Source organism: Acinetobacter sp. CY17 (genome assembly GCF_059515825.1).
The window spans coordinates 1-57,671 of the sequence record NZ_JCAKMX010000001.1 but is presented as its reverse complement, the minus strand read 5'-3'; the positions used below and the strand labels follow the sequence as shown (position 1 = coordinate 57,671).

The 57,671-nt window shown below is 39.7% G+C and carries 54 protein-coding genes and 1 rRNA gene (1 of these 55 running past the window's edge); 30 read left to right on the top strand and 25 right to left on the bottom strand.

What is annotated here, in order from left to right:
* Positions 1-456, bottom strand: partial view of a hypothetical protein gene (locus tag AC5YCI_RS00275; RefSeq protein ID WP_496129156.1) — the 5' portion only. The gene continues 141 nt to the left of window position 1, outside the view; 456 of the gene's 597 nt are visible here — the first part of the coding sequence; its start codon is at positions 454-456; the stop codon falls past the left edge of the window.
* A 197-nt stretch (positions 457-653) separates the two neighbouring features.
* Between AC5YCI_RS00275 and AC5YCI_RS00270 the strand changes: the two genes are divergently transcribed.
* Both AC5YCI_RS00270 and AC5YCI_RS00265 read left to right on the top strand, forming a co-directional pair.
* Positions 654-1,145 (top strand): hypothetical protein, encoded by a 492-nt coding sequence (locus AC5YCI_RS00270; RefSeq protein ID WP_496129157.1) that lies wholly within the window; start codon positions 654-656, stop codon positions 1,143-1,145.
* 151 nt (positions 1,146-1,296) lie between these two features.
* Positions 1,297-1,902, top strand: coding sequence for a nitroreductase family protein (locus AC5YCI_RS00265; RefSeq protein ID WP_496129159.1), 606 nt, complete (start codon positions 1,297-1,299; stop codon positions 1,900-1,902).
* 33 nt (positions 1,903-1,935) lie between these two features.
* On the opposite strand, the gene AC5YCI_RS00260 is transcribed toward AC5YCI_RS00265, so the two are convergent.
* Positions 1,936-3,720 (bottom strand): acyl-CoA dehydrogenase family protein, encoded by a 1,785-nt coding sequence (locus tag AC5YCI_RS00260; protein WP_496129160.1) that lies wholly within the window; start codon positions 3,718-3,720, stop codon positions 1,936-1,938.
* Positions 3,721-3,822: 102 nt separating this feature from the next.
* Here AC5YCI_RS00260 and AC5YCI_RS00255 point away from each other — a divergent pair, with 102 nt between their 5' ends.
* Positions 3,823-4,821, top strand: a complete 999-nt coding sequence (locus AC5YCI_RS00255; RefSeq protein WP_496175055.1) for a GlxA family transcriptional regulator — start codon at positions 3,823-3,825, stop codon at positions 4,819-4,821.
* On the opposite strand, the gene AC5YCI_RS00250 is transcribed toward AC5YCI_RS00255, so the two are convergent.
* Both AC5YCI_RS00250 and AC5YCI_RS00245 read right to left on the bottom strand, forming a co-directional pair.
* Positions 4,799-5,992 (bottom strand): MFS transporter, encoded by a 1,194-nt coding sequence (locus tag AC5YCI_RS00250; protein ID WP_496175054.1) that lies wholly within the window; start codon positions 5,990-5,992, stop codon positions 4,799-4,801. The genes AC5YCI_RS00255 and AC5YCI_RS00250 overlap by 23 nt on opposite strands.
* Positions 5,985-6,428: a MarR family winged helix-turn-helix transcriptional regulator gene (locus AC5YCI_RS00245; protein ID WP_496129163.1), complete on the bottom strand. Its 444-nt coding sequence runs from the start codon at positions 6,426-6,428 to the stop codon at positions 5,985-5,987. Before AC5YCI_RS00245 ends, AC5YCI_RS00250 begins: the two co-directional genes overlap by 8 nt.
* Before the next feature lie 194 nt (positions 6,429-6,622).
* On the opposite strand from AC5YCI_RS00245, the gene AC5YCI_RS00240 reads away from it, so the two are divergent.
* From AC5YCI_RS00240 to AC5YCI_RS00220, 5 genes are all read left to right on the top strand, one after another.
* Positions 6,623-7,072 carry a DUF2946 domain-containing protein gene (locus AC5YCI_RS00240; protein WP_496129164.1) on the top strand — a complete coding sequence of 150 codons (450 nt, stop codon included), beginning with the start codon at positions 6,623-6,625 and terminating at the stop codon, positions 7,070-7,072.
* A 114-nt stretch (positions 7,073-7,186) separates the two neighbouring features.
* A complete protein-coding gene (locus AC5YCI_RS00235; protein WP_496129165.1) occupies positions 7,187-8,608 on the top strand; it encodes a cytochrome ubiquinol oxidase subunit I in 1,422 nt (473 codons plus the stop codon).
* Complete coding sequence (gene cydB, locus AC5YCI_RS00230; protein ID WP_496129166.1) at positions 8,605-9,612, top strand: cytochrome d ubiquinol oxidase subunit II; 1,008 nt, start codon at positions 8,605-8,607, stop codon at positions 9,610-9,612. The genes AC5YCI_RS00235 and cydB overlap by 4 nt, the downstream gene beginning before the upstream one ends.
* A 9-nt stretch (positions 9,613-9,621) precedes the next feature.
* Positions 9,622-9,729, top strand: coding sequence for a DUF2474 domain-containing protein (locus AC5YCI_RS00225; protein ID WP_122897694.1), 108 nt, complete (start codon positions 9,622-9,624; stop codon positions 9,727-9,729).
* 118 nt (positions 9,730-9,847) lie between these two features.
* Positions 9,848-10,648: a hypothetical protein gene (locus AC5YCI_RS00220; protein ID WP_496129167.1), complete on the top strand. Its 801-nt coding sequence runs from the start codon at positions 9,848-9,850 to the stop codon at positions 10,646-10,648.
* 21 nt (positions 10,649-10,669) lie between these two features.
* On the opposite strand, the gene AC5YCI_RS00215 is transcribed toward AC5YCI_RS00220, so the two are convergent.
* Positions 10,670-11,572, bottom strand: a complete 903-nt coding sequence (locus AC5YCI_RS00215; protein WP_496129168.1) for a LysR family transcriptional regulator — start codon at positions 11,570-11,572, stop codon at positions 10,670-10,672.
* An 82-nt stretch (positions 11,573-11,654) separates the two neighbouring features.
* On the opposite strand from AC5YCI_RS00215, the gene AC5YCI_RS00210 reads away from it, so the two are divergent.
* The 8 genes from AC5YCI_RS00210 (at position 11,655) to AC5YCI_RS00175 (ending at position 18,748) form a co-directional block, all read left to right on the top strand.
* A complete protein-coding gene (locus tag AC5YCI_RS00210) occupies positions 11,655-12,887 on the top strand; it encodes an acyl-CoA dehydrogenase family protein (protein WP_496129169.1) in 1,233 nt (410 codons plus the stop codon).
* A 44-nt stretch (positions 12,888-12,931) separates the two neighbouring features.
* Positions 12,932-14,053 (top strand): phosphotransferase family protein, encoded by a 1,122-nt coding sequence (locus AC5YCI_RS00205; protein WP_496129170.1) that lies wholly within the window; start codon positions 12,932-12,934, stop codon positions 14,051-14,053.
* Positions 14,050-14,748: a histidine phosphatase family protein gene (locus AC5YCI_RS00200; protein WP_496129171.1), complete on the top strand. Its 699-nt coding sequence runs from the start codon at positions 14,050-14,052 to the stop codon at positions 14,746-14,748. Before AC5YCI_RS00205 ends, AC5YCI_RS00200 begins: the two co-directional genes overlap by 4 nt.
* A 4-nt stretch (positions 14,749-14,752) precedes the next feature.
* On the top strand, positions 14,753-15,499 hold the full coding sequence (locus AC5YCI_RS00195; protein ID WP_496129172.1) for an SDR family oxidoreductase: 747 nt from the start codon (positions 14,753-14,755) through the stop codon (positions 15,497-15,499).
* Positions 15,500-15,782: 283 nt separating this feature from the next.
* On the top strand, positions 15,783-16,835 hold the full coding sequence (locus tag AC5YCI_RS00190) for a fatty acid desaturase (RefSeq protein WP_496129173.1): 1,053 nt from the start codon (positions 15,783-15,785) through the stop codon (positions 16,833-16,835).
* 113 nt (positions 16,836-16,948) lie between these two features.
* On the top strand, positions 16,949-17,659 hold the full coding sequence (locus AC5YCI_RS00185; protein WP_496129174.1) for an SGNH/GDSL hydrolase family protein: 711 nt from the start codon (positions 16,949-16,951) through the stop codon (positions 17,657-17,659).
* A 53-nt stretch (positions 17,660-17,712) separates the two neighbouring features.
* A complete protein-coding gene (locus AC5YCI_RS00180; RefSeq protein ID WP_496129175.1) occupies positions 17,713-18,174 on the top strand; it encodes a hypothetical protein in 462 nt (153 codons plus the stop codon).
* Positions 18,164-18,748 (top strand): uracil-DNA glycosylase family protein, encoded by a 585-nt coding sequence (locus tag AC5YCI_RS00175; protein ID WP_496129176.1) that lies wholly within the window; start codon positions 18,164-18,166, stop codon positions 18,746-18,748. The genes AC5YCI_RS00180 and AC5YCI_RS00175 overlap by 11 nt, the downstream gene beginning before the upstream one ends.
* 8 nt (positions 18,749-18,756) lie before the next feature.
* Here the strand turns inward: AC5YCI_RS00175 and AC5YCI_RS00170 are convergent, their stop codons facing one another.
* Both AC5YCI_RS00170 and AC5YCI_RS00165 read right to left on the bottom strand, forming a co-directional pair.
* On the bottom strand, positions 18,757-19,194 hold the full coding sequence (locus tag AC5YCI_RS00170; RefSeq protein ID WP_496129177.1) for a hypothetical protein: 438 nt from the start codon (positions 19,192-19,194) through the stop codon (positions 18,757-18,759).
* A 142-nt stretch (positions 19,195-19,336) separates the two neighbouring features.
* Entirely contained in the window at positions 19,337-20,890 is a 1,554-nt protein-coding gene (locus AC5YCI_RS00165; protein WP_496175053.1) for a phospholipase D family protein, read from the bottom strand.
* Positions 20,891-21,015: 125 nt separating this feature from the next.
* Here AC5YCI_RS00165 and AC5YCI_RS00160 point away from each other — a divergent pair, with 125 nt between their 5' ends.
* Entirely contained in the window at positions 21,016-22,131 is a 1,116-nt protein-coding gene (locus AC5YCI_RS00160; protein ID WP_496129179.1) for an S-(hydroxymethyl)glutathione dehydrogenase/class III alcohol dehydrogenase, read from the top strand.
* A gap of 37 nt (positions 22,132-22,168) precedes the next feature.
* Here the strand turns inward: AC5YCI_RS00160 and AC5YCI_RS00155 are convergent, their stop codons facing one another.
* The 3 genes from AC5YCI_RS00155 to hppD form a co-directional block, all read right to left on the bottom strand.
* Positions 22,169-23,380 carry an amino acid aminotransferase gene (locus tag AC5YCI_RS00155; RefSeq protein WP_496129180.1) on the bottom strand — a complete coding sequence of 404 codons (1,212 nt, stop codon included), beginning with the start codon at positions 23,378-23,380 and terminating at the stop codon, positions 22,169-22,171.
* Between the two features lie 4 nt (positions 23,381-23,384).
* Complete coding sequence (locus AC5YCI_RS00150; RefSeq protein WP_496129181.1) at positions 23,385-24,770, bottom strand: amino acid permease; 1,386 nt, start codon at positions 24,768-24,770, stop codon at positions 23,385-23,387.
* A 118-nt stretch (positions 24,771-24,888) separates the two neighbouring features.
* Positions 24,889-25,947 carry a 4-hydroxyphenylpyruvate dioxygenase gene (gene hppD / locus AC5YCI_RS00145; protein WP_496175052.1) on the bottom strand — a complete coding sequence of 353 codons (1,059 nt, stop codon included), beginning with the start codon at positions 25,945-25,947 and terminating at the stop codon, positions 24,889-24,891.
* 740 nt (positions 25,948-26,687) lie between these two features.
* Here hppD and AC5YCI_RS00140 point away from each other — a divergent pair.
* Entirely contained in the window at positions 26,688-27,737 is a 1,050-nt protein-coding gene (locus AC5YCI_RS00140; protein ID WP_496129183.1) for a 3-deoxy-7-phosphoheptulonate synthase, read from the top strand.
* Positions 27,738-28,123: 386 nt separating this feature from the next.
* Here the strand turns inward: AC5YCI_RS00140 and AC5YCI_RS00135 are convergent, their stop codons facing one another.
* The 11 genes from AC5YCI_RS00135 to plsB form a co-directional block, all read right to left on the bottom strand.
* Entirely contained in the window at positions 28,124-29,290 is a 1,167-nt protein-coding gene (locus AC5YCI_RS00135; protein WP_496129184.1) for an MFS transporter, read from the bottom strand.
* A 279-nt stretch (positions 29,291-29,569) separates the two neighbouring features.
* Complete coding sequence (gene gcvH, locus AC5YCI_RS00130; protein WP_496129185.1) at positions 29,570-29,944, bottom strand: glycine cleavage system protein GcvH; 375 nt, start codon at positions 29,942-29,944, stop codon at positions 29,570-29,572.
* 115 nt (positions 29,945-30,059) lie between these two features.
* Complete coding sequence (locus AC5YCI_RS00125; protein WP_496129186.1) at positions 30,060-30,503, bottom strand: MaoC family dehydratase; 444 nt, start codon at positions 30,501-30,503, stop codon at positions 30,060-30,062.
* Between the two features lie 9 nt (positions 30,504-30,512).
* The gene (locus tag AC5YCI_RS00120; protein WP_496129187.1) at positions 30,513-32,351 is read right to left on the bottom strand and encodes an ABC transporter ATP-binding protein; all 1,839 of its coding nucleotides are present in this window, start codon (positions 32,349-32,351) and stop codon (positions 30,513-30,515) included.
* Positions 32,352-32,535: 184 nt separating this feature from the next.
* Positions 32,536-33,750, bottom strand: a complete 1,215-nt coding sequence (locus AC5YCI_RS00115; RefSeq protein WP_496129216.1) for a mechanosensitive ion channel family protein — start codon at positions 33,748-33,750, stop codon at positions 32,536-32,538.
* A 161-nt stretch (positions 33,751-33,911) separates the two neighbouring features.
* Entirely contained in the window at positions 33,912-34,445 is a 534-nt protein-coding gene (locus AC5YCI_RS00110; RefSeq protein ID WP_496129217.1) for a DUF2058 domain-containing protein, read from the bottom strand.
* 10 nt (positions 34,446-34,455) lie between these two features.
* Positions 34,456-35,124 carry a YoaK family protein gene (locus tag AC5YCI_RS00105; RefSeq protein WP_496129188.1) on the bottom strand — a complete coding sequence of 223 codons (669 nt, stop codon included), beginning with the start codon at positions 35,122-35,124 and terminating at the stop codon, positions 34,456-34,458.
* Positions 35,125-35,156: 32 nt separating this feature from the next.
* The gene (gene sstT / locus AC5YCI_RS00100; RefSeq protein ID WP_496129189.1) at positions 35,157-36,353 is read right to left on the bottom strand and encodes a serine/threonine transporter SstT; all 1,197 of its coding nucleotides are present in this window, start codon (positions 36,351-36,353) and stop codon (positions 35,157-35,159) included.
* A gap of 207 nt (positions 36,354-36,560) precedes the next feature.
* Positions 36,561-38,249, bottom strand: coding sequence for a SulP family inorganic anion transporter (locus AC5YCI_RS00095; protein ID WP_496129190.1), 1,689 nt, complete (start codon positions 38,247-38,249; stop codon positions 36,561-36,563).
* Positions 38,250-38,317: 68 nt separating this feature from the next.
* A complete protein-coding gene (locus AC5YCI_RS00090; protein ID WP_496129191.1) occupies positions 38,318-38,629 on the bottom strand; it encodes a metalloregulator ArsR/SmtB family transcription factor in 312 nt (103 codons plus the stop codon).
* A 171-nt stretch (positions 38,630-38,800) separates the two neighbouring features.
* Positions 38,801-41,275: a glycerol-3-phosphate 1-O-acyltransferase PlsB gene (plsB, locus tag AC5YCI_RS00085; protein WP_496129193.1), complete on the bottom strand. Its 2,475-nt coding sequence runs from the start codon at positions 41,273-41,275 to the stop codon at positions 38,801-38,803.
* A 534-nt stretch (positions 41,276-41,809) separates the two neighbouring features.
* Here plsB and AC5YCI_RS00080 point away from each other — a divergent pair.
* The 10 genes from AC5YCI_RS00080 to AC5YCI_RS00035 all read left to right on the top strand — a co-directional run bounded on the left by AC5YCI_RS00080 (position 41,810) and on the right by AC5YCI_RS00035 (position 51,579).
* Complete coding sequence (locus AC5YCI_RS00080) at positions 41,810-42,577, top strand: glucose 1-dehydrogenase (RefSeq protein WP_496129194.1); 768 nt, start codon at positions 41,810-41,812, stop codon at positions 42,575-42,577.
* A 66-nt stretch (positions 42,578-42,643) separates the two neighbouring features.
* Entirely contained in the window at positions 42,644-43,426 is a 783-nt protein-coding gene (gene badI / locus AC5YCI_RS00075) for a 2-ketocyclohexanecarboxyl-CoA hydrolase (protein WP_496129218.1), read from the top strand.
* A gap of 11 nt (positions 43,427-43,437) precedes the next feature.
* Positions 43,438-44,595, top strand: coding sequence for a cyclohexanecarboxyl-CoA dehydrogenase (aliB, locus tag AC5YCI_RS00070; protein WP_122902118.1), 1,158 nt, complete (start codon positions 43,438-43,440; stop codon positions 44,593-44,595).
* Between the two features lie 38 nt (positions 44,596-44,633).
* The gene (locus AC5YCI_RS00065) at positions 44,634-46,256 is read left to right on the top strand and encodes a cyclohexanecarboxylate-CoA ligase (RefSeq protein WP_496129195.1); all 1,623 of its coding nucleotides are present in this window, start codon (positions 44,634-44,636) and stop codon (positions 46,254-46,256) included.
* 378 nt (positions 46,257-46,634) lie between these two features.
* On the top strand, positions 46,635-47,630 hold the full coding sequence (cysK, locus tag AC5YCI_RS00060; protein WP_496175051.1) for a cysteine synthase A: 996 nt from the start codon (positions 46,635-46,637) through the stop codon (positions 47,628-47,630).
* A gap of 138 nt (positions 47,631-47,768) precedes the next feature.
* Complete coding sequence (gene trmA / locus AC5YCI_RS00055; protein ID WP_496129197.1) at positions 47,769-48,851, top strand: tRNA (uridine(54)-C5)-methyltransferase TrmA; 1,083 nt, start codon at positions 47,769-47,771, stop codon at positions 48,849-48,851.
* 246 nt (positions 48,852-49,097) lie between these two features.
* On the top strand, positions 49,098-49,322 hold the full coding sequence (locus AC5YCI_RS00050) for a hypothetical protein (RefSeq protein WP_496129198.1): 225 nt from the start codon (positions 49,098-49,100) through the stop codon (positions 49,320-49,322).
* 256 nt (positions 49,323-49,578) lie between these two features.
* Positions 49,579-49,692: a hypothetical protein gene (locus AC5YCI_RS00045; protein ID WP_228722443.1), complete on the top strand. Its 114-nt coding sequence runs from the start codon at positions 49,579-49,581 to the stop codon at positions 49,690-49,692.
* A gap of 151 nt (positions 49,693-49,843) precedes the next feature.
* Positions 49,844-50,995: an MFS transporter gene (locus tag AC5YCI_RS00040; RefSeq protein ID WP_496129199.1), complete on the top strand. Its 1,152-nt coding sequence runs from the start codon at positions 49,844-49,846 to the stop codon at positions 50,993-50,995.
* Between the two features lie 128 nt (positions 50,996-51,123).
* Positions 51,124-51,579: a hypothetical protein gene (locus tag AC5YCI_RS00035; protein WP_496129200.1), complete on the top strand. Its 456-nt coding sequence runs from the start codon at positions 51,124-51,126 to the stop codon at positions 51,577-51,579.
* Positions 51,580-51,620: 41 nt separating this feature from the next.
* Here the strand turns inward: AC5YCI_RS00035 and accC are convergent, their stop codons facing one another.
* Genes accC through aroQ form a run of 3 tightly spaced genes read right to left on the bottom strand, consistent with a single transcriptional unit; the run spans position 51,621 to position 53,900 of the window.
* Entirely contained in the window at positions 51,621-52,988 is a 1,368-nt protein-coding gene (accC, locus tag AC5YCI_RS00030) for an acetyl-CoA carboxylase biotin carboxylase subunit (RefSeq protein WP_496129201.1), read from the bottom strand.
* Between the two features lie 22 nt (positions 52,989-53,010).
* Complete coding sequence (accB, locus tag AC5YCI_RS00025; RefSeq protein ID WP_496129202.1) at positions 53,011-53,433, bottom strand: acetyl-CoA carboxylase biotin carboxyl carrier protein; 423 nt, start codon at positions 53,431-53,433, stop codon at positions 53,011-53,013.
* Positions 53,434-53,450: 17 nt separating this feature from the next.
* Entirely contained in the window at positions 53,451-53,900 is a 450-nt protein-coding gene (gene aroQ / locus AC5YCI_RS00020) for a type II 3-dehydroquinate dehydratase (protein ID WP_496129203.1), read from the bottom strand.
* 731 nt (positions 53,901-54,631) lie between these two features.
* On the opposite strand from aroQ, the gene AC5YCI_RS00015 reads away from it, so the two are divergent.
* Both AC5YCI_RS00015 and AC5YCI_RS00010 read left to right on the top strand, forming a co-directional pair.
* Positions 54,632-55,396, top strand: a complete 765-nt coding sequence (locus tag AC5YCI_RS00015) for an alpha/beta fold hydrolase (RefSeq protein WP_496129204.1) — start codon at positions 54,632-54,634, stop codon at positions 55,394-55,396.
* 808 nt (positions 55,397-56,204) lie between these two features.
* Positions 56,205-57,275 carry a zinc-binding metallopeptidase family protein gene (locus AC5YCI_RS00010; protein WP_496130874.1) on the top strand — a complete coding sequence of 357 codons (1,071 nt, stop codon included), beginning with the start codon at positions 56,205-56,207 and terminating at the stop codon, positions 57,273-57,275.
* Between the two features lie 150 nt (positions 57,276-57,425).
* Here the strand turns inward: AC5YCI_RS00010 and rrf are convergent.
* Positions 57,426-57,540: ribosomal RNA gene (gene rrf, locus AC5YCI_RS00005) — 5S ribosomal RNA — on the bottom strand.
* Positions 57,541-57,671 lie beyond the last annotated feature (131 nt).

The window sequence follows — 57,671 nt, the reverse complement described above, 5'->3', positions numbered from 1 at the left end:
ATTTTGGTTGATTAAAGCGATTTTGAATGCGCAGATTTTCGTCAATTTTTCGGTCAAATCTTCAATCTTTATACTGTTTTTATTGGATTTTAAGGAAAGCTGCTGCACTTTATCCCTAATGCAATGTAGATTCTTTAAGATCTCACTCAAATCTTCTGCAATATTATTTGAAAGATTTATATGTTCATCGTTTTCATGGTCAATATTGGTTTCGTTCGACAAGTTGTACAAATATTGAGAATTTTCTCGATCAGATTTTTCAAAATATTGGATTGATTTTTCTAACTCGTTAAAACACATCATAATTTCATATTGTAATGCTGAATAAGCTTCAAGAGATGAGCTCTTTTTCTGTAATTGAAAACCTCTGAAGCTTAATATGGCAATAATTACTAGATTCAATATAGCAACAATTGCCTGTATAGCACCGCTATACTTTTGAAGATAATCAATCATAAGCTTAACCTATAAAAATATTATTTTGATGATGCTTTATCAAGAATAAGTGATAATTGGAAACAACATTGAATAAATTGTCATAGTTGCTAAAATACACTTCGTTTTTTACTGCTATTTTATTTTTATTTTGCATCGTTTTTCCATGCTTTAAAATAAATTTATGAAAAATAGCATCTTACTTACAGGTTCTCTCAATGCTTTCTATTTATTTAACAGATGTTCGTAAACAAGTACAATTTAAGGATTATCCGGGTGAACATCCTGTTAAATTTATTCTCAATTTTAAAAAGATTTTCCCAAGTGTCATGGAACTGATTTTACCTGTATTACCAGATAACGAAAACCTAGAAGAAATGACATGGGAATCCACCAGCAAAGATTTTGAAATCTTTAAACTACTATTGAGTGGTTGGGGTGTGGTTGAATTACGTTTAAGCGCGATTGCACAATTTAAAAATAAAAACTTTGCAGATCAATTAGTTAAAAAAGCGCAACAGCAACGTAAACAATGGTCACAAAAAAATCCAAAACTCTCTAATATGGAATTAGACTATTTATTGTTGCACCATATCCATACTTTAATTGATGCTGAGTTGGTTGAAGTGGGTGAGAAATTCTACTTACCAAGCTTACGTGATCTTTGGAAAGCGTATGTGTCACAAAACGTGCTGAGTGCACAAATCTAAATTATCTAAAATCCTCCCATGCGGAGGATTTTTTTAGCATAAAAATTGCATAATTTTTCAGGTAAAAATACAAGCATGCGCTTTCATATCAAAGCTTGCTTGTTAAAATGCCTTGAAAGATATTTACTTTAACAACAAACAGGAAAATTCTATGTCAAATCAGTTTTTAGACTTAATTCAACAACGTCGTACGATTTATGCCATTGGTAAAAATGTACAACATAGCCCAGCATATTTAACTGATTTGATTCAAAACGCCATTAAACAAAGTCCATCTTCATTTAATTCACAGTCATCACGCGCCGTGATTTTATTTCATGCAGAACATGAAAAATTTTGGAACTTTGTAAAAGAAGCGTTAAAAGCCTATGCCAAAGATGCAGAAGGCGCAGCCAAAACTGATGCAAAAATGGATAGCTTTGCCGCAGGCGTAGGTACAGTTTTATTTTTTGAAGATCAAGATGTTGTGGCAAGTTTGCAAGCCAGCTTCCCATCTTATGCAGAAAACTTTCCGATTTGGGCAGAGCATTCAACAGCAATTGCCCAATTTGCAACATGGACAGCATTGCATAGCGAAGGTGTAGGTGCATCCTTACAGCATTATAATCCAGTGGTTGATGCACAAGTGCATGCCGAATGGGAAATTCCAAGCAGTTGGAAACTACGCGCACAATTGGTATTTGGTTCAATTGAAGGTGAACCAAAAGAAAAAGCCTATATGGATGATGCTGCACGCTTTAAAGTGTTTGGTGCATAAAGCAAAAAAGCCACTCAATTGAGTGGCTTTTTATTAGAACCAATCAGCTTGCATATCTAAACAGGTACGATCAAAGCGGGTTAAAATCGCAGCATGTTGTTCAATTTGCGGTAATTCCCAAGTGATAAAATAACGAGCCGCGTGTAATTTGCCTTGCCAAAAATCAACATCTTCTTGTTGGGTGGAGCAAGCAAAACGCTGTGCAGCATGATTGGCCATGTCTAACCATAACCAAGCAATGACCACTTTGCCCATTAGATCTAAATATAGGCTGGCATTGGCAAGGCTTAAATCTACATTACCTTGGTGTAAATGCTGCCCTAAAGTCGTTGTAGTATTTTTGGCAGTGGTTAAATGAGTGCGGAAAATCTCCGCCAGTGGCACAAGATCAGCATGACTGACTTGGCCTAAGGTATGCTCAATACGCGCTAATAACAGCTCTAACCCCCGACCTTGATGTTGCCATAATTTACGTGCCAATAAGTCTAAAGCTTGAATACCTGTGGTGCCTTCATGAATCGGATTGAGGCGATTGTCACGATAGCACTGTTCGACTGGATAATCTTTGGTATAACCAGCTCCACCAAGCACTTGAATGGCCAAATCATTGGCTTTAGGGCCATATTCAGAGGGGAACGATTTGACAATCGGGGTCAATAGATCGAGTAAAATATGATGATCTTCAGAGGATAAGCCATGCGCATCATCAATGAGGCGTGCAGCAAATAAGCACAGTGCTAAACTGCCTTCTACATACGCTTTTTGCGCCAATAGCATCCGTTTGACATCACTATGCTCAATAATATTGACAGGGCGACTATGCGCATTTTTTTCGCTTGGTAAGCGACCTTGTGGACGCTGTTTAGCATAGTGTAATGATTCTAAATAGCCACGATAACCAATCATGGCAGCACCGAGTCCCACACCAACCCGCGCTTCATTCATCATTTTAAACATATAGCCTAAGCCACGACCGGCTTCATCAATTAAATAGCCTAAGCATTGGTCTTTTTCACCAAAATTCAGCACGGTAGACGTTGTACCACGATAGCCCATTTTATGCAGTAAGCCTGCCAACTGTACATCATTACGCTCAGCTAAACTGCCATCTTGGTTCACTAAAAATTTAGGCACGATAAATAAAGAAATGCCTTTAACGCCGTCTGGCGCACCTTCAATACGTGCCAACACCAAATGCACGATGTTCTCGGTAATATCTTGATCGCCACCAGAAATAAACATTTTTTGACCTTTAATCAAATAATGCTCACCGTGTGGTGTGGCTTTGGTGGTTAAATCACCTAAAGAAGAACCGACATTAGGCTCGGTTAAGACCATAGTGCCGGCAAAACGACCGTCTAACATCGGTTGTAAAAAGCGTTGTTTTTGTTCATCTGTACCAAAAGCATGAATAACATTGGCTGCGGCAGAAGTTAAAAAAGGGTAGGCGACTGAGCTTGGATTGGCGGACATAAAGAGCGCTTTTACGGCCATATGAATCAATTTAGGCAGCTGCATACCGCCTAAGGCTTCATCGTGCTGTGCTCCAATAAATCCTGCTTGGGCAAAATGCTGCCATGCCGTTTTTAGCTCAGCAATGGTTTTAACCTGCTGACCATCAAATTCAGGTTCATGTTGGTCGGCTTTAGCATTGTGCGGGGCAAAATGTTGTGCGGCAATTTTATGCGCCGTGTCTAAAATACTGTCAAAGCTCTGTTGGTCATAAGCTTGGTACCGTGTATATTGGCTTAAGTTTTGTGCTTGAAAAACATCGTAAAGTAAAAAATTTAAATCTTTCCAATTAATCAGTTGTGTCATGCTTGATCCAGCGTTATTAGTTTTTAGTGCTGAGTATAAAAAGATGCAAAGCCAAGCAACATTGTTCATAATGACAGCAAACAAGCGAAAAATGACATAAGCATGCAAAATAATAAAATTAAAGTGGTGGTGGCAGGCTTTGATGGTGCTTTAGCATCCGCCATTACAGGTATTGTGGATTTATTGTCTTTATCTGGGGTGAGTTGGAATCGTATTCAGCAACAGCATATTCAGCGCCTATTTGAGGTGAAATTGGCTTCACCTGATGGCGGGATGATTCATTGTATCAATGGATTAAAGATTCAGGCCCATATGGCGTATCACCAGATTCAACAGCCAGATGTGTTGGTGATTCCGACCATTGGTGGTCCGATTGAAGCCATTTTGGCTCAGCAAAGCCATCTCATTACGCTAATTCGACGCATGCATCAGCAAGGTGTGTGTTTGGCCAGTAATTGTACCGGCAGCTTTTTTTTAGCCGAGGCAGGTATTTTAAATGGTAAAACTGCCACTACTCATTGGGGGTTTGAACGCGAGTTTCGTGCCCGTTATCCCGATATTCATTTGCAACCTGAACAAATGATTAGCCGTGATGGTCATATTTATAGTGCTGGCGGTGGTTTGGCTTGGTTTGACTTGGGCTTGCATTTTATTGAGCGTTTTTATGGCTTTGAAATTGCTATTGAAACGGCGAAATCTTTTGTGATTGATTATCAGCGCGAGAGTCAATTGTCTTATGCGTTATTTCGGATTGCCAAACCGCATCAAGATTTACTCGTACAACAGATTCAAAAGTTTTTAGCTGAACATTTAGCGCACAGTATATCCTTAGAAGATTTAGCCCAACAGTTTAATCTGACTACACGCACGCTCATTCGTCGTTTTAAAGCTGCGCTTGATGTGCCGCCTAATCGCTATATTCAGGCTATGCGGATGGAAGCGGCACAAAAACGTTTAGAGCAAACCGAGCAAAGTATCGACCAAATTATGCTCGCCGTGGGTTATCAAGATCCAAGTTCATTTCGGCGGTTATTTAGGCGTCATACTGGCCTTAGCCCCTTGGAATATCGCCGTCGTTTTAGCCGTTCGGTTTCGGCTTAAGATGCCGTGCATGTAGTACATAATACAAGCCAATAGCAGCTAAACTGGCAATTGCGCTATACAGGTATAATTGACTATAGCCAATATGATTTAATGCCAAGCCTAAAAAATAAGGCCCAAAACCTAAACCAGCATCTAGAAAAATAAAGAAGGTCGAGGTAGCAAAGCCCATACGTGCCAAATCAGTACTTTTAATGGCAATGGTTTGACAAACCGATTGAATATTACCGTAGCCTAAGCCGAGTAACGCGGCACTCAAGAGTAAGCCAGTCGCTGTTTCCACTTGGCTTAAGGTGAGTAAACCTAGGGCCATAAGGATAAAAGCAGGGTACATAATGATGTTTTCACCTTTACGGTCCATCAATGGTCCAGTAAATGGTCGCGAAATTAAAATTGCCACGGCATACATTAAGAAAAATACTGAGGCAGTTTCGACTAAGTTAATTTCTTTGGCATAAAAATTAATATAAGACAACACGCCTGAATAACAGCTAGACACCAATAGAATCACGACCCCAATTGGAATCGCTTTTTTTTCCATGATTTTGGAGATGAAGTCGTTGGGTTCATCAAGGCGATGAGCAGCAGTTTTGCTAGTAATAATCGCATCAGGGACAGCTAAACATAGACCAATCAAAAGGCACATGAGAGCAAAGCCACTTGATAAAGCAAAAATGGCGTTATAACCTAAATGCAGCATCATCCAAATTGCGACAAATGGGCCAATTGCGGTGCCTAAGGTGCTACTCATACTAAAATAGCCAATGCCTTCGCCACGGCGTGTGGGTGGCAGAATTTGTGCAATGATAGTACCCAATACTGTAGAGGCCAAACCCATCATAAAACCATGTAGAAAACGAATCACCAGTAAGCCACTGACACCAACAGGTAAAAAATACAACAAGGATAAGATAAAGAAGCCACTTAAGCCAATCAGCATGGTGGTTTTACGCCCAAAGCGTAACAGTACTTGACCTACCACCAAACGTCCCACCAAGGTGCCGACAATAAACAAGCCAGAAATTAAGCCTGCGGCAGCCGTAGAGGCCTGTAATTCTGTAACTGCATAGCCCACAATCACAATGACCAGTAAATAAAACACCATCACTAAAAAAAAGTTAATGGCGCTGACCAAAATAAAATTACGCGTCCATAATCGTGCTTCAGACATGAGTCGCTCCTTGTTCAGACATTTCTAAACGCGCAATCAGCGTATGCAGAGTAGTTAGGCTATGTTGTAATTGACTTGCATCGATACCTTCTAACCACTGTTGCTCAAGCTCGTCAATCTGTTTAGCACAGTGGGTAAATAGCGTTTGACCTTGCTGATTTAACCTGAGTTTTTTCTCACGTTTATCCTCGCTGTTTAACTGCTCTAACAGCCCAAGTTGGTTGAGGGTATGAATGCGTTTGGCAATGGCAGGCTTAGACACATTTAAATAGTGTGCAATTTCAATACTGGTGCAGCTGTATTTGAGTTGGAGCACATACATGACTTGCCACAGGGAGTAATTGAGTTGATACGGTAGGAGAAGTTGATTGACTTGATCACTGATCAGACGGGCAGTGTGTAGTAAAGCAGTGCGAAATTTAAGTGCAGTAGGCATTAATAGTTAACTAGGGTAACCAAATTAAAGCTACTTTACGCCTGTCTAAAAAATTGATCAATAAAAAAACAAAAAAAATGCTAAAAAGACTTTTAAAATATGTTTTTATAATCTATATTAGTCAAATGTAAACTTTTGTATATCTTATAGATCAAAGGTTTAGCAAAATTTCTGTCCTTTTTTAGGATCTGGTGATGCTAAGACGTAGTGGTTTACTGTTGGCTTTTGCTACAGTACTTTTACAGTTGGCGGTTCACTTACAACCGCTATTACCGGAGCAATATCATATTGCCCCGGCGTGCCACTCATTGACCCATCATTTACTCACGCGTGCTTTAGATGACCATAGCCCTGAGCATAATTCTAGCCATGCAGAGCAAACGCTGCTTGAGGCTTGGGATTTAAAGCAACTTCTCACCGCACATCATCAGCATGTGCATGATCCATATCATCATCATTGCCAATACTGTACCGTGTATGGCGATATCGTGTTGCCTTTAGATTTGCATGTCAAACAAGTGATTGATCGCATTCAAGTACGTTATTTGGCTTTTGTTGAGAATAGCAGTCATGTCTATTTTGCACTGCAACGTCTTTTTTTAATGCCACAAGGTCGGGCGCCGCCTTTTGCTCTGTCACTTTAAATTCTTGTTTTTAAATTTTGACTGAGTAATAGATATGTTGTGTTTTATCTTTGTCCAATTGAAGTGGGCAGGGCGATTTGTTGCCCAAAATCAATCTAATTTAGAGGTGGTCGTATGAACTTAGGTCTCACCGCATTAGAGTTGGCACGGATTCAGTTTGCATTTACTGTGTCCTTTCACATTATTTTTCCTGCAATTTCGATTGGTTTAGCCAGCTTTTTAGCTGTGCTTGAATACCGTTGGTTAAAAACCCGCGATCCTGTCTATCAAGATTTATTTAAATTTTGGGTCAAAATTTTTGCGGTTGCCTTTGGGATGGGCGTGGTGTCTGGGGTAGTGATGAGCTACCAGTTTGGTACCAACTGGAGTGAGTTTTCCCGTGTTGCAGGCAGTGTCACAGGTCCACTTCTGACCTATGAAGTGTTAAGTGCTTTCTTTTTGGAAGCGGGCTTCTTGGGCATTATGTTATTTGGCTGGGGACGTGTTGGGCCAAGAGCACATTTTTTTGCCACCTTAATGGTTGCGGTTGGTACTTGTATTTCCATGTTCTGGATTTTATCGTCAAACAGTTGGATGCAAACCCCACAAGGTTTTAGCATTCAAAACGGTTTAATTGTGCCAGAAGACTGGTTTGCGATTGTGTTTAACCCCTCATTTCCATATCGCTTTTTACATATGGCCGCTGCGGCATTCTTAGTATCTGCTTTGTTAGTGGCTGCGACGGCTGCTTGGCATTTGCTTAAAGGTCGCCGTGATCGTTTAGTCAAAACCTCTTTTTCCATGGCGCTATGGATGATTCTCGGTTTAGCACCTCTACAAGCCGTGATTGGTGACTTTCATGGTTTAAATACCTTAGAGCATCAACCTGCCAAACTTGCAGCGATTGAAGGACATTGGGAAACCAACCATGATCATGGTATGCCACTGTATTTATTTGGTATTCCAGATATGCAAGCCGAAGAAACCAAATACGCGATTGGAATTCCAAATTTAGGCAGCTTGATTATGACCCATACTTTAGATGGTAAGGTCACAGGCTTAAAAGAATTTGCCCCAGAAGATCGTCCTAATTCATTGGTGGTGTTTTGGAGCTTCCGTATCATGGTTGGCTTAGGCGTGTTGATGATTATCTTGGCACTGTGGGGGTTATGGTCACGTCGTAAAGAGCGTTTATACGAAAATAAAAATTTACAACGCTTTGCTTTAATCATGGGCCCATCTGGTTTTATTGCGGTACTGGCAGGTTGGTTTACCACAGAGGTGGGGCGTCAACCGTGGGTGGTCTATGGGGTCATGCGTACCAAAGATGCTTTATCTGCGGTATCGGCTGAACAAGTGGGCTTTACCTTAATTATATTTGTAGTGGTGTACTGTGTGGTTTTTGGGATTGGCATTTACTACATGCTACGCCTGATGCACAAAGGCCCAGAGTTTATTCATTCGCAAGCTGCCAATGAAGAAGAGGTGATTTTAGCTTCAAAACGCCCATTGAGTAGTGTCAAAGAAGGCCTTGATCAACAGGAGGATCAGTTATGATTGATTTATCATTAATTTGGGTGGTCATTATTGCACTGGGCGTCTTTATTTATGTAGTGCTCGATGGTTTTGATTTAGGCATTGGCATTTTATTTCCATTTATTCATGACCAACAAGAACGTGATGTGATGATGAATACTGTTGCACCAGTCTGGGATGGTAATGAAACATGGATGGTGCTTGGTGGTGCGGCTTTGTTTGCAGCCTTTCCTGTGGTCTATGCCACGGTTTTATCTGCGCTGTATTTACCGATTATTTTTATGGTCATTGCGTTGATTTTCCGTGGTGTAGCGTTTGAGTTTCGTTTTAAAGCCACACGCTCTAAACATTGGTGGGATCGAGCTTTTATTTGGGGCTCAATGGTGGCGAGTTTCTGTCAGGGTGTGATTTTAGGTGCTTATATCCAAGGCATTCCAACCAATGAATTAGGGGTGTATACCGGTCAAGGTTGGGATTGGTTAACACCATTTTCGTTGTTTACGGGTGTGGGGGTAGTGGTATTGTATGCTGCTTTAGGTTGTGGTTGGCTGATTTTTAAAACAGCCGATCAACTACAAAAGGTGATGTATGAATTAATGCCCAAATTACTTATGGCACTGTTCATTATCTTTGCAGCGGTCAGTATTTATACCCCGATAGCACATCCGAGTATTGCAGCGCGTTGGTTTAATCCAGATTTAATCGTGTATTTAAGCCCAGTACCGTTGTTGGTGGTTATTTTTACCTTTTTAGCGATTCGTGCTTGCCGTCATGGTGATGAGCTTAAACCGTTTATATATACTTTGGCCTTGGTGTTTTTAGCTTATAGTGGTTTTATCATCAGCCTATGGCCTTACATCATTCCACCAAGTCTGACCATTTGGCAGGCAGCTGCGCCACAAAGCAGTCAATTGTTTGCCCTAATTGGTGCGTTAATCTTAATCCCGATTATTTTGATGTACACGATTGTCTCTTATTGGGTATTTCGTGACAAAGTTCGCGTTGGGGATTCAGGTTATCACTAGGAGTTAAAGATGAAACTTTCACAAACACAATGGTTTATTGTTTTGTGGGTGGCAGGCTTTGCAGCCTTGGCTTTGATTGCAGGTTTTTTTCGCTTATTGGTGCAATGGGCCTATTAAGTGAAATGTGTTCTAAAATGGCGCGTTTAACGCGCCATTTTTATGACGAACAGTACAGAAAATCAGCAGCATATTTGCTAGAATAGTCGGCTTTATTGGCGATCAAGTGGATTGTACTGTGTCTTTAGAATTGCAAAATATTTTTCATGCATTCGCGCTTTCTAAGCAAAACCTCACTCATATTTTGGCATATCTAAATTGTGCAGATATGGCTGAGTTAGATCAAGCGTTAGAGCAGGCCACAGGACAACGTCAAGCACAAGCCAGTAAACTGTATCTGTTACAACAAAGCCAGCAAAACCCTTCTATTTCTTATGCAGTTGCACCGCTATTAAGCAGTGTTTTAGATTATCCCACCCATTATCTGGCTCAAGCGGAAAATTGGTTGCTTGATTTTTATGAAAATTACTTCCGTATTGATGCACTGGCGTCAGCCAAAACCCAATCTTTAACTGATATGCAACTGTGCTTAGATTTAGTCACATCAGAGTTAACAGATGTAGAGTTTTACATTGCAAGCTTACTCCAAGCTTTATACGATCCAACGACCCGCAGCATTGTCACGTTGGGGAGCACCCAATTGATTGCTGAATTAAAGCAGCAAATTCAAGCCTATTATGGCGTGCAGATCTTAGAAATTGTACAGCCATTTAGCAGTGTTAAACTCTCTGAACTAGAATTGAAAAAATTATTTTGGAAACGTAAAGACGCTCATTTAGCGCAAGTCAGTCAGTCGATTGCTTATGACAACTCGCGTATGGTGGCTCAGTTATGTCAGTTATCCCGTACCGATGCAGAGCGCTTTATTGAAGACTTAATGTATGGTGAGCACGTTTTTGAAAAAGTATCAGTGCTCGGTGAGTTCAGCGATACCATTTATAAGCATCAGCTTGAACAGCAGCATAAGTTGATTGCCTAATGCGTGTTTGCCAAGATCACTTTAGCGGTTAAATAACTGCTGCATTTCGCTTAAAATCAATTGTTGTCGGGGATGTGTGACCTCAGCGTGATACATGCCCATGCTGATGCTTGCCATTTGTATCGGTAGGGAATGTATATGTATATGGCTTGGCAAATCAATTGCAGTTAAGGCATTTTGGGGCAGAGTTAACATCATATGCTGTTGTAGCGCGACAATCTGTAACGCACTGCGATAATGTTGACAACGCATCACGACATGGCGATAGAGTTGCTGAGCTTGTAAAAAAACATCTTCGAGTAAAATGCCGCTGCGCCGTGAAGACACGCCAATATGATGCGCATTTAAATAATCTTCTAAATCAAGCGTAGGTTGCTGGCTACACACCATCAGTTGATCTTCAAATAAAGCACAAAAGCCTAAGCCTTGATTTAAGTGTGGACCGAAATCAATCGCAAAATCAATTTGCTGAGTGTCTAATTCTTTCAATAGCTGTTTACGTTGTAGTTTAACGCTTTCAATTTGAATTTCGGGATGTAATCTAGAAAAATGCTGATAAATTTTGGGCAAGATAAAGGGTTCAATTTCATCATGAATCGCACAGCGTAAATGAGTAAGCTGTTGTGGCTGAAATTCATGCCTCGTTTGCAATGCATCAAAGGCATGTAAACTATTTAAAATGCGAGGATAAAGTTCGGTTGCTGTCGGTGTGGGTTGCATTTTTTGTCCCATACGCACAAATAATGGGTCTTGTAACTGGGTGCGTAAACGCTGTAAGGCATGGCTGGCGGCAGATTGACTGATACATAAGTGCTCAGCCGCTTGTGAAATACTTTTAGCTTGATAAATGGCAATAAAGAGCGGATATAAATTTAGGTCAATTCGTGACAGCTGTTTTAAATCGAGGTTATGAATTTTATGCATAGTGTTGTATAAAATTAAATCATTTTGTGCATAGTAAGTTTTGTTTTAGACTGCTGTAAAGTATAAAAATGATGAAAATTCTATGTTTAATTTATCTGAGCATGCACAACAGCTCCTAGAACAAGTACAACAGTTTATAGACCAAGAAATTACCCCAATTGAAAGTGCATTTTGGCAACAGGTACATCGTGAAAATGTTGGGGGTGATTGGCGCACATGGCGCTGGCCTGCAGAGTTAGAGCGTTTAAAACAAAAAGCTCAAGCCCAAGGTTTATGGAATCTCTTTTTGCCCGATGCTGAATTAGGCCGTGGTTTGTCGGTACAAGAATATGCCCATATGGCAGAAAAAATGGGACAAAGCTTATTGGCACCCACGGTATTTAATTGTAATGCACCCGATACGGGCAATATGGAGGTGCTGTGGCGCTATGGTTCTGAAGCACAAAAACAACAATGGTTAGAGCCTTTATTGGCAGGTCAAATTCGCTCGGTATTTTGTATGACTGAACCTGATGTAGCCTCAAGTGATGCCACTAATATGCAAGCCACTGCCATTGTAGAAGGCGATGAAATTGTCCTCAATGGGCGCAAATGGTGGTCATCAGGTTTAGGTGATCCAAATGCCAAAATTATTATTTTTATGGCGCATACCCCAGATCCAAACAAAGATCGTCATCATCAACATTCTATGGTGCTGGTACCTATAGATACGCAAGGTATTACGATTGAACGTATGTTACCAGTATTTGGTGATTACGATGCACCGCACGGGCATGGCGAGGTGAGTTTTGACAATGTGCGTGTACCGCTAGATCATGTCATTGGCGGTATGGGCGAAGGTTTTGCTATTGCTCAAGGGCGTTTAGGCCCAGGGCGTATTCACCATTGTATGCGTTGTATTGGCGCGGCAGAAAAAGCGTTAAGTTTAATGATTGGGCGCGGCATGCAACGCACAGCATTTGGCGAAAAGATTTTACATTTGGGCGGTAATTTAGAGCGTGTGGCTGAAGCAAGGATAGCCATTGATCAAGCACGCTTACTAACCTTATATGCCGCTTATAAAATGGATACTGTAGGCAATCGTCAAGCCATGACCGAAATTTCTGCCATTAAGGTGGTCGCACCACAGGTGTTACAACAGGTGGTGGATATGGCCATGCAAATCCATGGGGGGATGGGCATGTCACAAGATACGCCATTGACCGCATTTTTTGCCCAAGCACGCGCATTACGCTTAGCCGATGGCCCGGATGAAGTACATAAAGCTATGATTGCCAAACTGGAATTAAAAAAACATGGTTATACAGGCCATTAAAACCTATACTCACAGCCATAAAAGCAACAATAAAGGATAAGCATATGAGCAGCATTGATGTTGCCGGAAGAGTCAGATCAGGTGAAGCGCTGGATCATCAGGCAGTCAGCCAATGGCTAAGACAGCAAGGCATTGAGGTAAACGGTGAGCCTGAAGTTACGCAATATGCAGGTGGTGCGTCCAACTGGACCTATCGGCTTAAATACCTGAACCACGACTTAATTTTAAGACGTCCTCCGCAAGGTACCAAAGCTAAATCGGCGCATGACATGGCGCGAGAATATCATGTCCAACTGCATTTGGTTGAATATTATCCACAAGTGCCTCAAATGCTGGCTCTATGTCAAGACCCAACTATCATCGGCTGTGATTTTTATGTCATGCAGCGTATAGAAGGGATTATTCCACGTAAAAATTTACCCAAAGCTTTGGACTTTTCTGAACAGCAAGTGCATGAATTGTGTGTAAATATGCTTGATCAATTGATTGCTTTGCATCAAGTGCCTTATCAAGAGACACCGCTTGCCCAGTTAGGTCAGGGGGAGGGCTACTGTAAACGCCAAGTGCTGGGTTGGGACGCACGCTTTGAAAAAGCTAAAACCATCAATGTACCGTCGTTTAAATGGGTGAGACGCTGGCTCAAACAACATATTCCGCAGCAGTCTGCCATCTGTTTAATTCATAATGATTGGCGCTTTGATAATTTAATTTTAGACCCGAAGCAGCCGACTCAAATCATTGGCGTATTGGATTGGGAAATGGCCACCTTGGGTGATCCTTTTATGGATTTAGGTTCGGCCTTGGCGTATTGGATTGAAGCTAAAGATAATCCAATCTTCAAAGCTACGCGGCGCCAACCTACTCATTTACAAGGCATGCTAACGCGTCAGCAAGTACTAGACTATTATTGTGAGAAAACCGGTTTGGTACCTGAGAATTGGACCTTTTATGAGGTATTTGGTATCTTCCGTTTAGCGGTGATTGCCCAACAAATTTATTATCGTTATTACCATAAGCAAACCCGTAACCCTGCGTTTAAAGATTTTTGGTTGATTATTCATGCCTTGCATGTGCGGGCTTTAAGAAAAATTGCCGATTACGAATTAACCCAGCATCCGAAAACCACGCACTATTATCAAAAAATCAAAGGATATGCCGGCTTATGACCACCATTTATTTCGTTCGCCATGGGCAAGCATCATTTGGTGCCAAAAGTTATGACCAGCTATCCACCATTGGTATGCAACAGGCGCAAGTGCTAGGGGGATATTTGGCACACATTTTACAGGAGGCACCGGTTGTAGTGGCTGGGGATATGCAGCGTCATCAACAGACCGCGCAGCTGGCTTTAGCTGAATCTTTCCCTGAGGCCAAGATACACACGCTTAACGCATGGAATGAGTTTAATCATCAACAAGTTTTTAGCCAATATGATGCGCGTTTTGCTCAGCCAGAATTACTCAAAGCAGAAGTGGCCAAAGCCAGCAGCCCGCGTGCTTATTTGGCACAAATTTTTACCCAAGCCATTGCGCGCTGGACCGATGGCGATTTCCATCATGAATATGATGAAAGTTGGCCGGCCTTTAAACAGCGTGTCGAACAAGGTTTAACTGATTTGTGTCAAACACTTGCAAAAAACCAGCCTCGTTACGCCGTGGTCTTTAGCTCAGGTGGGGTGATTTCTGTGGTGGCGGGCAAAATTTTAGGCCTATCGCCTGAAAAAACCTTTGCCTTAAATTGGGCCATCAGTAATTGTAGTTTAACCACTTTAAGATTGGTGGGGGATGAACCGCAATTATTAAGTTTAAACGAACATCATTACTTAAAAGTACATAACAATAATTTACTTACTTGGATTTAAAATAATGAGCAATAAAACTATATTAATTACTGGCGCGAGTTCTGGAATTGGTGCTGGTATGGCACGCGAATTTGCCCAAAAAGGCTACGATTTAGCGCTGTGTGCGCGTCGTTTAGAGTGTTTAGACGCCCTTAAACAAGAACTTGAACAACAATACGCCATTCGAGTGCATGTCAAAGTGCTCGATGTCACTCAGTATGAGCAGGTGTTTCACGTCTTTAAGGAATTTAAGCAAGAACTTGGGCACATTGATCGTATTATTGTCAATGCTGGGATTGGCGATGGGCGTAGAATTGGTAAAGGCAATTTTGAAATTAACCGCACTACCGTAGAAACCAACTTTATTTCCGCTTTAGCGCAGTGTGAAGCGGCAGTCGAAATTTTCCGTGCCCAAAATGCTGGCCATTTGGTGGTGATTTCATCCATGAGTGCCATGCGCGGGATGCCTAAACATCTCACTGCTTATGGCGCCAGTAAAGCAGGCATCGCCCATTTAGCCGAAGGCATTCGCGCAGAATTAATCAATACCCCGATTCAAGTCAGCACGATTTTTCCAGGTTATATTCGTACGGAAATTAATGCGGGCGCGAAAAAATTACCTTTTGAAGTCGATGAACAGACGGGCTCGCGTTTATTGGCCAATGAAATTGAAAAAGCACCTGCAAAAGCCTATGTACCCAAATGGCCTTGGCAACCTTTAGGCTTAGCGATGAAAGTCTTGCCGCTTAAATGGGTCAATAAATTAAGTTAGATCCTGTTGACAAAGAGAGCTAAACTTCAGTTTCAGGATTCAAAGCTCAAGTGATATCCTATGCTTGGCATAGGATTAAATTCACATAAATATGCACATGAATAGAATGATTCTTATTTTTATTGACATGGCTGAAAAACTATACAATTTGCCAATTTTATTGATAAAAAACGTTAAAATTGTTTAAAATTTAAACAAACCCGCCAAAAAAACCGCATTAGCCGATTCTTTTTTTGCAAATTTCCTTTAATGTACAACTGTCCATAAATTAAAGGTTTTGCATATGTCAATTTCCTCAGAAATGACAGATCAGCAGCGGATTCAGAAGGTCCGAACTGTGGTCACTCAGGCAGGAGAGGAGCTACGTCAACGTCATCCCATCTTAAAACATCAAAACTTTATTGGTGCGAGTATTTTGGTCTTTGCGTTGTCCGGTATGCTCGGCTGTGCTGCATTATATGCAGCAGGTGTATTACCTGCATGGGCATGTATTCCCTTAATTGCTATTTTTGCGTCATTCACGCATGAATTGGAACATGACCTGATTCACTATATGTATTTTAAAAAGACCCCATGGGCGCATCATTTAATGATGACTTTGGTGTGGCTGGCGCGTCCAAATACTATTAGTCCATGGACACGTCGTCGTATGCATTTGCATCACCATAAGTTTTCAGGCACTGAACATGACCTAGAAGAGCGTGGCATTGGCAATGGGATGCCATGGGGCATTCGTCGTATTTTGGTGACCAGTGACCAACTCATGACCGTATATTTACGTCCTTTACAAATGTTTAAGATGATTCAGTTGTTTGTATCTAAACAACCAGAAAATGAACGTCGTAGAACGGTCATTTCACAGTTACTTGGCTTTATTCCACTGGGTTTAATGTACTACGGTTTATGGTATTGCTTTGTGATTTTCCATGTGGTGGATCATATGGCAGTTTGGTGGGGCTCTGCGATTGAATGGTCAAGTAATACGCTCGCAGCAATGAAAGTGATTAACTTTTTAGCTGTGGTTTGGGTCATTCCTAACTTTATTCGTTCATTTAGCTTACAGTTTATTAGCTCAAATATGCATTACTATGGCGATATTGACCCGCGTGATGTGATTAAGCAAACCCAAGTGTTAACGCCTTGGTGGTTATTACCGTTCCAAATTTTCTGCTGTAATTTTGGTTCTACCCATGCGATTCACCATTTTGTGGTTAAAGAGCCGTTTTACATTCGTCAAATGACCTCAAAAACCGCGCATAAAGTCATGCGTGAAGTGGGAGTGCGTTTTAACGATTATGGCACTTTTAAACGCGTCAATCGTTGGAATAAGGCTTAAAATTCAAACATAAAAAAAGTCGGACTTTGCTCCGACTTTTTTTATGCCTGCCGCATTGCTTTTAGGTGTAATTTTTTTTAATCTGAATAAAAATAAAGCTTAATCAAAATACAATGGATTTAAAACTTACCACGCTGGCGCTATTGCCCATTTTGGCTGTTCAAGCCCAGCGCGTCAAAAGCAATACATTACGTTTAGGGGAGCCTGAGGGTGAGCGTCAAGGATGTGTAGGTCAAGGGCAGCGATTGTCTATTTTAATTGTAGGTGATTCTGCAGCAGCAGGTGTGGGCGTAACCACGCAAAGCCAAGCTTTACTGGGTCAATTGTTGGCGTGTTTAAAAACTGATTATCAAATTAGTTATCTGCTTGAGGCCAAAACGGGGCGTACCACAGCACAGTTAATTCGAGCTGTACAAGCTTTATCTATTCAAAAAGTAGATGTGGTGATCACTTCAATTGGGGTAAATGATGTCACGCGTTTAATGCCAGTAAATTTGTGGATGCAGCAGCAAAAACGTTTATATGCTGTGATTCAAAATAAGTTTAATCCACAATTGATTTTAGCTGCCAGTGTGCCACCTATGCATTTGTTTCCTGCACTACCGCAACCTATGGCATGGCTATTGGGTGAATATGCCAAGCAGATGAATCAACAATTACAGGCCTATGTGCATCGTCAAAGTCAGATGTTGTATTTAGATTATGATCTTGAACAATATCAAGCCATGAATCTCACAATGGCGAAAGATGGTTTTCATCCTAGCCAAGAAATTTATGCATTCTGGGCAAAGACGATGGCAGAAAAAATCCAAACGCAATTTTAAACATAGCATTCGCAAAAAAAATAATAAGCCATCATAAAAATAATGAGGACACTATGCATAAAGTAATTTATGCGGCATTGGTCATGTTGCTTGCTGCCAATACACTGGCAGCAGAAACAGACAGGCATTTGGCGCAAGACTTAGTGCTGCTGTTTGGACAAAACCATAGTTCAGCAGGGCAGAGTTTAGCATTTTTACAAAAATATCCCTTTGATTACAAAAGTGATCAGATGAATTGGGGACAAAATGGCAATGCGATTCGATATTTAGACAGTGACAATCCAATTTATCTGTTTAATCAGGGGCAGAGTATTGTGGGTATCGCAGGGCAATTGCCACAGGAATGGCTCAGTCAGTTGCAGAAGCTGCGCACTGTACGTTGTCAGATACAACCCTTTCAGCGCTTAAGCTATATTTGCCACCATCAATCTGCGACCGAGGGGACTTTAGAGCATTTTCAATATCGGGTACGCTATAGCACAGCTCAACAAAAAGTAAATCAAGATGCAGATTGAAACTCATCCATTACCGCCATTTTTACCAAAAAAAGCCACACTGTTATTATTAGGGTCTTTTCCCCCACAAGCACATCGTTGGAAAATGCAATTCTATTATCCTAATTATCAAAACGATATGTGGCGGATTTTTGGTCTAATTTTTTTTGATGATGCCAATCATTTTTTAAATTTAGAACAAAAAAATTTTAAAGAAGCAGAAATTCGACAGTTTTTACAGCAGAAGGGTATTGCAATTTATGATACCGCGTATCAAGTGATTCGTCTCAATGATAATGCCGCAGATAAGTTTTTACAGATTTATACTCTAACAGATCTCAAGGCTTTGTTTGCCCATATTCCACATTGTCAACATATCATCACCACAGGTGAAAAAGCCACCGAAACTTTGCTTGCATCGATGCCAAATGGCACCGCTAAACCCAAAATTGGTCAAGCCAGTCAAGTGCAATGGCATGATCGATTGCTGACTTTATACCGACTGCCGTCTTCATCAAGGGCTTATCCCTTAGCACTTGCTAAAAAGGCCGCAGCATATGCAGCGGTATTTCAAGATATAGGCTTGATAGAATAGCCTAAGTTTTAAACATCATATTCAACATAGTCCCACAAATTTAGGCATGCTTTAATATCACGACGTAAATTGGGTAACATCGGCAATAGGGTACCCTCAATCCATAGACTAAATGCTTCAGCAGACAAGATTTGATCCGCTTCATCTACCAATTGTGCACCGCTGAGTAATAAGCGACTTGGGCCAAATTCTTTAGTTTCGATGCCTTTAAATAAGACTTGTAATTCATGACCTGTATCTTGAATCACCCAATCTAATTCAATTTGAATAGACTGATCGGATTGCAGCACCACTTGGCCAAATAGAGCTGGACTTTCATTGAGACAATCATGTTCCACACGGACTTTAGCCAAGTACCAATCCTGACCACCGAGTTGCGACAGCGTCATATGTGGGGTAAGTAAATCATTAAAGTTAAATTGACGATGGAGATCAAAAAATTGCATGGGAGAGGGTGGGATAATTTTAAAGCCGCATCTTAAAACAAATTAATAGGTGAGTAAATTTCTTGACCAATTTAAGCTAAAATAAAAATTATGTAATATATTTTTTATATAAATAAACACATGAAATGTAATGACATATACATTACATCATCCACTCTATAGGTAAATAAGACACCAGATGCATGCTCCACCTTTGAAAGCGGGTCGTTTCAGGATCATGCTGATGTTCAATAACTCTTCCATTTGGTTTTTGTTCTAACCAGATTAATTCATTTTGTTGATTTAATTGTAATTTATAAGCAATTTGCGGTAAGTAACGATCTAAACTTTGGCTAATATTACGCTGTAAGCTCTCTGACTCAATCACCAAGCCCACTTCACTATTTAAATGAGCAGAACGTGGATCAAAGTTAAATGAACCAATAAATACCATGCCATCTACATCAAAAAATTTTGCATGCAGGCTTGAAGTGTTTTTACCTTGGGCTGGAATAATATTACCAGTTATTTTTTCGTACCAGGTACGTTCAGGACGTTGTAAGTAAGGCTTAAACTCATATAGTTCTACCCCGCTTTTGAGTAAGTCAATCCGATATTTTTGATAAAATGCATGCACTAAGGCCACATCATTGGCCACCAAAGAATTGGTCAAAATTCTCACTTGAATATTTTGCTGTGGTAGTTGAGAGAGATAATCGGTTCCAACTTGGGTCGGCACAAAATAGGCCGACACTAGCTCCAAATGCCGTTTTGGCATTCCCATCCGTTGTAGCATTTGCTGGTAGATCAGTTCATGCTGCTGTGCTTGTCCACGAATTTTATTTGGATGATCCCCAACAAAATGTGCTTTGGCCCATTGAATCGGACGATCTTTGAGTTGGAGACCGATTTCATCATTGGCAGCTTGTATGCGTGCTTGGGTCTGTTGGATCTCTGGTCGAGCCGCTTGATACTTGCGGCGTAAATCATCTAGTGCGTGTGCAGAAGCTGCACCTAATAATTGTTGGCTTGAATAGCTTAAATCATCATTCCAAAAATCTAAAAATAATTGATTGGCCTCTTTGACAGCGCTGCCATAAAACAAAATATCTAAGTCGGTAAATTGGAATTGATCACTAGCATCAAAATATTCACGGCTGATATTACGCCCACCTGTGACTGCAATGGCACCATCTGCAATAATTAATTTGTTATGCATACGCTGATTCACGTATTTTAAACGAAAGGCATAATCCAACACGCGAAAATGACGAAATTGATAGGGATTAAAAATTCTGATTTCAAAATTAGGATGTTGACTTAGAGCTTTCAGTTGTTCATCTAACTGAGTACCATTTTGGTCGTCTAACATGAGCCGAACTTTGACACCACGATCAGCCGCTTTAAGTAATTCTGCCAACATCATGCGGCCAATTTCATCATCATTCCAAATATAATATTGCAAATCTAAATGCTGTTTGGCTTGGCGAATCAGATGCAAACGTGAAGCAATACTTAAAAATGCGTCATCTAATGCTAAATAAGCGCTTAAGCCTTGCGCTAACTGTGCCTCAAACTGTTGATTTGGGAGCCAATGCGCAACTTGAGGTGAAATTGGCTGGGAATTTTGCGCAGAGTTGGCAGGTAAATTGCAGCCTGTACATAGGCTCAACAGCAACAATATTGCACCTATTTTTTGTATTTGCATATCTTTCATTGGGATACGGTGACTTTATGAGTTATAAAGATAATGATTTGATGTTAACGCTTGAAACGCCCAATAAAAAGCGGTTACTGTTAGTAAACTGTTAAAGCATATCAATATTTAAGGAAAGACATACCATGAAATCACGTGCTGCCGTTGCCTTTGGTCCGGGCCAACCGCTCCAGATTGTAGAAATTGACGTCGCACCACCTAAAGCAGGTGAAGTTTTAGTTAAGATTACCCATACGGGTGTGTGCCATACCGATGCTTTTACTTTATCAGGTGATGACCCTGAAGGGATTTTTCCAGCAGTTTTGGGTCATGAAGGTGCAGGGATTGTGGTGGAAGTGGGTGAAGGGGTGACTTCGGTGCAACCGGGTGATCATGTGATTCCACTGTATACTGCAGAATGTGGCGAATGTCTATTCTGTCAATCAGGTAAAACGAATCTGTGTACTTCAGTACGAGCCACCCAAGGTAAAGGGCTTATGCCAGATGGGACCACACGTTTTTCTTATAACGGTGAGCCAATTTATCACTACATGGGCTGCTCAACCTTCTCTGAATATACTGTGGTTGCTGAAGTGTCTTTGGCAAAAATTAACCCAGAAGCCAATCCTGAACATGTTTGCTTACTCGGCTGTGGTGTCACAACTGGTCTAGGTGCAGTGAAAAACACGGCGAAAGTACAAGAAGGGGATACGGTTGCAGTCTTTGGTTTAGGTGGCATTGGTTTGGCGGTGGTGCAGGGTGCCAAAAAAGCCAAAGCCGGCCGTATTATTGCAGTAGATACCAACCCAGATAAATTTAAATTGGCCCAAGAGTTTGGTGCAACTGACTTTGTCAATCCAAAAGATTATGACAGACCTGTACAAGAAGTGATTGTCGAAATGACAGGTTGGGGGGTTGATCATTCCTTTGAATGTATTGGTAACGTGAATGTGATGCGCTCAGCTTTAGAATGTGCACATCGTGGTTGGGGGCAATCAGTGATTATTGGGGTTGCGGGTGCAGGTCAAGAAATCTCAACCCGTCCATTCCAATTGGTAACAGGCCGCACTTGGAAAGGCACCGCATTTGGTGGGGTCAAAGGTCGTTCACAGTTGCCAGGAATGGTTGAAGAAGCCATGACAGGTGAAATTCAACTTGAACCATTTGTGACCCATACTATGGGGTTAGATAAAATTAACGAAGCTTTTGATCTGATGCACGAAGGTAAATCGATTCGCTCAGTGGTACATTTTCAAGACTAAATTTGAATAAAAAGAAACGGGCATATTGCCCGTTTTTTTATGCACTCATAGTAACAGCGCTTTTAAGTACTTGGCCAAAACTCTGCGCCACGTAATTTAGATTTTTCTGATTAAGACCGGCAATACATAAGCGCCCACTCCCTACCAAATAGATCGCATAATCATCGCGTAACTGTTGTACTTGCATTTGGGTTAAACCCGTATAACTAAACATCCCTTGTTGCTGGGTCAGATAAGAAAAGTCTTGCTGTAGTTGTTGTTCTAGTTGTTGGCGTAAAGCCTGACGCATGGCGTGCATACGTAGACGCATTTGTTCCAGCTGTTGTTGCCAAAGGCTATTTAAGGCTGCTGTGTTGAGGACATGGCTGACTAAAAGCGCACCTGTAGTAGGTGGACTCGAGTAAATCTTACGGACTAAAGACTTAAGCTGACCTGCTACACGTAGCCGAGCCTCGACATCAGGACACACAATACTTAAACTACCAACACGTTCTCCATATAAAGAAAAAATCTTGGAGCATGAGTGACTCACCATAAAACTTAAGCCTTGAGATAGTGCGTGTTGAATCGCATAGTTGTCTTGTTGTAAGCCTTGGCTCAAACCTTGATAGGCCATATCAAACAGCGCAATCAGTTGCTGTTCTTTGAGTACCTTGATCACGTGATCCCACTGTGCTGAATCTAAATCTACACCAGTAGGGTTATGACAACAGGGGTGTAATAGCACGACACTGTGTGGTGCCAAACGCTTTAAGCAGGTTAACATGGCATCAAAGTCTACAGCTTTACGGTTTGCATCATAATAAGGATATTCATGACACATCACACCGGAAGCACGAAAAATGCTGAGGTGATTTTCCCAAGTTGGATCGCTAACCCAAAGTTGGCTGCTAGGGAAAAATTGATGGATAAAATCGGCTGCTAATTTTAATGCACCTGATCCGCCTAAAGTTTGTAACGTAGCAATGCGATCCAAAACTGCTGGGTCATTCGTTGAGAAAACCAACTGCTGTGAACCACGATTAAAGCTTTCAAGGCCTGACATAGGTAAATATAATTTGACCTGTTTGAGCTGTGTATCTAAATCAGTATAAGCTTGTTGGATGGCCTCAAGCTGCGGTACTTGTTGCTGTTCATCATAATATAAGCCAATGCTTAAATTGACTTTATGAGCACGCGGATCTTTTTGATAGGCATCCATTAAGGATAAAATTGGGTCACCGGCATAGGGTGGAATATGATTAAACATGGGATTATCCTGAAATATTCACTTTGTGGCTTAAGGCTTTATTGGCCAGCTTTTTTTGTTGTACATAATAAGCAAGGGTCAGCAGCAAGATCCAACACGGCAATAGTAATACTGCAACACGCATTGGGCTTTGACTCATAATCAGCAAAATGCCCGCCATAAAGGCAATGCATAAATAATTGCCAAATGGGTAAAATAAACTTGGAAACAAGGTGGTTTGGCCATTTCTCAGCATATGTTGCTTAAATTTGAGGTGTGTATACGAGATCACCACCCAATTGATCACAATCGCTGCCACAACCAACATCATCAGTAAGCTAAAAGCGGTTTCGGGGAAGAGAAAATTGAGTAGCACACACAGTAAAGTAAAAAATGCTGAAACCATTAAGGCATTGACTGGAATACCACGTGCATTAATTTTGGCTAAAAACTGCGGTGCATTGCCTTGCTGAGCCAAACCTAACAACATACGGCTGGTGCAATAATTGGTGCTGTTATACACCGAAACCGCTGCGGTCAAGACAATAAAGTTGAGTGCAGTGGCTACGCCTTGACTGCCTAAGGAGTCAAAAATGAGCACAAAAGGGCTACCGCCTTGCGCCATCTGGTTCCAAGGATATAGGGATAAAATCACCACCAAGGTAAAGATATAAAACAGCAACACGCGATAGACAATTTGGTTAATGGCTTTAGGTAAGGTTTTTTGCGGATTATCAGTTTCTGCAGCAGCAATACCAACCAACTCAATACCACCAAAGGCAAACATAATCATGGCCATGGCCATCACGAGCCCCATCACACCATTGGGAAAAAAGCCACCGAGTTCCCATAAATTCGTGAGCGATGAGCTTGGACCCCCTGAGCCACTTGCGAGTAGATAGCTACCAAAGGCAATCATTGCAATAATGGCTAAGACCTTAATAATCGACAGCCAAAACTCCATTTCACCAAATAGCTTAACGTGTAATAAATTGATTAAATTAATAAAAATGAAGAAGCCTAAGGCAGAGATCCACGTCGGTAGCTCAGGCCACCAATAATGAATATAAAGACCAATAGCACTGAGTTCTGCCATACAGACTAAAACATTCAGTACCCAGTAATTCCAACCTGACATAAAGCCTGCAAATTTACCCCAATATTTATAAGCAAAATGACTAAATGAGCCACTCACTGGCTCATGCACAATCATTTCACCCAATTGGCGCATCATTAAAAAGGCAATAAAGCCAGCAATTGCGTAACCTAAAATTACTGCAGGGCCAGCCAATTGAATCGTTTGAGAAACACCTAGGAATAAACCAGTACCAATCGAACCCCCTAGGGCAATCAATTGGATATGGCGATTTTTAAGGCCTTTTTTCAGTTGGCCTGCTTCAGAGCTATGCATGGTTCATCATCCGTGTTGCGGCATTATTGTTATTTTTGCCGATTTACAACTAAAAAAGGGCTAAGGCATCAGCTGTATGCCGATCCCTTAGACAATGTTGTCCCTTAAAGAGGAAAAATTAACCGTGCGAGATATCTAATACACCGCGACGGATTTGGTCACGTTCAATTGATTCGAATAGGGCCTTAAAATTACCTTCACCAAAACCATCATCCGCTTTGCGCTGAATGAACTCAAAAAACACAGGACCAATCATGTTTTGGGAAAAAATTTGCAACAACAAACGTTTTTCACCTTGGGTATTGCCATCGAGTAAAATGCCACGTTGTTGTAATTCTTCAGTGGGTTCGCCGTGATGAGGCAGGCGCTCTGCCAGCATTTCATAATAGGTGGCAGGTGGCGGAGTCATAAACTGAGCACCTAAAGCTTTAAGCTGATCCCAAGTGGCAATTAAATCATCGGTGGCAAAAGCGATATGTTGAATACCTTCACCATTAAATTCTTTTAAGAACTCAGCAATTTGGCCATTACCTTGTTCTGAATCTTCATTGAGTGGAATACGAATTTTACCATCAGGTGCAGTTAACGCTTTTGAGGTAAGGCCGGTATATTCACCTTTAATGTCAAAATAGCGAATTTCTTGGAAATTGAAGATTTTTTCATAAAAATCTGCCCAATATTGCATACGACCCTTTTCAACATTATGAGTTAAATGATCAATCTCATATAGACCTGTACCCACAGGATGAGGATCTACACCCTCTAAAAAGATAAAGTCTTGCGTATATATGTCACAGTCCACTAAAAAGATCGGTGCGCCGCCAATGCCTTGAATCGCAGGAATATTCAATTCCATTGGCCCAACTACATTGTCTAGGGCCACAGCACCTAGTTTGAGTGCTTGCTCATAAGCTGCTGCAGCATTTTGTGTACCAAAGGCCATCGCGCAAGCACCAGGCCCATGCTGCTCAAAGAAAGTTGAAGCATAAGATTCAGGTTGATAATTTAAAATTAAATTAATGCCACCTTGGCGCCATAAGCTTACCCGTTTAGATTTATGCTTGGCTACACAGCTAAAGCCAAGGGTTTGGAAAATATGATCTAAGGAGCCATCTTGGCCAACAAATTCAATAAACTCGAAACCACAAAGTTGCAGTGGGTTTGCCATCGTGTGCATGAAAACATCCTCTTATTGTGTGCAATCCAATTGCATTTTTAAAACTTTTAAACCTCAAGCCTTGAGGTGAATGCGCTCATCTTAACAAGCTCAATGCTGTAAACAAGGGTTCTTAATTACGTAATACGTAATTCCTATTTAGAATAAGTAATTATCATAAAATAAATTCATGATATTCATAATAAATTGTTTTTATTTTGGATATATGTCTATTTGTTATTTTTTGTAATTGATAAGCTTTTATTAGAGCTTTTGCAAGATAAATATTTGATTTAAATAATTTATTTAATTTTAGAGTTTATTCTTAAACTATGATTTATTTTTAATCAATCGGGTAATGAAAATAAGTTAATGAATCATCAACTATTTTTTTTAAATAAAAACATTGTCAAATCTTAAAAGAGCGCGTATGTTATTTTACACGTTAAGATTTTATTAAAAGACATCGACATGCTTTGGCAACCTGCAACCGTTCACGCTTATTTTTATTTTTGGCAATTTCAATAGTTGCCTGAAGGCGTTCGGGCACAAAAAGGTTGCCCACCAGTTAATACCTGAGCGGCAACCCGCTCAGGTTTTTTTATGTCTTTCATTTTTGGAGAAATTTCATGTTTACATTTAAAAAGTCATATTTTAGCAACGTGTATTGGTTTTACTTTATGCAACTTAGCCATCACTTGAATAGACCCATAACGCTTAAATAAAAGATTGGACGTGGTACCGTCCAGAGGAAAATAATCATGAATGCTTTAAATACTGCGCTACACGTTCAGCAAGAAACCAGTTTAGTTTTACCACAACAACTTAAAAATCAATTGCCTCTAACCAGTGCATTGGCTCAGCAAGTTGCAGCCCAACGTCAAACCATTGAAGATATTTTAGCGGGTCGTGATACGCGTTTATTAATTGTGACTGGGCCATGTTCAATTCATGATGAAGCGGCAGTGTTAGAATACGCAGAAAAATTACAACAATTACAACAACAAGTTCAAGATCAAATCTTTTTTGTGATGCGTGCTTATATTGAAAAACCACGTACTACTGTAGGGTGGAAGGGTTTTCTATACGATCCTCTTTTAGATGGCTCAAACAATATGCAATTGGGTCTAGAAAAATCACGTGCTTTATACTTAAAAATGATCGCAATGGGTTTGCCATTGGCCTCTGAAATCTTAAGTCCAATGGCCACTGCTTATTTCGATGACCTATTAGCTTGGGGTGCCATTGGGGCACGTACCAGCGAATCACAGATTCACCGTGAAATTTCTAGCCATATGCCATTTGCAGTAGGCTTCAAAAATGGTACAGATGGTTCGATTCAGATTGCTTTAGATGCCATTCAATCCGCAAGTCAGCCACATCAATTCTTAGGGTTGAGCCAAAGTGGTTTACCCGCAATTTTAAGCTCACAGGGCAATCCTCAAGCACACTTAATTTTACGTGGTGCTAACTCAGGCCCAAATTACAGCTTAGCAGAGATTAAAAAAATTCAAGCCAACGCCAAAACAGCGCTACCTGCTTTAGTGATTGATTGCAGTCATGGCAACAGCAGTAAAAACCCGTTATTACAGCCTGAAGTACTCAAAACCATTATTGCAGAACGTTCACAAAGCCAAGTCCGTGGTGTAATGCTCGAAAGCCATTTACAAGATGGGGCACAAAAAATTTCAGCACAGATGCAATATGGTCAATCCATTACAGATGGTTGCCTGGGTTGGCATAAAACTGAAGCATTATTTTTACAAGTGGCGACCACTTTACGTGCTCAGCAATTGGCACACACTGCTTAAAATGCATATCATTAAAAAAGACGCCTGCTAGGCGTCTTTTTTATGCCTGTATGAATGACTCGAAATGTGCAGGGCTTCGTAAGGCCAAAGAATAGAGATTAAATCTATGTGCAATCTTTCGTGGAATAGGGCAACCTTAAAGCGATTGGTTTACCTTCAAAATAGAAGAGTAATGTGCTGCGATAAAATTTTACTCAATACATAAATTAGGCTGCTATATCAAGCTGGAAAGCGTGAGTTTTAATCAAAACTATTTTGTCAAACAATAATGTATAAATTTTCCCATGATGTTTCATGATACAAAGACACACTGAATCTCTGGATTATCTTAAATAGCCTAAGTATAATAAAATTTTAAAACAGAAAATCAAATTTATACAATTAAATCAATTTCTCCGATTCACAAAAAAAGCAAAAAAAGCAAGACTCAATAAAGTTAAGGCAGCACATATTAAATAAGCAAAACTATAACCTTGTTGAGCAATGACCATACCCAATAACAATGAACCCAATGCAATACCAATGTCATAACAAGTAAAAAATGTTGATGTTGCATGACCAATACGCGCTTTAGGTGCACGTTGAATCGCTAAAGTTTGTAAACAAGGCTGCACTGAGCCAAATCCCATACCAATACACACTGCGGCTAACATAAAACCAGTAAGGGTTTCAATTTGACTGAGTAATGCTAAACCAATAGCAAACAAGGCAATCGCAGGATAAATCACGTAACTTGGACCTTTACGATCATAAACTTTGCCGGTAATTGGGCGCAGGCTCATCATCGCAATGGCAAAGACCACAAAAAATAACCCTGCATATTCCAGTAAACCCTTGGCATCTGCAAAAGGTGAGATATACGACATAATGCTGGCATAGGAAAATGAAATCATAAGGGCAAGGATAGAAACCGATAAAGCTTTTTTCTCAACAAAATCATGAATCGTTAAGCGCCTTTTTGCCATAGTTACCGCGGGTACATGCTTGGCAATAGGAATCATAAAGCAGAAGATAAAGCCTAGAAAAATAATACTGGCTAAAATACTGGTGACAAATAAATAAGAGAAATCCTGAATCAGGGTTAAAGCAATCAGTGGACCTAATACAATACCTAAATTGACTGACATCACAAAATAACCCATGCCTTCACCTTTACGCTGAGGCGGGATAAAGTCATTCGCAATCGGTACAGTCACTGTCGTTAAAATACTAAACCAAATACCATGTAAAAAACGGATCACCAATAAAGCACTAAGACTGTCAGCAAAAATGTAAGCTGCTGCAAATAGACAAAATAAACTTTCTGATAAGTATAAAGTCTTCTTACGTCCTAATTTTTCAATAATTAAACCACTAAAAGGCCGCACGGCGATAGACGAGACCATAAATAAGGTCATCGCTAAACCCGCTTGGGTTAGCGTGCCACCTAACTCATTTAAAATATAAATGGGTAAAATCGTGGTTTGAGCAAAATAGAAAATAAACAAAAATAAATTATTGAATAGACATAAAATGAATGATCTATTCCATAACACAGGAATTGTAGGAGACATAACCAACCTAAAACATCAATCAAGAACGGCTGCTTGTTTTAAGGCCTAGGCGTTAAAGATTTTAATTATTATTGACATGCATTAAAGCAAGGCAGCGAGAGAACATAATAGAATTATATTAGTCAAAAAATATTCAAAAGTATAGCGTATAATGAGAATTTAGCTCATTATTATGGTTTTAATTTAAAAAAATGCGCAATAATATCTCAATGTGATGATAAGTATATTTAAAACTAATCAATAAAAAAGAATCAGCCCATGGGCTGATTCTTTTTTAGCTTATAGACCTGCTTGGTATTCTTCGCTTGACAGCAAAGCTTCTACATCCGCTAAATTATCTGGCTTAATTTTATAAATCCAACCCTTGGTATACGGGGCATCATTGACAAAATCTGGATCATCTTCAAGATCTGGATTCACTTCAACCACCACACCTGATACTGGGGCATGAATATCTGAAGCAGTTTTGACGGATTCCACCACACCGGCTTGTTGACCTGCAGTGACACGTTGTCCAACTTCTGGTGCTTCCACATAGACTAAATCGCCTAATGCATCTTGAGCATGATCAGAAATACCGGTAATAACAAGATCACCTTCAATTTTGACCCATTCATGCGTACGTGCATATTTTAATTCTGAAGGGTGATTCATGGATAACTCCTTACAACGTGCTTTTATGCTGTGTTATACATGCTTTTTGCCAAAAACAAAAGATATTCATGTATTAAACTAATTGATATTTAATAGTTAATTAACTTGTTATAGATTAATGGCTGGTCTGACTAAATACCACAATATTGGTATCCGATGTCATTAAGACTTCATTATGCTGATTAATGGCTTGGGTATGATAACTGACAATCGCTTGATTGGGCTTAGTTTTAGAGCGGCGAATATGGGTAACTTCTACTTCAACATGAATCTGATCGCCTGCACGCGTCGGTTTTAGCCAGCGCACATGTGAATCGGTACCCACTAAACCATTGGCGATTGGCATACATTCTGTCCAAAGGCGCATACATACGGCAGACGTATGCCAACCACTGGCGGCTAAGCCTTTAAAAATTTGATGTTGCTTAGCCGCGTGTTCATCGGTATGAAAACTCTGCGGATCATATTGCTTGGCAAAGTGTAGAATTTCATCGAGACACATTTCATAGCTTGAACTGATAAAACGTTGTCCTACAGTTAAATCATCTAAATACAACATAGTGTTCCTTTATTGTGTTTGTTCTTTATCCATTAAAAAACCGCCCGTTTGGCGCTGCCATAACTTAGCATAAATGCCATTTAAAGCGACCAATTCGTCGTGACTGCCTTGTTCAGCAATCTGACCTTGATCTAGCACAATGAGACGATCCATTTGCGCAATGGTCGATAAACGATGCGCGATGGCAATCACAGTTTTACCTTGCATTAATTCATCTAAACTGCTTTGAATGGCCGCTTCAACTTCAGAATCAAGCGCTGAGGTGGCTTCATCTAAGATTAAGATTGGTGCGTCTTTTAAAAAGACTCGCGCAATGGCAATCCGTTGACGTTGTCCACCTGAGAGTTTGACCCCTCGTTCGCCTACATAAGCGTCGTATCCTTTTTGACCACGTAAGTCCGTAAGTTCTGGAATAAAATCTTTAGCTTTGGCTTTCGCGACTGCCGCATACATCTGTGCATCTGTAGCATCAGGACAGCCATATTTAATATTTTCTGCCACGGAACGATGCAATAGAGAGGTGTCTTGGGTTACAAGCGCAATATTTTTACGTAAGCTATCTTGCGTGACTGTTTGAATATCTTGGCCGTCAATTAAAATCTGACCTTGTTGTGGTTGGTAAAAATGCAATAACAGTTGAATTAAGGTGGATTTACCTGCACCTGAGCGCCCAACGATACCAATTTTTTCACCAGGGCGAATCTTTAGACTTAAACCATCAATAATCTTACGCTCGTTATAGGCAAATTCTAGATTTTTAAACTCAATCTCACCATGCGTGAGCACTAAATCTTTGGCATCTTTGGCATCTTGAATATGAATGGCAGTGCCAAGGGTTTTCATACCATCTTGAATGGTACCGACATTTTCAAACAAGGCAGAGGTTTGCCACATCATAAATTCAGCAATACTGTTGAGTTTTAAAATCATGGCGGTGGTTGCGGCAATAATGCCCAGTTCAGCCCGACCATTCATCCATAACCAAATTGCAGTACCAAGTACACCAATATACAGCACCAAGCTTAAGGCTTTAATACTGAATTCATAACCTGTACCTAAGCGCATTTGCTTAAATACCGTGATCATAAAGCTTTGCATTGATTCTTTGGCATATTGGCTTTCACGCCCCGCATGGGCAAACAGCTTGACGGTTTGAATATTGGTATAAGCATCTGTCACGCGTCCTGTCATCACGGCGCGGGCATCAGCTTGTTCATTGGAAATTTTGCTTAAGCGTGGAATAAAGTAGCAAGCGGCACAAATAAATAAAGCCAACCATACCAATAAAGGTAAAATTAATAAGGGTGAGATTGCACCCAATACCAAACTAACGGTAATAAAGTAAATAGTCACGTAAGCCAGCATATCGCCCAAAATCACCCAAAATTCACGCACCGCAAGCGCAGTTTGCATTACTTTGGCAGATAATCGCCCAGCAAAGTCATTATGGAAAAAATCTAAGCTTTGTTGCAGCAGTAAATTATGAAAACGCCAGCGCAAGCGCATCGGAAAGCTGCTATACAAAATTTGATGTTTGAGAATCGACTGTAAAGTGGCAAAAAACACATTGGCCAATAAGATACAGGTTAAAATAATTAGATTATTTTGATGCTGTGTTAAAAAGTCTTGTGGCGCTGTTTGACTGAGCCATGTGACTAAATCGCCAATTTTGGCATACAGTAACGCTTCAAAACTGGCGGCACCTGCGGTACACAGGACCAAAAACAATAAATAAGGACGTACGCCTTTAGAGGCTTGCCAGACAAAGGCAAAAAAAGTGGTGGGCAGTGGTTTGTTTAAATCCTCCATTGGATAAGGATTCACGCGCTTTTCAAACCACTTTAACATAGAACTGACTACTCGAAGACTAAAAGAAATATTTTCGATTCTGCCGACCGCTACAGCGAGCATAAGACAGAGCATAATCTTTAAGTATGATAAAAATTGAAGGAAAAGACCACATGCCTTATTCAGTTTTTTATTTACATTATAAAAGCTCAGCCCATTCTGGCTGAGCTTGGCTAAGTCATTTTTACTTTAACGCTTGAAAGTCCTGTCCAGAGGGTGCTTGATAAATACTTAGACCAAATTCTGGTAAAATTGCGATCAAATGATCAAAAATGTCGGATTGAATGGCTTCATAATCTTTCCAGACTGTCGTATTGCTAAAGGCATAAATTTCTAAAGGCAAACCTTGTGCAGTGGGTTGCAGTTGACGTACCAAGATCGATTGATTTTGAGCAATACCAGGATGTTGACGCAAATAAAATTCAACATAAGCGCGAAAAGTTCCCAAATTGGTTAAACGACGTTGGTTATATACAGCTTGATTAGATAATTGTTCATTAAAATGCGCCAACTCAGAATTTTTATGATCTAAATATTGATCTAAAAGTAAGAACTCTTTTAAATGTTGTTGTTCATCTTTGCTCATAAAGTGCACGCTGTTTTGATCAATAAACAAAGCACGTTTCATACGTCGTACGCCAGCATTGCTCATACCCCGCCAATTTTTAAATGTGTCCGTCACCAGCTTATTGGTAGGAATAGTGGTTAAGGTTTTATCAAAGTTTTGCACCGTAATGGTATGTAAAGACATATCAATCACGTCGCCATCTGCATTTAAGGAAGGCATCTCAATCCAATCACCAATTCTCACCATGTCATAAGAAGAGATTTGAACCGAAGCCACCAAAGATAAAATGGTATTTTGGAAGACCAACATTAATACAGCCGCCATGGCACCAAAACCAGCGAGCAGGGTAAATACATCTTTTTTAAGAAAAGTTCCGAGAATCATCAGACCACAGACAATAAAAATGATCAGCTTGATCAGCTGTAAGTAGCCTTTAATCGGTTTATTGCGTGATTTAGGATTGCGTTGGTACAGTACATTAAAAATACTGAGAATCTCACTAATGGCAAGCGCGATAGTAAGGAAAATAAAAGCCTGCGCACCCATCTGTACCAGAGTAATCACTTTTTCAGATAAATGTGGCACAGTTACAATGCCATTCATGATTACAACTGCAGGCACAATGTTGGCAATACGACGAATCACATTATGTTGATTTAAAATGGCATAGTGCTGGCTATTAATTCGTGCAATCAGGGCGCGAATACCCCGAACGACGATATGTTTAGCAATAAAGTTGGCGCAAATAGCGACCAACAGCACTAAACTCAACGATGTTAGCATTTCTAGCCATGGATATTGATCTGCCCAAGCCTGTATCTCATGAGTCATTGTTTGGATGCGTTGCAAAATAAAACCTCACCAATTAAATAGAACTAGAGCTTAAGTGAGCGGTAGGCCAAAAAAAAGTCTAATGACGGATTTATAACGCGATCATAAGAGATTTATACAAAAAAACCCGCAACTTGCGGGTTTTGACAACTCAAAGATACTTACCACATTAAATCATCAGGAATCACATAAGCTGCATATGGATCTTCTTCATCGGTGGTGTCTTCATTTTTCTGTGAATTATTCACTAAAATAAAGCCTTCCATTTTGGCATCAATGCGTTCAGCTAAGGCTTTAGGTAAAACTGCATAGCTTTCACCATCTTTGGCAATCACTAAAGAACCAGCAACTAAGGCATTGTAAATTTGCTGATTTAAGTAGATTTTTTTAATCGTACCATCAATAAATTGGTAGCTGATTTCACCATCAATATCGCCAATTTTATGCTGTTTAATCATTTGAATGATGGCAGCTTTGAGTTCTTTTTGTTGCAACTGAGCTTTCTTTTCGGCTGCCAAAGCTAAATCTTTTTCAAGTTTGGCTTGTTGATCTTGGGCAATTTTGGCTTTAAGTTCAGCTTCATTGCTTTGACCAGTGCGTTGCTCATGCACCGCTTGTTTAGACAATTTTTTCGCTTTTTTGTTATCGACTAAACCTGCTTTGAGCAGTTGAGCCTGTAATGCATTTTTCATAATGTTTCCCAAATTAATTGTGTCGATAATACCAATAAATGAGCCAATACACTAAGCTCATCACCAAGCTTAAAGCAGCTGGCCCTAAGAATGCATTGGATTGTAATAAAGGATAAATCCAACTGGCAATGACTCCACCACATAAGAAGCCAAATAAAATCAAAAGATGTAAAATCACACGGCGGCGTCCTGCACTTAAACCACGTAAACAATACCCCAAGGCTAAACCTAAGTCAGTTAAAACACCGGATAAGTGCGTGGTGCGAATGATGGCACCTTGATAATGGCTGACCATAGCGTTTTGTAAACCCATCGCTACAGCAGCCCAAAGTAGTGCATAACGGGGCCAATAGGGTAAAAATAGCCAACACAAGACAATAAAAAAAGCCACTAAGCTCAAAGGAATACCATAACGGCGCCCTAAGCGAAAGTGGCTATTGGCAAGAATCAGGCCGCTATAGATTGAGCCTAAAACATAACTGATCACAATGGCCAAGGCATATAACAAAGTGTCAAGATTGCTTTGTACTAAACTCATGGCGATGACACTGACATTGCCAGTCATATGTGAAATGGCTTGATGTAATACGGTCATCAAGCCAAGTACATTGATCATTCCTGCATTGACAGCAAGAAAGAATGCGCCTAATTGCACCCAATTAGGTAAATTTTGAAACGGCATAATTTTATAATAACTATACGAATCAACGTATATTAGCGCATACCGCGATCCACTGCTGCGGTAAATAATACATCTGTGGATGAATTGAGTGCAGTTTCAGTTGAATCTTGTAGCACACTGATCACCATACCAATGGCCACCACCTGCATCGCGATATCAGATGAAATACCAAATAAACCGCATGCAACAGGAATTAACAGCAATGAACCACCTGCAACACCTGAAGCACCACATGCAGATACAGTCGCTACCACAGATAAAATCAGCATGGTAGTAAAGCTCACTGGAATACCCAAAGTATTCACTGCAGCCAGCGAAAGTACCGTAATGGTCACCGAAGCACCCGCCATATTAATCGCAGCCCCCAAAGGAATTGCAACACTAGCTGTAGATTCAGGTACACCAAGGCGCTTTGCCAAATCTAGATTGACCGGAATATTGGCTGCCGAACTACGGGTAAAGAAGGCAGTAATACCACTCTCACGTAAACACTGCAATACCAACGGATATGGATTACCACGAGTCACCATAGCCACCATAATCGGGTTAATTACTAAGGCGACAAAGAACATAGTACCCAATAAGACGGCCAGTAATTGCGCATAGCTCATTAAGGTACTTAAGCCAGCATCAGCAAAAGTGACTGCCACTAAACCAAAAATACCAAAAGGCGCAAAACTAATCACTAAGCGAATGACTGAGTTCACAGCATTGGCCGCGTCATTGAGCACACCTTTAGTCGTGTCCGATGCATGACGGAAGGCTAAACCTAAAGCCACTGACCAAGCTAAAATACCAATAAAATTCGCTTCAGCAATCGCAGTCACTGGATTGGCAATAAAGCTTAAAAGTAAGTTTCTAAAGATTTCTGTCAAGCTACCCGGTGGCGTTAACTCACCTTGTGCAGGCATGTCTAAGAATAAAGTACTTGGGAACAGCATACTGGCAACCACTGCACTTAAAGCAGCTAAGAACATGCCAGCTGCGTACATCAACATAATGGGTTTGATATACGCATTGCTACTGCCGACTTTAAAGTTCGCAATAGAAGACAAAACCAGAACAAATACAAGAATTGGGGCAACGGATTTGAGGGCCTTAATGAACAGATCGCCAAGAATCGTTAAATAAGGTGCATATTGCGGTGTAACTACCGCGACGAGCACACCTAAAATGATGGCAATCACAATTCGTGTGACTAAGCTCAAACGCGTAAAAGCTGAAAACATAGGAGGGCCTTGTCAGAAATTACGAGGACAAAAAATTACAAAATGAATCGATATTTTATACTGAAAACCATTATGCCTAAAAAAATATTTTGATATAAAAAATAAATATATGTTTTTTAAAAACAAAAAATTAAATTCCACTTTAAAAATTCACTTTATGGCTGAATTTAGCTGTTGTTTTTTAAAAAAATATCGAATATCCGCATATTAGTTTAGGATCTCAGGGGCTAACTCACGTATGGCTTGATAATGACTTAAATAAATATTGCCACTTAAATGAGTGAGCAAATGCGAATTCTTTAAGCTATCCATCACAGGTCCTTTAATTTCAGAAAAATGGAGCTGGATATTGAGCTTAGCCAGCTCGGCATTTAAATCTTCTAGCATTTCAAGTGCACTATAATCGATATTGCTAATACTAGAGCAGTTGATAACGACGTGTTGTAGCTTAGGATGCTCACTCACGGCGTTAATTAAAAACCCTTTTAAGGTTTGTGCATTTAAAAATGTTAAATTTTCATCAATACGAATCGATAAAACATGCTCTGCAGTATTGACTTGATGACGCTGTACATTCCGAAAATGCTGTGTGCCTTGGATTAAACCAATATGAGCAATATGCGGTCGACTAATACGCCACAGCATTAAAATAAATGTGGAAATAATCCCAATCATCAAGCCTGTACTAATATCAATGCAAATCACCGCAAAAAAGGTAATCCACATCGCCAAACCATCCGCTTTAGAATAGCGCCAAGTATCAATGAAGGGCTTAAAGTCCACCAGCTTCCAAATCGACACCATAATGGTCGCCGCCAAAATGGTTAACGGTAAATCACGGAAAAATCCGGTAAAGTAGAGACTCACTAGGACAATCAATAAAGATGAAATCACACCTGCCATAGGGGTTTTGGCACCCGCATCGGCATTGACCACGGTTCGCGACAAACTGCCTGTAACAGGAAAGGCCGAGCTTAAGCCTGCACTGATATTGGCCACACCAAGGGCAATCAATTCTTGGTTGCTATTGAGTTGACTCCGCTGTTGTAAGGCAGTGGCCTGGGCAATGGAAAGTGATTCAACAAAACTCACCATGGCAATCATGCTAGCACCCGGGAGCAGCTGTATCAGCAAATCTGTATTCCAATGAGGAAAATCAAGTGGTGGAAAACCTGAGGGAATTTCACCTACAGTTTTAATGCCCGCGTGGTTTAAATTGAATGTCATGACCAAAACAATTGATATCACCACCAAAAATAACGGGATTGCTCTGACCCAAAACGTATTCAGATGCAAGCGTTTAAAGAGCTCAGGCAGATAAATTAAAAATAAAATTGCAGCAAGTCCAAACAGCAAGCTATTGATCTGGATATGTGAAAAATAGTGCCACAGACTGGCTATAAATTCAGGAATATTATTGGCTTGTAAAGGCACATCCAATAAAAATTTAACTTGTCCCAAAGCAATTAATAATGCCGAGGCAATAATAAAACTTTTAATCACAGGGTGGCTAATTAGTTGAATTAAAAAGCCAAAGCGAAGAAGTCCCAATAAAAATGAGATGACCCCAACCATCAGTGCCAATAAACAAGCCGCCTCAATATACACCGGTGAACCCACTTCAAACATGGGGTTTAAGGTGGCAAAGGTCATCATGGAAATAATTGCTACGGGTCCAATCGATAAGGTTGGGCTACCGCCAATCATGGCATAGAGGATCATGGGAATAATACTGGCGTATAAGCCCATCATAGGGGGAAGCCCTGCCAACATAGCATAGGCCATCCCTTGGGGAACCAGCATGGCTAAGACAATAAATGCTGCCATCATATCGGCACGAAAATCAGCATACTGATAGTGCTTGAGCCATTGCCATGCTGGAAGTGAGATACGCATAAGATTTATCTAAATCACAATTTTAGATATATTATGCATAAAAAATGCTAAAGAACCAAAACTAATCTTTAGCGAGCTGGGCAATACAACTGATAGAGCGTATTTAGGACGCTGACCAATTTGGGATCTTGAATCGAATAAAAGATCTGTTTACCTTCACGGCGTGTGCTGACCATCTCACTTTTGCGCAACATCATCAGTTGTTGAGATAAGGTGGGTTGATGAATATGAGTCATTTGCTCAATTTGTGAGACGTTTAATTCTTGTTGCGATAAATGACACAGAATCATTAAGCGGTCGCTATTGGCTAATGATTTTAAAACTGTGACCACATGTTCAGAGGCATCACGCATAGCTTTAATCTCAAGCGCATCATTCATGAAAGCTGTCTCGTAGGTTACAAAATAAAAAACGGCGCTTAGTATAAAACAGTTAGAGAATGAGAATTATTTAATCTTTGCAAAAGTCAATGGTTTTTAATGAAGAGTATTATTAGTTATTTTGATACTTAACCAACACGCCACAAAGCGTGCTGATTAATTCAAATGATTTTAAGATTTTGCCTTAAGATCAAAGTCTTTGAGTAGTTTGTCGCTCAATTGGGTGGCGTGTTGAATCGCCTCGAGTTTTGCAGTGTCACTTGGATTAAAGAAGGCCAATGCATCTGGTTGTGGTAGTTGAATACTGCCGCCTTGTACTTGGGCCAACCTGGTATGTTTTAAACTTTGTGCAAAACTTTTGACCGTAGCTTTGTCAAAATAAAAACTATTATGCAAATGCCTGTTGGATAGTAAAGTCTTTAAGCCCAATTTGGTCATTTTTTCAAGTTTGGCTAGACCAAGACTATCTTCGTGACCAAATTGCGCCAAAAAATGCGCCATTAAAACAAAATTCGTTAAGCTCGAATCGGCAAGTTCTGCTAAGGCTTTAATCTGAGCAGCTTTAATGATGTGTAATGTGTGTGTACTTCGATTTAACCAATTTAATTGCACAAAAGCCGCGAGAATCTCATCAATTGCCGCATCTAATTCATGGTTTTGCCATTTTAAGAACAGTTCTTCTTTAAAGAATGGATAAAGCTTGGCAACATAGGCTTTTAAATCCGTCAGATTGACATAACCACGAATAAGGGCAGTTGCGACTAAGGCAGGCAAACTAAAGCAATGTAAAACGTTATTGCTAAAGTAATTGAGTAAGCCTTGTTGCTTATCGCTGACTTGAATAACCTCCACAGCGTCAACTTGATGCTGCTCAATTTGTTTTAGTTTTAAGGCATAGTCAATAATCGCAGCGCCTGAGAGTTCGGTTAGCATCATACGGCTGTCATACGGGCTTAAAGCCAATAAAGCACGATAGTCATCCAACTGCTCAATTAAACTGGCTTTTTCAAGACGATGTTGAGGTGCCTTCAGTAGGAGTAATGACAGTAACGCAATGGGATTCAGCACTGCTGCTTTGTTAATGTTCTCTAAAATGGCATTGGCTGTTTGAGTGACACTATTGACGACATTTTTGGGTAAATCGTCATTAATACCCAGCTGTAAACCTAAAGCATCGTTTTGTTTTAAGATGTCATCTAAATAAATTGGATCACCAAAATTGACATGCACTAAGCCAAAGACTTTTTCAATTTTACGCACTGAGCTAAGTAAACCCCACACCGACTCGGCTTCTTTAGGTTTACCATTTAACTCATTAATATATGAGCTGCCTTCAAATAGTTTTTCATAACCAAAATAAGTGGGAATAAAAGCAATCGGCTTGGTTGCACCGCGTAAATGACTGTGAATGGTCATCGACAACATGCCTTTTTTAGGCGGTAATAATAAGCCTGTGCGCGAACGTCCACCTTCAATAAAATACTCAATTGGGCTGTTACGCGACAATAAGCTATGTACATATTCTTTAAATACCGCCGTGTACAACATATTGCCGTTAAAACTACGACGAATAAAGTAGGCGCCTGCACCACGTAAAATATTACCCACCACAGGTAAGTTTAAATTAATACCTGCGGCAATATGTGGCACCATCAAACCGCGATTGAAAATCACATAGGACAACAGTAAATAGTCAATATGACTCCGATGGCATGGGGTATAGACAATTTCGTAATCTTTGGCTAGTTCACGTACCGTATCAAAGTTATGTACTTCAATCCCATCATAGAGCTGAGTCCATAGTTTTTCTAAACTTAATGCTGCAAAACGTAAAGTTGAATAAGAAAAATCTGAGCTAATCTCGTTTAAATAGCTTTTGGCACGATTTTCTGCTTCAAACATGCTGACTTTTTTATGAATACTTTCTTGTAAAATGGCCTTTTGAATGGCTTCACTTTGCATTAAATTTTGAATTAAATTACGACGATCCGATAAATCGGGTCCCATAATGGCTTCTTTGGATTTGGTTAAATCGCTCCCTAGACGCTCTACAATGTGGTGCGCAGGTGAATAGTTGGGTTGTTGTTGTTTGGCTTGCTCTAATAAAGCACGTAAGGACTGCGGTTTATGGAACTCAATATAGTTATCTTTACCATATAAAGACACATTTAACATTTGCTTTAAATGGGATGGTTTCGCCCAAGCATCAGAAAATAAGGCTTTGAACCAAGAATCTTCATAATCTGGAGCCCGTCCCCATAAGATTGTCACTGGGACAAATTGTACATCTAGGCTTGGGTCTTGTTCTAAAGCTTCAATGAAACGAATCAACTTAGCAGGATAATGATAAGGCACATGCTGCGGATTTTTTTCATTCAGGACTAAAATTGCATCTTTCTCTGTCAATTGACCAACTTGCAAGGGGTGTAAGGCCGCCGCCAAGCCTTGTTTTTGGCTTTCTTGATCAATTAAAACCGCATTACTAACATAATCATCTTCAACGACATAGCACACAGGGCTGTTGGGTTGGGTTTCAAGCAATTGTGCTAATTCTGCAGTGGAGCCAAGCAACTGAGGCGAGACCATTTTTTTTAAAATGGATTGTGTGAAGTTGCGATACCAACGGCTAGAGCGAGCGTTAGACATTACATTCCCTGAGTAAACGTGTCATATCGCGCTATTGTCGGTAATAATTTCTCTGATTACAAACCCGATTGCTGAGAATTTATGCGGTTATTTAAAATATTTAGTCTATTCACTCTAATTTAGAGGCTTAAATTTTCGCTTGTTGGTTCGTCGTTTTGGTAGAGTTTGCCAGTGTAAAACATATTAAACGCTCATTTATTGATAGAATTCATGACTTAATCAAGTCACAATTGCAAAAGTGGAATTTTAAGCATGAATTAAAATAAAAAATTTCATTTTTGCTCTGTTTGGCTTTTATTTCATAACTAAAAAACAAGTACTTAATGATAATTATTGCAAATTATTTCTAAAATCAATTTGGTTTGTTTTGAAATTATTTAAACATCAAAGGATTAGTTAATTTATTGGTATTTTTTGCCAATATGTCCTTATAAAAACTCGTGAGTTTTCTATTGAAACTCACGAGTAGGTTGGTTATGTTGAAATTATGAATCAACAATCATAATTTTAAAACAATAAGTAAGGATGAGCAGGATGCGTGGATTAAAAGATCAAGTCGTGATTGTCACTGGTGGAGCAGGTGGGATTGGTTCGGCAACCTGTAAGCGTTTAGCGCAAGAAGGCGCTAAAGTTGCAATTTTTGATTTAGATTTAAATAAAGCCCAAGCCCTACAACAAGAGCTTGAAGCCTTGGGTACACCAGCTTTAGCCGTGGCGTGTGATATTACCCAAAGTGATGCGGTCAGCACTGCGGTTGCTGAAGTCGAGCAAAAATTGGGGCCAATTACTGGTTTAGTCAATAATGCAGGTTGGGATATTTTTAAACCCTTTGTACAAACCGAACCCAATGAATGGCAAAAGCTGATTCAAATTAACTTGGTGGGTATGCTGAATATGCATCACGCCGTGTTAGGCGGTATGGTGGCACGTAAAGGTGGCCGGATTGTCAATATTGCCTCAGATGCGGCGCGTGTCGGTTCATCAGGCGAAGCTGTTTATGCCGCATGTAAAGGTGGATTACTATCATTTTCTAAAACCCTCGCACGCGAACATTCGCGCCATAACATTACTTTAAATGTGATTTGTCCGGGGCCGACAGAAACTGCGCTGTTGGCAGGTGTAACGGATGCTGCCCCTAATCCAGAAAAACTACGTGAAGCCTTTACCAAAGCTATTCCACTTGGGCGTTTAGGTCAGCCAGATGATCTTGCCTCAGCCATTAGCTTTTTCTTAAGTGATGATGCAGCATTTATTACTGGACAAGTACTTAGTGTGTCTGGTGGTTTAACCATGAATGGTTAATTCAACAATAACAAACAAGGAAGAACAACAATGCATTACGAAGCGATTAATCAAGTAAATAAAAGCATGAATTTTGAAGATATTTTATATGAGGTTAAAAATGGTGTGGCGTGGATTACCATTAACCGCGCGGACAAAATGAATGCTTTTCGTGGAACAACTTGTGATGAACTGATTAAAGCCCTCTATAAAGCGGGTTATGACAAAAATGTCGGTGCGATTGTTCTTGCTGGTGCTGGCGATCGCGCGTTTTGTACTGGTGGTGATCAATCTGCACATGATGGGAATTATGATGGCCGTGGCACCATTGGTTTACCGATGGAAGAACTACATACCGCGATTCGTGATGTACCCAAACCTGTGATTGCCCGTGTACAAGGTTATGCCATTGGTGGCGGTAACGTTTTAGCCACCATTTGTGATCTGACCATTTGTTCAGATAAAGCTGTATTTGGTCAAGTTGGCCCTAAAATGGGTTCGGTCGATCCAGGGTATGGCACGGCGTTTTTAGCCCGTGTGGTGGGTGAGAAAAAAGCCCGTGAAATTTGGTATATGTGCCGTCGTTATAGTGGTCAAGAAGCAGTTGAAATGGGGCTTGCCAATAAATGCGTGCCACATGATGAATTGGATGCTGAAGTTCAGGCATGGGGTGAAGAACTGTGTCAGCGCAGTCCAACCGCGATTGCGATTGCTAAACGTAGTTTTAACATGGATACCGCGCATCAAGCCGGTATTGCCGGCATGGGTATGTATGCACTGAAACTGTATTACGATACCGAAGAATCACGTGAAGGCGTCAATGCTTTAAAAGAAAAACGTGCACCTGAATTCCGTAAGTATGCCAAATAAGGAGTCATGATATGTCAAAAAATCCTTATATCGATGCAGACTTAGAATTTTTAAGCGAAACCGTGGAAAAATTTGCACAAAAATATATTGCGCCGGGTTTTTTAGCGCGTGATCAAAGCCGTATTTTTGACCGTGATTTAATGAAAATGATGGGTGAAATGGGTTTTATTGCCCCAGAATTACCCGAACATTATGGTGGTCAAGACATGGGGCGCTTAGCAGCAGGCGTAATTCACGAAGCGGTTGCTAAATATGATTTAAGTTTCTCTTATATTAATTTACTCGCTTCACTAAATGGTCAGATTTTGGCAGAGCATGGTGATCCTGAAGTGGTCACGCCGTGGCTACATAAGCTGACCCGTGGAGAAGCGCTATTTGCCATTGGATTAACCGAGCCGCGTGGTGGTTCAGATGCTGGAAGTTTACGTTTAAAAATCGAGAGAGATGGCGACGAATATGTGCTAAATGGCGAAAAAACTTCAATTTCTGCGGCTGATCAAGCCGATGCTGCGGTCATTTTTGGGCGTACCGGCTCGATTGAATCTGGTGCCCATGGGGTGACGGCTTTATTAGTCCCAATGGATTTGCCCGGCATTAGCACCACGCGTTTTGATTGTCATGGGCAACGTGCCATTGGTCGTGGTTCGATTTTCTTTGAAAACGTGCGCGTACCAGTCAATCATCGCTTAGGTGATGAAAACAAAGGTTTTGTACAAGTCATGCAAGGTTTTGACTTTTCACGTGCCTTGATTGGTTTACAAGTATTGGCTGTGGCACGGGTGAGTTTAGATGAAGCATGGGCGTATGCCGCAGAACGAGAAGCTTTTGGTAAACCTTTAACTGCATTCCAAGGCGTATCACATCCATTGGCGGATTATGAAACCCAAGTCGAAGCTGCGCGTTTATTGTGTTTACAAACCTTATGGCTCAAAGACAACCATCTACCGCACACCGCAGAAGCAGGCATGTGTAAATGGTGGGGGCCAAAACTGGCTTATGATGTGGTGCATCAATGTTTACTTACCTTTGGTCATGCTGGTTATGACCGCGGTGTCATGGAACAACGCCTACGCGATATCTTAGGTTTCCAAATTGGCGATGGCACCGCACAAATTATGAAAACCATTATTGCTCGGCATAAAGCAGGACGCAAAGCTGTGCCGGCATAATGAAAAACAACAATAAAAATCAATAAGGACATCAGGATATGGAATTTGATGCAGTGCTAATTGAAGGACGCCGTGCCTATATGCAACAACACGGTTATTGGCATAATTTTACTATTCTGGACGCGTTGAAACAGGCCGTAGCGCAGCAACCCAATAAAACTGCTTTAGTCAGTTATAAACAACAGCAACCGACTCAAAGTTTTACGTATAAGGAGATTTGGCAACTCACCAATCAAATGGCACTGGGCTTAAAGCGTTTGGGAATTCAAGCGCATGATGTGGTGGCCTGTCAATTGCCCAATTGGTGGGAATTTAGCTTACTGTATTTGGCGTGTAGTCGGATTGGTGCTGTGCTCAATCCACTCATGCCGATTTTTCGCGAACGTGAACTAGAATTTATGCTCAAACACGGCGAAGCCAAACTGTTTGTGGTACCAAAAATCTTTCGTGGTTTTGATCACGCAGCTTTGGCCACGCAACTGCAAAGCAAAATTCCGACACTTGAACACGTTTTGGTGATTGATGAGCAACAAGGTAGTTTTCAGCAATTGCTAGAACATGATGTCAGTGCAACAGAACTTGCTGAATTAGATCAATATATCTTAGATCCAGATCAAGTCACGCAACTGATTTTCACCTCAGGCACTACGGGTGAACCCAAAGGCGTGATGCATAGCTCAAATACTTTATTTGCCAATATTGTTGAATATGCCAATACTTTGCATTTAGACCAAAACGATGTGGTGCTCATGGCATCACCGATGGCACATCAAACTGGTTTCATGTACGGCTTAATGATGCCAATTTGGTTACAAGCCAAAGCAGTGCTGCAAGATATTTGGGAGGTGAATCAAGCGATTGCAGTCATTCAAAATGAACAAGTCAGTTTTACCATGGCATCCACGCCATTTTTAAATGATCTTTCCAGCCAAGTGGCACAATTAAATACCCAAATTCCATCTTTAAAAACTTTCCTGTGTGCTGGTGCACCAATTCCAGGGCCCTTAGTTGAACAAGCACGGCAAAACTTAAATATCAAAGTGATTTCTGCTTGGGGCATGACCGAATGTGGCGCCGTGACCATGACCTTAATTGAAGATCCAGATGAGCGCTCTTGTCATACCGATGGTAAGGCACTCAAGGGAGTAGAAATTAAAATTGTCGATAAACATGGCCAAGAAAAACCCGTGAATAGCGCAGGGCGTTTATGGGTGCGTAGCTGTTCTAACTTTGCTGGTTATTTAAAACGTCCGCATTTAAATGACACCAATAGCGAGGATTGGTTTGATACGGGTGATATTGCCTATCAAGATGAATATGGTTATATCCGCATTTGTGGGCGTAAAAAAGATGTGATTATCCGTGGTGGTGAAAATATTCCAGTGGCGGAGATAGAATCTTTATTGTATCAGCACCCTAAAATTGCCACCGTTGCATTAGTAGCCTATCCTGATGAACGCTTAGGTGAACGTGCTTGTGCCATTGTGAAACTTAAAGATCCTCAGCACGCTTTAGACTTGAGTGAAATTTTAACGTTCTTACAACAGCATAATTTAGCCAAACAATATTTACCAGAACGCCTAGAAGTCTGGGACAATATTCCGATGACCCCATCAGGTAAAATCCAAAAATTTAAGTTACGTGAAATGTTAGTCTCTTAACTTATAGTTGCGAAAAGCCAAAAAGAGAGCAGCAAACAGCTCTCTTTTTGCTATGTATAGATATAATGAGCGCTTTATTATTGTAAAAACCATTATCGAGAAAACCGAACAATAGATTGCTATATTTTATGACGATACAGGATATATCTCCGTGATTTTTTGCAATTCTCCGAACATATTTTTAATTTTGATCGGTTTTGTTAATTTTGAAATCGGCGATTTTACACATTTTTGCTTAAATTAACCGCAGTTTAATCGCTAAAATAGATAAATAACTTATAGGAAAATAAGCGTACGCTTGGTGTGTCAGACAAGATAAATTTAAAAAAATTGGCGTATGATAAACCCTATAATTGAATAAATGTGAAGGATAGACACATGACCGATGCCGCTTTTCCAACCCCAAATAATTTGGGTATTGCAGTTTACGAAAATAACGCTGAAGCCATTGGTAATACGCCACTAGTACGTATTAACCGTGCGATTACTGGTGGTGCGACTGTATTAGCCAAAATAGAAGCACGTAATCCAGCATTTTCAGTAAAATGTCGTGTCGGTGCTGCCTTAATTAAAGATGCAGAGCAACGTGGTGTATTAAAGCCGGGCATGCATATTGTCGAGCCAACCAGTGGTAATACTGGTATTGCCTTGGCATTTGTGGCTGCTGCCAAGGGCTATCCAATTACCTTAACCATGCCTGCAAGTATGAGTATTGAACGTCGTAAGGTACTTAAAGCACTGGGCGCGAATTTGGTGTTAACCGAACCTGCTAAAGGCATGAAAGGCGCCGTGGATGAAGCAGTGCACTTAACTCAAGAACAACCAGAACTGTATTACCTGCCACAACAATTTGAAAACCCAGCCAATCCTAAAATTCATGAAACCACCACTGGCCCTGAAATTTGGCAAGCAACAGGCGGTAAAGTTGATATCTTAGTGTCTGGTGTAGGGACAGGCGGTACCATTAGCGGTATTTCACGTTATTTTGAGCAAGTACAAAACCAAGCGCTTTATTCTGTTGCAGTCGAACCTGCCGAATCTGCCATTATTGCTCAGGCCAAACGTGGTGAAGACTTAACCCCAGGGCCACATAAGATCCAAGGTATTGGCGCCAACTTTATTCCTAAAAACTTAGATCTAGATTTAGTCGATGAAGTGATTGCCATTCCAAGCCAAGAGGCAATTGACTGGGCCCGTAAAACTGCCACCCAAGAAGGCATTTTAGTGGGTATTTCAAGTGGTGCAGCGATGGCAGCCGCAGCACAATTGGCCGCACGTCCTGAAAATGTAGGTAAAAACATTGTGGTGATTTTACCTGATGCAGGTGAGCGCTACTTATCTTCTGTATTATTTGAAGATATTTCTGCAGAATAAACCTGTTTTAGCTTCATCAAAAGGTGCTCTATGTGGAGCGCCTTTTTTAATTGTATAGATTTTATACCTGATAAATTTAGGTAACATCCTTAAATTTTGTTACTATGAAGCACTTTTCATAGCTTTACCTGTTTGCATATGACTTCATCTTACCAACAACAACTTGATGCTAAAGTTGCCCGTATCACGGCGCAATTTGCTGAATTTAATCCGCCTGCTTTAGATGTGTTCGCATCACCAGAACACCATTATCGTATGCGTGCTGAATTTCGCGTTTGGCATACTGAAGATGATATGTTCTATGCTATGTTTGAGCGCAATGAAGATGGGCAAAAGCAAGTCATTCGTATTGATCAATTTGAAATTGCAGATCAAAACATTAACCGTTTAATGCCTGAACTTTTAACTGCACTTAAGGCAGATCCGATTCTGTCACAACGCTTATTTGAAGTGCATTTCTTGGCGACTTTAAGCGGGGAAGTGTTAGTTTCTCTAATTTATCATCGTAAATTAGAACAAGATTGGTTACCTGTTGCAAAACAAGTCGCTGAACAACTCAATGTGAAATTAATTGGTCGTTGTCGTGGGCAGAAGTTTGTCTTAACTGAAGAATTTGTGGTCGAAAAGCTTTCTGTGTTTGAACGTGAATATCTGTATAAACAAATTGAAAGTAGTTTTACCCAACCAAACGCGCAAGTCTGTCAAAAAATGCTGCAATGGGCTTGTGAGGCTGCAGATTATTCAGAAAAAGACTTATTAGAACTGTATTGTGGTAATGGTAACTTCACCTTACCACTATCTACACGTTTTCGCCGTGTTTTGGCTACAGAACTGGCCAAATCATCAGTCTATGCTGCACAGTGGAATATTGAACAAAACCAAATTGACAATATTCAGGTGGCACGTCTCTCGGCTGAAGAATTTACTCAAGCTTATAATGGCGAACGTGAATTCCGTCGTTTGCAAGAAGCTCATATTGATATTGCAAGCTATGACTTTGATACAGTGTTTGTCGACCCACCACGTGCAGGGATTGATGATGAAACCTTAAAGTTGTTACAGCGTTTTAAACGTATCATTTATATTTCATGTAATCCTGATACGCTACATGACAACTTAAAGACTTTGGCCAATACACATCAAGTGACTAAATTTGCTTTATTTGACCAATTTCCATATACCCATCATGTTGAATCTGGTGTATTGCTTGAAATGAAATAAATAGAGGTTCTACTCAAACAACAGTTGCCAAAGCGAAGGGGAGTTCAATTGGGCTCCCTTTATTGTTTATAAAAAATAATAGCTTATAAAAAAGCAAGCCCATTAAATCGCATAATATCGTTTAAAAGCAGTAGTATCATCGAAAAAATGCGTCAATCAATCGCTGCTTTTGTCGCTCATGACCACTTGTTTTATTTTTTATATTGGCTATATTTCGAACTATGTTAGATTATCAATGAAGGCTCTATGAGTTTTTGGCAAAAACTGTTCTCTGATCAACAGGTCAACGCACATAAAAACCAAACCGCTTGTGTTGAAAATGACTGTTCATGTAAATCGAATGAACAACTCATTACAGCATTAAAACAAGCGACGGATGAAGATGTCATTCTTGGTATCAAGAAAGTTTTAGCGGCTCGTGGTTATAGCCGTAAAGAGTTAAATGATTTTCAGCATTTACCTTTGCAATAAACTGCAAGATAGATGCGAAAAAAAGGATTGCTGAAAAGCAATCCTTTTTTTTGTTTAAGAATGCATATAACCCATACACACTATAACAATAAATAACATTGTTAAGAAATTATTAATAATGTAAGACTGTGTAAGAAAAACCATCTAAAACGTGTCGTTTTTAGCACATTTTATTATTTATGTTGAGCGCTCACATCTTGTTATTTAGAATTGTTTATAATTTCTAAAACCATTTAACATAGATACCGAGGATATTATGGAATTAAAGAAATTTTTGTTAAGTTTTAATAATCTAAACACTTATCTTTTTATGGCAATTATGCTCTTGATGAGTTTGATTATCTATTTTTACGTTATTAATCCGTTGTAAATAGAAAGAACCATAGCAACTTGATCTGATTAGTTTTTCTTCAATTTAATAATAAAAAATAGACCTAGCGAGTGATCAAAATAAATAGATTATAAAATTCACTGGTTTTGGGTGTAACATTGTGGCTTATTTTTGTCGTTTTGCGGCTATTATGCGCATCCAAAATCGTCTCGCTGGATTTTACTTCTTTTATTACGCTATTGTTGGCACCTTTATGCCGTATTGGAACCTTTATCTTGAAGATCAAGGTTTTAATTATTCCGAAATTGGCGTATTAGCATCTGTAGCCATTATCACTCGTTTTTTTGCTCCCTTTATTTGGGGTTGGATTGCCGATAAATCAGGCAAGCGTATGCTTTTGGTGAGGGTAGCCACTTGGGTTGAAGCTTTTGTTTGGTTACTGATTTTTATTATTCCCAATAGCTTTCAATCTATTGCCTTATTGATGCTGATTTTTAGCTTTTTTCAAAATGCTATTTTGGCACAATTTGAAGGAGTGACTGCATTTTGGTTAGGTAAACAGCGTGCAGCACTCTATGGTCGAGTTCGACAGTGGGGATCGATAGGGTTTATTATCGCCGTGTTTGGTATTGGTGCTCTCTTAGATATCATTCATATTAGTCAATTGCCCATTGTTTTATTATGTATTGCTGTACTGGCTTTCTTATGGTCTTTTAGTATTGCTGAACCTCATGAGGCACCCTCGGCACAGCAAAAAATGCAATCTATTCTGCCAGTTTTAAAACAACCGGCTGTACGTGCATTTTTTATCATTGAGTTAATTCTATTATTTTCGCATGCGCCTTTTTATAGCTTTTATAGCAATTATTTAAAAAGTCATGGCTTAAGTACCAGTTTAATTGGTGGCCTGTGGTCCATTGGTGTAATAGCAGAAATTGTCATGTTTGCTTGTGCACCGTTTTTCTTTCAGCGTTGGGGCTTTCGTACTTTAGTTAGCCTTTGTTTATGTACAACTGCATTACGCTGGGGATTAGTGGGCATATTCTATGATTCATTATGGATACAAGCTATTGCACAATCTATTCATGCCTTTAGTTTTGGTTTATTTCACTTAATTGCCATGCGTATTATTTTTGACTATTTTACACCACAGCAGCAAGGACGAGCCCAAGCTTTTTATAGTACCATCTGGGGGATTGGGGTGGCCTTAGGCAGTATTTTGGCGGGTCAATATTGGCAGAGTTTAGGCGGTGAAATAATTTTTATACTGGCAGGTGTAGTGACTTTATTAGGATTACTATTTGTGCGTCCACTTCCTATTCAACGCGACATGAGCTCATAAAGCGACAATAAAAAAGCAACATAACTTAGATTCTAAAACTATAGAGTATTAAATCGTGAAGCAGTATGATAGATAAAAGTTAAAGCACTCCATTTAACTTCACTTTCTAATACGCTATAAAGATTTTTATGAAAAAAAAGGTACTGATTGCACTTTTAGCTGCTACAGCAACAATCCCAGTTCATGCTGTACCTGTAGTGGCTGATAATATGCAAAATAATATTAAGATTAGCACACGGCCAGCTTTGGTGGGATTGTGGGGAATGCCTATTCCTGAAAATAAAAAATGTACCGAATATTACAATTTTAAGAGTAATCATGATGTATTTATTCGAAGTGGGGCAGAGTGGTCTTACGGAAATTATGACTATCAACCTAGGATTGACCTAAACAACAGTTCTGCCTTACTCAATTTACATATTCGCCATGATAACAACGAAATTGATTGCTCTGGTATTCAAGAAGACCAAAGCGGTGAAATGACTCGAGTTGCAATTACTTGGCATACACCATCACATATTTCTTTTTGTTTAGAAGATCATCCCAATCAATGTTTTGCCAGCCTAAGACGTATCTATCCGTAAAAAAAAAGCCACTCTGTTGAGTGGCTTTTTGATTTTAAAGCTTACACGACTTTTTCAGCATGAATTTCTAACTGCTTAAGCAAATGCTTTTCTAGATAGTGAATATCCATTGCTTGCTTACAGAAATTTGCATCTTCTAAAATCAATTCACGATGCAGTGGGATATTGGTTTTAATACCACTTAAAATCGTTTCATCAAGCGCTTGTTTCATGCGAGCGATCGCAGTTTCACGATCTTTACCATGTGCAATAATTTTAGCAATCATCGAATCATAGTAAGGTGGGATGCTGTAACCTGTATAGATATGAGAATCTAAACGGATACCTGCACCACCTGGCGCGTAAAATTGTTCAATTTTACCTGGAGATGGAATAAAGGTGGTTGGATCTTCTGCATTAATACGGCATTCAATCGCATGACCTTTACAGACCACATCTTCTTGTTGGATATCTAATCCCAAACCTGCAGCAATACGTAACTGTTGTTCAATAATGTCAATACCAGTAACTTGCTCAGTGACAGGATGTTCTACTTGAACACGTGTATTCATTTCAATAAAGAAGAATTCACCATCTTCAAATAAGAATTCAAACGTACCAGCACCACGATATTGCATGAGCTTACATGCATTCACACAAGCTTCCAGAATATGCGCACGTGCATCTTCAGGCAAGTTTGGTGCTGGTGCCTCTTCAAGTACTTTTTGATGACGACGTTGCAATGAGCAGTCACGATCAAATAAATGAATCGCATGACCATTGCCGTCGGCGAGTACTTGTACTTCAACGTGACGTGGCTTTTGTAAGAAACGTTCCATATAGACCGTATCATCACCAAACCACATTTCGGCATCACGCTGTGCTGCTTGTACAGATTCAAGCAGGGTGTCGACACGTTCTACAATACGCATACCACGACCACCACCACCAGAAGCTGCTTTCACAATCAGTGGGAAACCGATTTTTTTAGCTTCTTCTAAGGCATTTTGTGTAGTCACTGCATGAGCAGAACCAGGCACAGTCGGTACACCAGCTTTACGCATGGCTGTGATCGCAGAAACTTTATTACCCATTAAACGGATATGTTCTGGACGTGGGCCAATGAAAATAAAACCAGAGGTTTCTACAATTTCAGCAAACTCAGCATTTTCTGATAAAAAACCGTAACCTGGGTGAATGGCATCTGCACCTGTGATTTCTGCTGCAGTAATAATTGCGGGGATGTTTAAATAGCTTTCACTACTTGCACCCGGGCCAATACATACAGCTTCATCACAAAAGCGTAGGTGCATTAGGTCTTTATCAGCATCAGAATAGATACCAACAGTTTTAATCCCTAATGTTTTGCATGCGCGGGTGATGCGCAAGGCAATCTCACCACGGTTTGCAATTAATACTTTCTGCAACATTATCGTTCCTCGTGATGATGACTTAAGCGCGATAACGGAAAAGTGGTTGACCAAATTGAATCACTTCGCCATTTTTTACTAAAATTTCTTCAATAACACCGCTTTGCGTTGCTTCAATTGGGTTCATGATTTTCATGGCTTCGATAATACCTAATGTTTCGCCAGCAGTTACCGTTTGGCCAACTTTAACAAAAGGTGCTTCGCCAGGGCTTGACGCTGCGTAAAATACACCAACCATTGGCGAAGTTTCGACTGCGCCGCGTGGTGCAGATTTAGGCGCAGCAGGAGCGGCAGCACCAGGTGCTGGCATAGCTGCAACAGGTGCTGCAACCACAGGTACACGACGTGTTAAAGCGATCGATTGATCACCTTCTTTCACTTCAATTGCCTGTAGGTCAGATTCAATCATCAAGTCGATGAGTTTTTTAATTTTACGAATATCCATGGTTCAAGTCCTGAGTCTTAATGAGATGGTTGAATTTTTGCAATCGCATAATCTACGGCTGCTGTATAACCTTTGGCACCAAGTCCACAGATCACACCCACAGCTTTATCGGATAAATACGAATGATGTCTAAATGCTTCACGTGCATGTACATTGGATAAATGCACTTCAATAAAAGGAATATCTACCCCTAAAAGAGCATCTCGCACCGCTACTGAGGTATGCGTCAAAGCAGCAGGGTTAATCACAATAAATTTCACCCCTTGCTGTTTGGCTTCATGAATTCGATCAACAATGGCACCTTCCCAGTTGCTTTGAAAAGTTGCTAATTCAAGTTGAGAATATTGAGCTTGTTGAATAAGTTGCTGGTTAATATCTTCTAATGTTAAGTAACCATAAACCTCTGGTTCACGCTGTCCAAGCAGATTTAGATTCGGTCCGTGAATCACCAAAATGGCTAAACTCATTCAAATTACTCCAATGTTAAATTTGCAATGATAATTTGCAAGATAGATGCAAAGTTTGCGCTATTATTGCATAATTTTCTACATCTGATCTTTTAAGTGGTTATAATTTACTAAAAGATCAAGCTGTTATATGAGTGCTATATTGTAAATTTTGTAAGTAATTCACAATGTTAAAAAATGCCATTTTTAAATTTTTTTTTGCAAGATTGCTACAAATTTTTATTTTTTAAATAAAACCAAGAGCAATAAATTTTGAGATCTATAGACATAAAGTGACATAAATATAGTGAGTATTAGTATTAAAGATGCCGAGTTGTTGCAGCATTAAAACATGAGTATTTATAAAACTTTTTGTGTGGTATGCCTATGGCAACATCGTTCATTTTTATAAAATTAAAGCAAAAACAGTTAATTAATTTAATTTTATTTGGGTTGCGTTCTGTTTATTAAGATATAGATTGAGGAAGTCTAGTCTATGCAATATTCAGAAAACCCTACACCAACAAGCGATTGATTGACCAATATGATCATACAGATCAAAAAAAAAATTCAGGCGAAATCTGCCAAAATGCCTAATATTCCAGCAAATTTAATGCAAAATAATTTATGCAACAAAAGCTTATACTAGATTCTTAATAACACCAAGATGTCTTAAAAATACAGTGAAGATCCTTGCTTAATCCAATCAATCAACCCAATATAAGTATATCTATTTATGATTTTCCTGAATTATGCAACTTCATTATCAGTACCAAGCCCATCCTAATACTCAAGCAAAAACTTTAGTCTTTATTCATGGTTTATTCGGTAGCTTAAGCAATTTGGGGATGTTAGCTCGTGCATTACAGCAAGACTATGCCACGCTACAAATTGATCTACGTAATCATGGCTTATCTGCACATTCCGACGCACACAGTTACGATTTGTTGGCACAAGATGTAGTAGATACACTAGATGGATTAAATATTGATCAATTTAGTGTAATTGGTCATTCTATGGGAGGTAAAACAGCTATGCGTTTAGCAGAGCTGGTGAATGATCGATTAGATAAACTTGTTATTTTAGATATAACACCAATAGCCTCAAACGATTATCATCATAATAAAATTTTTCAGGCACTCATTGCAGTACAAGATGCACAAGCAACCACACGCCAACACGCCACTGAAATTATGCAGCAGTATATTAATGAAATGATGGTCATTCAATTTTTACTTAAATCATTTAACAAAGGACAATGGTTATTTAATGTGACAGGGTTGGAGCAAAATTATTCTGAAATTCTAACCTGGAAAAATCAAAAACCTTGGAATAAACCATGTCTATTTTTACGTGGCCAAAACTCTGACTATTTGGCTAAACCTGAACACTTTGAGGCAATACAGCATCAATTTCCCCAAGCTGATATTCAACTCATTAAAAATGCTGGGCATTGGCTACATGGAGAAAAGCCTCAAGAGGTTTTAGATGCAATTAAAAAATATTTAGCAGATTAAAAAAACAGTCATGCTTTGCATAAGCTAATTTATTTGAAGCATGACGAATAAAAAATTAATTATTAAAGTTAGCGAATGATAAATACCGCGGCTGTTTTTTCATTTAGCCATCTATATGCTGCAGTCAACCACATTTATTGATATGGATAATATATCATGATCCAATTTCGTATAATGAATATTATGTTAAATAATATATAAATCCATAACCCCCATTCAAGCTTATAGTCATCTCACAACCCTATGGTTTTAGAGAGATGAAAAATTGATTCAAGCTTTCTATTGATAAACTTACAAATCATCAAGCACATATTCTAATAAATCTCGCTCGCTACTCAGGATGCCCAAAGCCTCCTCTTACTATCATTCTGCTTGGTTTCTAAATACTACAAGCTTTAGTTTGATAGAGCGGTTTGAAACTAGATGTGTAACATATAGGAATTTAAACAATCCTATACCGCGCACATAGTTTTTTTTACTTAGATGGGTCAATATGCTCAATATAAGTAATTGACAAAAATAACCACCGATCAATATGATGCGTTATATACGCATCATATAATACAATAAACCATTGTTTTTAATTAATTAATTTTTGTTATAAAAATAATTTTAACCATTATAGCAACCAAAGCATACACCATTAAATGATTACTTATTTTGTTCAATTCATCACAAATGGAGTTAAAAATTCAGTACTGACTAGACAATCTAAGAAATGCATCATTTTTCGCATAAAAGCTAATGAATATAGGTTGTTTTTGAAAGACAATAAGTGATAGTTTTTTGCAATGGAATGATCAATATTATGCGCTATTTCTCTTGTAGTGAATGCCAACAGCAGATTTTTTTTGCTAAAACACATTGCGATCATTGCGGCTGCAGAATTGGTTATTCCGCAAAATATCAAGAATTGCTCTGCTTTGATGAAAAACAAGCCAATATTTGGCAGGTTAAGCAGAAACATAAAAACATTACAAATGTTGAATTCAAACCTTGTTACAACTACACCCATCATCAAATTTGTAATTGGGTACTCAGTATTAATGATGAGGAAATTTATTGTGAGTCATGTCAACTTACTTATATCATTCCCCCACTTGACCAACCTGAAAATATTGAATACTGGCGCCATCTAGAACATGCCAAGCATCGCTTCTTATATTTAACTCAGCGCTTAAATATAATGCCACGTCCAAAACGAAATGATGATGATCAACTTGGACTACGTTTTAATTTTTTAGTGCCAATGCATGGCCAACCCGTAATGACTGGTCATGGCAAAGGTATCATTACTTTAAATGCACAAGAAGCAAATGTGATTTATCGTGAAACCACACGAGTTAATATGGGAGAAAACTATCGAACACTATTAGGTCATTTTAGACACGAAAGTGGTCACTACTATTTTTATTTAATTGAGAATTTAAGACCAGATTTATTAGCAGAGTTCAGACATTATTTTGGCGATGAGCGTCAAGATTATGCTATAGCACTGCAAAAACATTATGAATATGGGCCTGAGCCAAACTGGCAAAAACACTATATTAGCTCTTATGCTACAGCCCACCCTTGGGAAGATTGGGCTGAAACTTGGGCGCATTATTTACATATGATGGAAACCTTAGAAACTGCTTTTCATGCAGGCTTAGCTGTTAATGCCAAACAAGGTAGCTTAACCAATCTCACCATGGATGAGTGCCCTATTGGTGCTGAAAATTTTGAGAAAATTTTAGAAAGTTGGATTACATTAACTTTTAATTTAAATGCTCTAAATCGTAGTATGGGTTTAGAAGATGCCTATCCTTTCAAATTATCTGATGTTATTAAAGATAAACTACGTTTTATTCATAGACATTTGTTGGATTTGGCTTTTTAATTTAAATTATACTTAGGCTATTATTATATAACCGCAATGAAGAATAAGACATTATTAAAACAATTTCATGCAAATTCTGAGGGTATTTATTGCTTTTTATAGGCGAAAAAAAATCCCCCGATCAACGATCGAGGGATTTTTAGAATAATGAGCTGGCGATGACTTACTCTCACATGGGTAACCCCACACTACCATCAGCGCTAAGAGGTTTCACTTCTGAGTTCGGGAAGGGATCAGGTGGTTCACTCTTGCTATTGTCGCCAGCACAACTTGGATGCTTACTCATCAGGTCTTACAAATGCCTAACTTTCGTCAAATGAGTTATTAACAGGATATATCTGAGTCGTCTATTTTGTTCGTTAGCGTTAACTAAATCAAGTTGTTTGTAGTGATTTT

Excerpts from the sequence above, each read along its gene's own strand:
- AC5YCI_RS00035 (WP_496129200.1), top strand. The coding sequence starts at position 51,124 with ATGAAAAAAAAGGTACTGATTGCACTTTTAGCTGCTACAGCAACAATC.
- AC5YCI_RS00235 (WP_496129165.1), top strand. The coding sequence starts at position 7,187 with ATGAACTTAGGTCTCACCGCATTAGAGTTGGCACGGATTCAGTTTGCA.
- aroQ (WP_496129203.1), bottom strand. The coding sequence starts at position 53,900 with ATGAGTTTAGCCATTTTGGTGATTCACGGACCGAATCTAAATCTGCTT.
- AC5YCI_RS00045 (WP_228722443.1), top strand. The coding sequence starts at position 49,579 with ATGGAATTAAAGAAATTTTTGTTAAGTTTTAATAATCTAAACACTTAT.
- AC5YCI_RS00225 (WP_122897694.1), top strand. The coding sequence starts at position 9,622 with ATGAAACTTTCACAAACACAATGGTTTATTGTTTTGTGGGTGGCAGGC.
- AC5YCI_RS00095 (WP_496129190.1), bottom strand. The coding sequence starts at position 38,249 with ATGCGTATCTCACTTCCAGCATGGCAATGGCTCAAGCACTATCAGTAT.
- gcvH (WP_496129185.1), bottom strand. The coding sequence starts at position 29,944 with ATGAATCACCCTTCAGAATTAAAATATGCACGTACGCATGAATGGGTC.
- cydB (WP_496129166.1), top strand. The coding sequence starts at position 8,605 with ATGATTGATTTATCATTAATTTGGGTGGTCATTATTGCACTGGGCGTC.
- AC5YCI_RS00265 (WP_496129159.1), top strand. The coding sequence starts at position 1,297 with ATGTCAAATCAGTTTTTAGACTTAATTCAACAACGTCGTACGATTTAT.
- aliB (WP_122902118.1), top strand. The coding sequence starts at position 43,438 with ATGTCAAAAAATCCTTATATCGATGCAGACTTAGAATTTTTAAGCGAA.
- AC5YCI_RS00015 (WP_496129204.1), top strand. The coding sequence starts at position 54,632 with ATGCAACTTCATTATCAGTACCAAGCCCATCCTAATACTCAAGCAAAA.
- AC5YCI_RS00120 (WP_496129187.1), bottom strand. The coding sequence starts at position 32,351 with ATGTTAAAGTGGTTTGAAAAGCGCGTGAATCCTTATCCAATGGAGGAT.
- AC5YCI_RS00115 (WP_496129216.1), bottom strand. The coding sequence starts at position 33,750 with ATGACTCATGAGATACAGGCTTGGGCAGATCAATATCCATGGCTAGAA.
- AC5YCI_RS00215 (WP_496129168.1), bottom strand. The coding sequence starts at position 11,572 with ATGCATAAAATTCATAACCTCGATTTAAAACAGCTGTCACGAATTGAC.
- AC5YCI_RS00160 (WP_496129179.1), top strand. The coding sequence starts at position 21,016 with ATGAAATCACGTGCTGCCGTTGCCTTTGGTCCGGGCCAACCGCTCCAG.
- badI (WP_496129218.1), top strand. The coding sequence starts at position 42,644 with ATGAATTTTGAAGATATTTTATATGAGGTTAAAAATGGTGTGGCGTGG.
- AC5YCI_RS00010 (WP_496130874.1), top strand. The coding sequence starts at position 56,205 with ATGCGCTATTTCTCTTGTAGTGAATGCCAACAGCAGATTTTTTTTGCT.
- AC5YCI_RS00195 (WP_496129172.1), top strand. The coding sequence starts at position 14,753 with ATGAGCAATAAAACTATATTAATTACTGGCGCGAGTTCTGGAATTGGT.
- AC5YCI_RS00065 (WP_496129195.1), top strand. The coding sequence starts at position 44,634 with ATGGAATTTGATGCAGTGCTAATTGAAGGACGCCGTGCCTATATGCAA.
- AC5YCI_RS00170 (WP_496129177.1), bottom strand. The coding sequence starts at position 19,194 with ATGCAATTTTTTGATCTCCATCGTCAATTTAACTTTAATGATTTACTT.
- AC5YCI_RS00250 (WP_496175054.1), bottom strand. The coding sequence starts at position 5,992 with ATGTCTGAAGCACGATTATGGACGCGTAATTTTATTTTGGTCAGCGCC.
- sstT (WP_496129189.1), bottom strand. The coding sequence starts at position 36,353 with ATGTTTTCAGCTTTTACGCGTTTGAGCTTAGTCACACGAATTGTGATT.
- accB (WP_496129202.1), bottom strand. The coding sequence starts at position 53,433 with ATGGATATTCGTAAAATTAAAAAACTCATCGACTTGATGATTGAATCT.
- AC5YCI_RS00260 (WP_496129160.1), bottom strand. The coding sequence starts at position 3,720 with ATGACACAACTGATTAATTGGAAAGATTTAAATTTTTTACTTTACGAT.
- trmA (WP_496129197.1), top strand. The coding sequence starts at position 47,769 with ATGACTTCATCTTACCAACAACAACTTGATGCTAAAGTTGCCCGTATC.
- AC5YCI_RS00040 (WP_496129199.1), top strand. The coding sequence starts at position 49,844 with ATGCGCATCCAAAATCGTCTCGCTGGATTTTACTTCTTTTATTACGCT.
- AC5YCI_RS00200 (WP_496129171.1), top strand. The coding sequence starts at position 14,050 with ATGACCACCATTTATTTCGTTCGCCATGGGCAAGCATCATTTGGTGCC.
- AC5YCI_RS00150 (WP_496129181.1), bottom strand. The coding sequence starts at position 24,770 with ATGCATAGCTCTGAAGCAGGCCAACTGAAAAAAGGCCTTAAAAATCGC.
- AC5YCI_RS00245 (WP_496129163.1), bottom strand. The coding sequence starts at position 6,428 with ATGCCTACTGCACTTAAATTTCGCACTGCTTTACTACACACTGCCCGT.
- AC5YCI_RS00270 (WP_496129157.1), top strand. The coding sequence starts at position 654 with ATGCTTTCTATTTATTTAACAGATGTTCGTAAACAAGTACAATTTAAG.
- AC5YCI_RS00185 (WP_496129174.1), top strand. The coding sequence starts at position 16,949 with ATGGATTTAAAACTTACCACGCTGGCGCTATTGCCCATTTTGGCTGTT.
- AC5YCI_RS00155 (WP_496129180.1), bottom strand. The coding sequence starts at position 23,380 with ATGTTTAATCATATTCCACCCTATGCCGGTGACCCAATTTTATCCTTA.
- AC5YCI_RS00205 (WP_496129170.1), top strand. The coding sequence starts at position 12,932 with ATGAGCAGCATTGATGTTGCCGGAAGAGTCAGATCAGGTGAAGCGCTG.
- AC5YCI_RS00165 (WP_496175053.1), bottom strand. The coding sequence starts at position 20,890 with ATGAAAGATATGCAAATACAAAAAATAGGTGCAATATTGTTGCTGTTG.
- AC5YCI_RS00210 (WP_496129169.1), top strand. The coding sequence starts at position 11,655 with ATGTTTAATTTATCTGAGCATGCACAACAGCTCCTAGAACAAGTACAA.
- AC5YCI_RS00125 (WP_496129186.1), bottom strand. The coding sequence starts at position 30,503 with ATGTTGTATTTAGATGATTTAACTGTAGGACAACGTTTTATCAGTTCA.
- cysK (WP_496175051.1), top strand. The coding sequence starts at position 46,635 with ATGACCGATGCCGCTTTTCCAACCCCAAATAATTTGGGTATTGCAGTT.
- AC5YCI_RS00135 (WP_496129184.1), bottom strand. The coding sequence starts at position 29,290 with ATGTCTCCTACAATTCCTGTGTTATGGAATAGATCATTCATTTTATGT.
- hppD (WP_496175052.1), bottom strand. The coding sequence starts at position 25,947 with ATGCACACGATGGCAAACCCACTGCAACTTTGTGGTTTCGAGTTTATT.
- AC5YCI_RS00090 (WP_496129191.1), bottom strand. The coding sequence starts at position 38,629 with ATGAATGATGCGCTTGAGATTAAAGCTATGCGTGATGCCTCTGAACAT.
- AC5YCI_RS00240 (WP_496129164.1), top strand. The coding sequence starts at position 6,623 with ATGCTAAGACGTAGTGGTTTACTGTTGGCTTTTGCTACAGTACTTTTA.
- AC5YCI_RS00255 (WP_496175055.1), top strand. The coding sequence starts at position 3,823 with ATGCAAAATAATAAAATTAAAGTGGTGGTGGCAGGCTTTGATGGTGCT.
- AC5YCI_RS00080 (WP_496129194.1), top strand. The coding sequence starts at position 41,810 with ATGCGTGGATTAAAAGATCAAGTCGTGATTGTCACTGGTGGAGCAGGT.
- plsB (WP_496129193.1), bottom strand. The coding sequence starts at position 41,275 with ATGTCTAACGCTCGCTCTAGCCGTTGGTATCGCAACTTCACACAATCC.
- AC5YCI_RS00140 (WP_496129183.1), top strand. The coding sequence starts at position 26,688 with ATGAATGCTTTAAATACTGCGCTACACGTTCAGCAAGAAACCAGTTTA.
- AC5YCI_RS00180 (WP_496129175.1), top strand. The coding sequence starts at position 17,713 with ATGCATAAAGTAATTTATGCGGCATTGGTCATGTTGCTTGCTGCCAAT.
- accC (WP_496129201.1), bottom strand. The coding sequence starts at position 52,988 with ATGTTGCAGAAAGTATTAATTGCAAACCGTGGTGAGATTGCCTTGCGC.
- AC5YCI_RS00175 (WP_496129176.1), top strand. The coding sequence starts at position 18,164 with ATGCAGATTGAAACTCATCCATTACCGCCATTTTTACCAAAAAAAGCC.
- AC5YCI_RS00105 (WP_496129188.1), bottom strand. The coding sequence starts at position 35,124 with ATGCCGTTTCAAAATTTACCTAATTGGGTGCAATTAGGCGCATTCTTT.
- AC5YCI_RS00190 (WP_496129173.1), top strand. The coding sequence starts at position 15,783 with ATGTCAATTTCCTCAGAAATGACAGATCAGCAGCGGATTCAGAAGGTC.
- AC5YCI_RS00050 (WP_496129198.1), top strand. The coding sequence starts at position 49,098 with ATGAGTTTTTGGCAAAAACTGTTCTCTGATCAACAGGTCAACGCACAT.